Raw genomic sequence first — 54306 nt, forward strand, 5'->3', positions numbered from 1 at the left:
CGCGAGGCCGACGTTTCGAAAGCATCCATCAATCCCGTGTCCAGAGCAGCCTCTTTCAACACGTCCAGCAGTCCGGTCATCGGCCAGCGCTGACCGATCTCGCTTTTGATCGAAGCGAGACCCTTCGGTTCGGGCAAGGGCTTGAACGGTGTAATCGATATCCGGTTGTCGCCGCGCCACAGGAGCCGGACCTTGTCGTTTTGTGGAATATTGGCATTGAGGAGCAACAGTTCCCGTTCAAGCTCCTCCCGGATCGAGGCGCAAAACGCCTGCGCATCTGGCGTCAGGCTGAGGCCGGAATAGTACGCATCTCGCCTGATCTCGAAGTCCTTGGGAAGATCGTCATCGGGATTGCGATAGCGATCCGCCCCGACCACCCAGATTTCTTTGGAGCGGATGCGGTCGCGCAGTTGCGTCAGGACGCAAAGCTCATAGCTGATCCGGTTTACCCGCCCATCGTCATCAATGACGGAACTGCGCCATCGCGCTGGAATCACCTCATCGATCGGAACATCCTGCAATGGCACGAAGCGGCATCCGCCATCCACCTTGCTCCTGATCCAGTCGAGGGCCGCCAGGACCGGCCGCCACACCGCGTTGTTCGACCGGAACTCAAGTACGGAAAGCAGGCTTGGCAGCATGCGCCGGTAATGATTGGCCCAGGAACCACGCATCACCTTGTAGATGCGCCGGTCCAGAGCGCCCTTCGCATGGCTCTCCTTGACGATCGCCGCCAGCTTGGCCTTACCGGCGATCGGGAAAATGACATCGCAGATGCGCCCCGATGGTTCATTGATCGAGGCGCTGGCGATCTCGACCAGCAGGCGCTCCTTTCCATAGACCCGCTCGATGTCTTTCGCGATATCGCCCACCACCTTGCGTTTCGAGCGCGTTCCGATCTTGTGAACGGTTTCGATCAGCAGGTCGATCATCGCGTCAGTGAGTTGCGCCTCCCGCGACATTAGATAAATCGCATAAAGGCCGAGCTGTCGCGCCGGCGCATGCCGGCGCATCTCCGAGGCCTTTTCACCGGCAACGCGGCGAACAATCTGATCGACCCATGGCTTGCCCGTAGCCGTCAGGAGATCATGGGGAAGATCAAGTCTCTGGATAAAGGCGAGTTTCTCGGTCACGTCGAGAATGTTGTCGAGCGTTGCCTGTCCGGCGTCACCCTTCATCCTGTTGAATCCGGTCGAGCTGTCCGGATCGGCAAGCGAGGCTTCCAATAACGCCACCGCATCTGACGAAAGCCGATCACTGGTTCCGATCAGCCAGGTGTCCAGATAATCTTGCCGTTGTGAGCGAACGACACGTTCAAGCTCCTTGCGCGACGGCCCATAAATACGCCGGTCCCGGCACCACAGGAAAACATGCTCAAGCATGGCATTGATCGACTGGCCGCCCGGGCACAGCTCGCCAGCAATCCATTCCGTCAATTGCGCGCGATCCACCCGCTTCATGCGGTGATATCCAAGATGGATCAGGATCTCCGCACAATGCCGTCGTGCTGTCCGACTGGAAAAGTCATAACCGGCTATCTCGCCAGCCTCGACACCGAGTTGCTCGGCCAGATACGAGAGGCCATCGGTAGGGATTGAGCCGGGATCGATCGCGAAAAACCCCAGGGAAGCGAAGAATTTCAGCTGCGCGGCGAGGCCAAGGCGCGTCAGGGCCGGCTTCGAATTTACAAAATCAATATCGGCAAAGCTCAGGCTCCATCGTCCGATCAAATCCCCGCCCGGAATACTCCGATCCATCAACCCACTCCCTATGATGGAGCGAACTGTCCTCTTCTATGATTTCCATCGTCAATACCGAATGCCACGTTCCCAAAACGTTCTCCGACTTGGCCAAAATCGCAGCTTGGGGCCGACTGGGCCTATCTGGGTGAACGAGGGTCGTGGCGATCTCACGAGGGGAACCCGCAATTTGTATTCAGCCTCGCGAATGTGGCGAACAGGCATCTGTGGATGGACCCGTATCTCGCCACCCACCGACATTTCTATTGTTCAAGAGATTTCGGTGACGCTGCGCTCGCCGCAAAATTTTCGGGTCTAGCTCTGACACCTCAAAAAGCAGGGTAGCTGCCGACAATCACATGAATCTCAGGCAGTCGCAGCGCGGTTCCGCCGAAAATCCTGTGCGTACGGAATAGCGTGGTCCTATGCTCCCGTGGAATGTCCGAGAATCACTGTCGGAATGAGAAAGTGTCCGACAACGTCTGTCGAGGGGTTTTCCGTCATAGGCTTTAGTGCCGGATTCAAGGCTGGCAACCTCACGCTTGAATTCAATGCGATTGCCGCCTGAGCATACCCTAACGATCACTGCCGACCATTTTTCGGTATCTCCAGTAAACGGAATGATGAACAAAAACCGCCCTACAATCTCGCATTCGTCTTCATATTTGCTACCATGCCGACCGCAGCCAAATAAACCTTGGGAAGAGAGTGAGCAGACCGACCTATCTTGAAGCGGTTAAAGGGTTGAACATCCTTACGACGCTTTCCCGTTACGACCCCCACGTCGCGGGAACGCCCCCTCTGGGCCTTGATGTTCCGACCAGCGACATAGACATCCTCTGCCACGCGCTTGACCTCGATCGTTTCACTACGCACGTCTGGAACGCTTTCAATTCATCTGCTGATTTTCGCATATGGCAATGGAGTGGGGGCGATAAGCCCGTGATCGCCGCTTTCAAGGCGGAAGGATGGCAATTTGAAATTTTCGGCCAAGCTAGACCCGTCGAGCAACAGAGAGGCTGGCGTCATTTCCTCGTGGAGCAGCGGCTAATCAGATTGGGCGGTAAGGACTTTGTCGAAGCAGTGATGGCGTTTCGAAGAAGCGGTATGAAAACCGAACCGGCTTTTGCGGCCGCATTAGATATGGAAGGCGATCCTTATGAATTATTGTTCGATATTGCCTCACTAGATGAAGACGCACTCGTCGGCTTTCTCCATAAGGCAGGCTACATATGATAGGAGCGAGGCCCAAAAATAGGCCATCGCTGCCGCCCATCATGTGATTTGTGACGTGTCCATGCTAGCCAGAGGCCTTAAGCTGTTCCGATGGACAACAGAGCCTCATGCGTATTTTCCATTCTATGCGATGATCCACACCGCTGGCACCTTCTGGATGTGGTCGCTGCGCTAGATTTGCCCGACTGTTGGATCGGTGCAGGCTTCGTCAGGAACGCGATATGGGATCATCTCCACCAGCGACCCCCTATGCCGATTTGTGGCGATGTGGACGTAATCTGGTATGATCCGCGTCGCGCGGATGCGATCCATGACAGAGAATTTGAAGCGCTGTTGCTTGCTTGGGAGCCGTCCATAGCTTGGTCGGTCAAGAACCAGGCCCGGATGCACGTCCGCAATGGTGACGCTCCATATATCTCTGCGACTGATGCCATGCGATATTGGCCGGAGACAGCGACGGCGATTGCCGTTCGCCGCAGTGAAGCGGGTGGTTGCGAGATCGCGGCCCCGTTGGGTTTAGACGACCTATTCGACCTTGTTTTGCGTCCGACGCCACGCTTCCGCCGAGATAAGCGCGCCATCTATGAGGATCGGATACGCTCGAAATCTTGGTCTGAAACTTGGCCGCTTCTCACGAAGATTGATGCCTGATGATCGCGTTGGCGAAAGACAGGCGATAGCCTCGCCCGCAACCTGATTGCGACGGCTGTTCCCCTTCACCACAATGCCCTCAAAAACGCGCCTTATCGCAGCCATGATCGTCGGCACAATATTAAGGCTATGACGATCATCCGACACGCCATCTTTCCCGAAGACATAGCGGGGGTGCTGGGTATCTGGCGCGAATTCATCGCCAATTCCCCGGTGAATCTCGATTATCAAAACAACGATGCTGAATTCGCCACTTTGCCGGGCAAATATGCGTCGCCGAAGGGATGCGTTCTGCTCGCGGATCGGGCAGGCGAAATTGAGGGCTGCGTTGCGATGCGCCTAGTCACTCCCGAAATTTGCGAGATGAAGCGACTATACGTTCGCCCCCATGCTCAGGGACGCCATCTTGGTCGCGCCCTCGCCGAACGCCTGATCGAGGAAGCTCGCGCCGTGGGCTATAGCGAAATGAGGCTCGATGTGCAGGCGAAGTTCGATCCCGCGCGCAAGCTGTACGAGGCCCTCGGCTTTGTCCCTGCCGAGCCGATTTCCTTCAATCCGGTGCCCGGCGCATCGTTCCTCGGCCTCTCCCTGTAGCCGCCACGATTTTTATCTTAAGTTGGAGGCTGACAACAGGCGATAGCCGCCGAGTTGCGAACATCCGGCGGCCTGATTACGCTGGTGCCGAAAGGTAACGCTTGTGATTGTAACCGTGTTGATCGTGTCCATCATCTTCGCGCTAGCGATGATTGGTCTGTCTATCTGGGCAAACGCGCATTTCAGGGAAAGTGAAAGGTTGCCGATGCAGTGGAGGCTTTCGCGGTCAGAGCCGCTTTCCAAGTCGATCAACTGGTCTGCTTCCCGCATTCTCGCTCTTAGTTTTACCCCGTTTCTCGCAATCTGCGTGCTGGGGCTAATCTGTGTTGGAGCGATGACGCTTACCCCGAGGCCGGGGCAGGAGTGGATGCTATTGCCTGCCTTGATGTTCATAGGCACCACATTTGTCGCGGCTCATGCGTTACACATTTGGCTGATCGATAAGACTTTGAAGCACGACGGCAGATAACGCACGCCAATCAGGTAATAGCCGACACCGAAGCGGTTCTGGAGCCGCTTGGCGTATGTCTGAGTCCGTCCTATGTATCGACCCCTGCTTGGAGGAACAGGAGTGACCTATAGCAAAGGCCCCTGTCCTGGCGCCTTTCGCTTCACCCAAGGAATATCTGTTCGCTCGACGGCCATCCTCTCCGCCGGATAAGGCCGATCAAATTGATATAGATCGGCTAACGGCGCGGTGAGCCAGGTGTGCCAATGCTCAGGATCGAGGATAACCGGCGAGCGGTCGTGAATGTCGGCAAACTCAATGCAATTGTCCGTCATGACGCCAGTGTATGAGAGGCCCCAATCCTCATTCGACCACAGCCCCGCCCACGCAAAAATCGGTTGATCGGGAACCGACAACCACGCCTCTGTCATCTTGCCTTTCGGACCGATGGCCTCTGCAAAGTGCGCCGTGGGAATGAGGCAGCGGTTGCCGGGGTCTATCGCCCAGCGCTTCCAGAATGCGCCCAGCTTGTCAAAGCGTGCATTATTGACTGGCTTCGGCGCGAGCGGCTGTCCCTTGCTGCCCTTAAGCGTAACCGGGAAGCCCCATGTCATCCGCTCTAGGACCATCTCACCGTCAACAAGCCGAACGACAGGACCAACCTCTTTCGGATGAACGCGATCGGGATTGGCGTTGTACTGCGCGCCATTTCCATTCGCGGGGATCACATCGAGAATTAGTTGACGCTCGCCGGGATTATATCTGTTGCACATCATGCGAAGCTGGTGCCGCTGCCTTTAGCTGTCAATCATACGGCTCAGGGTAGCGTGCGGAATGCCTGTTTTGCGGCCCTTCACCTCTAAAAAAGACGCGCGCCGAAGGCGCTCCACAGGGCCAGACCGTTTGAGCGATGAACCGATGTTCCCATTTCGTTCTATGATGCGTTAGAAGGGGGGAAAGAAGGGAATCACGATGTTGCTGCCACCGATGCAGCCGGTCCCGCTTGCCGAGGTGCCAGAGGGGCTAATTCCCTTTCTCATCGGGGCGGCGGGAGCTGGCTTTCCCAGTCCATCGCAGGACTGGGCCGAAGATCGCATTTGCCTGATCGAGTTGCTGCGGCTCGACCGCGCCGCCAGCTTTGTGTTCCGCATTAGCGGCACCAGCATGATCGACGCGGGTATCTACGATAACGATGTGGTGGTGGTAGACCGCGACACGCGGGCCGTTGAGGGACATATCGTCATCGCCATCGTGGATGGCGGCTTTGTCTGCCGCCAGCTCGCGCGCCGCCAGGGCGGGACGTTTCTTGAGGCTCGTAACGCCCGCCAGCACTATGACCCTACTCCCGCCGAGGGCGTGGAAATATGGGGCGTCGTGCGAACGAGTGTCCGTGATTTTCGGCGCTAGGCCTCGCAGATGACCCATGGAATTGTCGATGTTGCCAACTTCTATGTCTCTGCCGAGAGGCTTTTTGACCCGTCATTGCGCGGCGTTCCCGTCATCGTCCTATCGAACAACGACGGTTGCGCGGTTGCGCGCAGCGAGGAAGCGAAGGCCTTACATGTCCGCATGGGCGAGCCGGTTTTTAAAATCCGGGATCGGATCAAACGGCACGGCATCCAGCTCCGATCGAGCAATTACGAACTCTATGCCGACCTCAATCGGCGGTTCAACGCCGTCATTGCCGAGCATAGCGATACGGTGGAGATCTACTCGATAGACGAGAGTTTCTACCGCGCCCCCACCTTGCCCAACGGCCTTGGCGACGTGGACGCCGCGCACACGTTGCGCGAGGATATATTGCGGCAAGTCGGCCTCCCGACCCGGATCGGCCTTGGCCCGACACGCACTCTATCGAAAGTCGCCAATGCGCTCGCCAAGGCCACCGAAAAGGTTTGGGGCGGCGTGGTGGATCTCCACGACACTGAGCTACGCCGCCGATTGTTCGAGCGATGGCCGGTCGGAGAGGTGTGGGGAATAGGAAGCACGGTTGAGGCGCGGCTTCGACCTCTTGGCATCCGAACAACCGCCGACCTGGCGGCGATGCCGCCCGCGGTCGCGCGCGATGTGGGAACGGTTGTACTTGAGCGGCTTGTGCGCGAGCTGGGCGGCATAGAATGCGCGGACTTCAAGGTTGAGCCCGACGCGCTGAAGGCAACCGCCGTCACTCGCCAATTCGGAGAGCCGGTCAAAACGCTGGACGAGCTGCGCGAGGCGATGGCGCGGCGCGCGGCGCGCGCGGCCGAGAAGATCCGCGCCCAGGGCCTCGTTGCAAGCCGACTGATCGCCTTCGCCCATGGCTCACGCTATCGGCCGAACCCGCCTTCCGCTTCGCGATCGGCGCGGTTGTCGCCGCCTTCCAACGATCCGCGCGTAATCTTGCGGATCGTCGGCCAGATGACGGAGGCCATGTTTCAACCGGGGGGCGTCTATACGAAATGCGGCGTGTTGCTGGAGGATTTGACCCCGCAGGGCAGAGGGCAAGCAGATCTGTTCGCTACGGTCGACCCTCGTGCCCCGGCACTGCTGGCCGCCATGGATGGCCTCAATAGTCGGTTCGGCCGCAACACCATCACGCTCGCGGTCCAAGGCTACGGCACCAAATCTTTCGACACCAAGCGCAGCCAGAAAAGTCCGGCCTGGACGACACGGATCAGCGAAATTCCGATAGCGCGCTAATTTGGAATGCAAAGGCGCGGCACAGTGTTAATTCCGCTTGGAATTGAAGAGTGCATTTGAGCGGGCGGACATGAAACACCTTTCCTTGAGTATCCTTTTGATGGCGATGATTGCGGGATGCGGGGATAATCCTGCGCCGAGTCCCGAAGATCAGGGCACGCTAATCCAGTCACCATCGATAGCGGCACCCGATCCATATGATGCAAAGACTTCTGCCCCGAGTGGTTTCAAACTACCCGCAGGGAAGTTGACTAACATCGCTCTAGGCAATTGGGCGAAGACAAAGCGTGACAGCACCGGGGGAGATGACTTTACCAAAGGGTTTGATGATAAAGCCCTAGCAGGGCGTGATTTTACGATCACGATACCCTTGAGCCAGGGTGATGATGAGACCGCCGCCGTATGGCGCTACGATAAGGAAAAGCAGGAACTACTTCTGGAGCTGGATATGGAATATACCGCCGATTTGAAGGGGCAGATGGCCGTTTTTCAGTCGGCCAAGGACGTTCGGTCTCCCAAGCAAATGGCCAACGCTTTTGGTGTGACGGTTGATGTTTCCCAAACGACCCAATGGGCCATCGGTGTCGGAACGACCAGCGGTTATGCCGGTATCATTCCAAGCGACGCTCTGGCCTCCTCGCCGGATCAGAAAGTCTATGGTTATCTGACCACAACAATCAAAATGCCCGGCGATCAGGCGCGCTCCGCAGTCGCCGGTATGAGGCTTGAAATCGACGGTGTTGTCCAAAAAAACAGGAGTGGGAATACCGTAGAATGTTCGGAAAGAACGACCGAGCCGAAGATCGATCAGCCCAGCGAGACGGTAATTAAAACCTGCCTCATTCAGGCAAAGTTCCGGAGGATCGCGTTCGTCACCAAAGACGGCAAGGCCTTGAAGGAGTGGCGCCGCTAATTCCGATTAAGGCCCATTTGTCGACTTTGCAGCTTGTCCTTCCAGCGGCATTCCAATTCGATCAGATCAGCCATGGTGGCGCTGGTGCCGACCGTCTCCAAGATCGATACTTGGTAGTCGCTCGGATCGCGACTTTTCAGCGCGACATTTCCCCCATGCCCCGATGCGAAATATTCGCGCCAGCGGCCAAGAAAGCCTTCTCCGCTGGACGCCATACCAACATACTGTTCCCGTGTTCGCGGGCATGTCAGGAGGTAAATTCCGCGCGTCGCGCGCAAAGCCTCCGCCCAATGCGCCGGCATCGTCTCAATGTCAGAAAGGTTCAGGATCAATGCCGCGAAGCCGGGAAATGGATCTTCACGAAAGGTCCGGCGAAGCTCGACAACCGGCTTTGGAACGCGATCGCCACGCTGAATCCACGCGCGATAGCCCTTGCCCCAATCAATCCAGAGGCGGCCTGCATATTCGGCCAGCTCGGGCAGCAGCGCTAGCCGATATTGGTTGCAGCTTCCTGCCGGTTCCACTCCGCCGGTGACGGGATGCGGCCGATCTTCCGCGAGCGGACCAATCAGCTCAGCCGAATAAAGGCCGACGAACAGTGTTTCCTTCCCAGGAACACCGACGAAGGAGGCCCAATAGGGCGCGCGTAGGTCCGGAGCGTCGCCTACCCCTTGGGTTTCCTGATACGCCTCAAAGCGGCTCCTATGGTCCCGCCAGAGGGCATACGGCGTCGGGAACCCCGGGTGCCTGTTATCTTGGTGTCGCAGAAGCCGAACTGAGCTTCGGCTAATACCCGCTAGGTCTAGAAGATTGCCAAATGTGAGCATCAGGCCTCAGCTCCTGCGTCGTCCGCCACGACCGGGGCAGCGTCATGCGGCAGCGGGCCGAATAGCGTTTCTAGCATAGCGTCCATCGTGTCGATCCGCTGAAAATGCTTGGCCGGCACCTTGCTATGATTGACCCGAAGCGGCCGATCGCCGCCTTCACGGCGGCCGATACGCTTTGGACTCGCGAAGCCCGACAGGTCGGGAAGCGGTTCGCCGGGTGCCCCTCCGAACCACCAGAACGGCCCAAGATCTAGATCGAGCGTCACGCAAATCCAGATAACGCAGCCGCTGGGTTTGTCTGCGAGGGCTCGCCCCACTGAGACGGGCGCGGGCTTACTACGGATGCCCGTCTTGAACTGGATATGGCGAACGACAGATCCTCGCCCCATCACCAGGTCGTAGCCATGAGCATCAAATTCGGATCGCAAGACTTCTACGTCCGTAATCCCGCGCTGCCACAGCGTGCGGAGCGCTTCACCCACGAAGACATGCTCGACGATACGCTCGCGCAACGTCGAATGATGCGAGTGCATGTCGATGCTCGCCATGAAATTTACCTCCCCCTTCAAAGCCCATTGAGCGCGCCTGTGCCCATTTACCTACCGATCACGGAAAGGATGCGAGCGTAGGTGTAGCCGTCGCCTGAGCGGATCGCGGCTTCGTCAAGAAAAGCGTCTTTATCCCTGTCAGAAGCGATCGCTGCTGCAATTTTGGCGTGTTCCGTATCTTTGATGCGAAGCATTTCGCGGTAGCCTGGGTCTTTCGCAGCCATCGCCGCATCAACCGCAAGTGCTGCCTCTGTCTTGTGGAGGTGATAGCTGTAGGTGATGTTGCTGCTGCCTTTAAACACATGGTCAAGGATGATGGTCGGCCCACGGTCCGACTCTTCGTGCATCGGCCGCTCGGCCATCAAATCGACTTTCTTACCCCCTACATTGAGCCAAGCGTGCGAAATGAAGATGTCATCACCATCATTGATCCAGCCCAGAACGACCTCCGATGTGACGCCATATTCTTTAGAGAGGATACGGTTGAGAAGCACCGACACTCGGTAGCAGGCACCATGCATGCCCTTTGGCTTTATCAACTCTTTCAACAGGCGTTGGGCGAGATCGTAGGTTGTCTTCTCGTCTGAAGTCAGGCCGGCAACGAATACCTTTAGATCATTAGATTTACGCTTCGATTCTCCCACTGTGCCCTCCGTTTCTGTGGTGACTGCGGCAATGCGCATTATCGTAACTGCCGGGTAGCGTTCCCCCATAGCCGATCGGATCGGGCGCAGTCTCGCATTCAGATATGAGGCGGCAATGCCGCCGCGTTGATCGAGCAGTTCGGGGCCTGTTCCGGCCCCCTGGCGCAAGGGCCTGGCCGTCTACGCCGCTGCGCGGCTCCGCTTGGTGATCGCGGGGGTTTCCCCGCCCTTCCTTCGCTGCGCTCTGTGCAGGGCGGGTGATCCCCCTCCCCCGCGATCAGCCCGTATTTGCGCCATTCCCCGACCCAGTTCGCCACTTGGCAGAAGTCGATGGGGCCATCGCCTTCGGCTCCATTTTAAGAAGGGAAACAGCACAATGGCTAAGACTTCAAAGCCCACGATCCTGCACCTGACAGTCGATCAACTTCACCGCAGCGAGCAGAATGTTCGCAAGAAACCGTCCAGCGCCGCGAGCGATGCCGAAATCTCCGCTTCCCTGCTGTCCGTTGGTCTTATTCAACCGATGGTCGTGATCCAGCGCGAGGCGGGCGGATATGAGGTAATCGCCGGTGATCGCCGCCGTCGCCTTCTCACCGCGTTGGCCGAGGCCGACGCGGCCCGAAAGGCACTGACTTTCCCGTGCATGAAGGTCGATGACCTGAGCAAGGTCACGGAAATCAGCATGGCCGAGAACCGCGCGCGCGAAGCGATGGCCCTGCCCGATGTGTATATGGGTTTCGCCGCCATTCGAGCCGAGCGTCCCGAGGCCACCCTTGAGGAACTAGGCGCGATGTTCGGCTACGATGTGGCCCGCACCGCGCGCATCATGCGGATTGCCAACCTTCATCCCGAGATCATGGACCTCTACAGCGCGGGCGAGATCGATGACGCCCAGGCACAGGCTTATGCCGCGACCGAGGATCGTTCGCTACAGATCGCTGTCTATCGCCAGTTGGAGAAGGAGGCGACCCGCCCGCACGAGAAGAACGCCAGCGCCATTCGCAAGGCGATGAACTCCGGCAATCACGAACTGACCAAGCTGATGTGCTATGTCGGCGTCGAGGCTTACCGCGCAGCAGGCGGCGAATTTGAGGCCGACTTGTTCGCGCAGGATGGCGCGGGGATCGTCCAGAATCCCGACATACTGCACCAGCTAGTCGAGCAGCGCATGGCCGAGGACAAGGATCGGTTCGAGCATAATATCTCGCGCAATGGCCGGAAGCTTGGCGAGAAGTGGGGCCGTGCCGACCTTGAGTTTTCGTGGGTGACGACGCCTCCGCAGATCAAGCAATATGGCTATCTTTCGACGGACCATGAGCTTCGCATCCGTAACCCGAAGCGCGGCGACCTCCCCAAAGACCTCGCGAAAATCTATGCGTCGATGGAATCGCGCCTCGCTGCGATGATCGGGGAGGATGACGAACCGCTTCCCGATCAGGAAGAGGCTTACGAGAAGCTGGCGACCGAGATTGCCGAGCTGGACGCGCAGCGCACCATCATCCTGCCCAAGAAGGGTGCAGTCGTGGCCATCGCATCGATCGAGAATGATGGCAGCTTTGACGTAGAGCTGTGGTTTGCGGATCGGGCGGCGAAGGGCGCGCAACTGCCCAAGGGTGCGACCGAGCAGCGCGGTCCCAAGCCAGCGCCGACACCGGCAGAGGCCGAGCGCGCGCGCTTCGGGCTGTCCAAGGACAATATGCAGGTCATGATGCTGATCCGGCGCGATATGATCCGGGCCGAGTTGATGCAGTCCGCTGCCGCCGGTTCGTCGCTCGCGCTCGACTTCATGCTGTTCACGCAGGCCCGCACGATCCTCACTCCCACCAAGGGCTATGGGAACACCGTCTATTTCCATGGCGAGCATCAGGGCATCAACGACCTTCCGCATGATGAGGACGGCACCACCAAGATTCACGATCTTGTCGGCAGCCGCCCCGAACGCGCTGCATGGTGCATCACCAAGGAGGGCTTGGCATCGGGCGCGTGGGTGACGGTGCGCGACCCTATCGAGGGTTTCGCGCTGTTCCGCCAACTGCCTGACACCGAGAAAAACAAGGTAGCGGCGATGATCGCCGGTCACATGCTCTTGGCGACCACATCGGCATATTCCGAGGGCCGCACCCCGCGCATGGTGCGCGAGCTTGCCAACTGCATTGAGGCCGAGGCCGGTTTCGGACGCTGGCGCGATACGGTCGAGCTGGACGAGGCGTTTTTTAATACCTTCTCCAACAAGGCCCGCCTTGGCCTTCTCGACACATGGGGTCTGGCGGATCGCGCCAAGGGCATGAAGGGCAACGAAACCGCCGCCTTCTGCGCCCGCATCGCGAATTGCGACGAGCAGGACGCCAAATTGCTTGGCCTTCATCCCGACGATGTTGCCGAGGCGGTGAACTGGCTGCCCGACTTCATGGAGAGCGCCACCGTCGAACCCCTCCCCGCACAGGAAGAACCGGAAGCGGACGAGGGCGACGAGTTGGGGGACGAGGATCAGGACGACGATCACGACCAGATCGACGAGGCCGCCTGATCCATTGCGGGGGGCTTCGGTCCCCCGCACCTTCCCCTGCAGAGAGGCACTGCACCATGGCCCGCCATTGCATCCGCGAACCCCGCTATATCCCGCCCGTCCACGTCATTGGCGAACAGCCTGACTTGTTCGGAGGTCCTACGATCAGCCACGCGACCGAGCGGAAACCCGTAGGAGCGAAGGCGCTTCGCGCTATCACGAAATGGGCCATCACTCCTTGGCTTGGCGACGTGGACCGGAAAACCGTTCTTGAGGAAGCACCGGCCCCCCTCCCCGTCTATCTCGTCGCTTGCGTTGCCGCAAAGCTGGATCACGCCGAAGAGGCGCGCGAGCTTTATATCTCCCCGTGGTTTCGCAAGGCCCGCGCCTATGTCGAGCACACCGGATCGCCCTGGCTGATCCTTTCGGCAAAGCATGGCCTGATCGACCCCGGCACGGTTATCGAACCCTATGACGCGACCCTTGGGGCGATGGACGCTCCCGCTCGCGGCCTTTGGGGCGCTCGCGTGCTGGACGAGCTGGCCCGGGTTGTGGACGTGGCCGCCCCCCTGATCGTTCTTGCTGGCCGCCGCTATCGCGATCCGTTGTGGCCGAGCATCGCAGAGCGCGCGACTGCGCCGATGGAAGGCTTGCGGATAGGTGAGCAGTTGGCTTGGTTATCGCGCGTCACCGCAAATATCTGAGTTTCCGAGCAACCGAGGACGAAGGCGAAATCTCCAAGGTTGTTCGTCGTGCTGGCCGGTGGAGCATCCCGCTCCACCGGCCCCCTGCGCTGGATCGACGCCGTTCTTTATTCGTTCAACAATTGATGATATAGGAAAGGCATGACGATGAGCGGCGGAACTGGCCCCCTGTGGACCCAAGATCAGGCGATTGCCTACGAGGCCGCGCTTGAGGCCATCAATGACGTGATCGCCGGGTACAGCGAGCAGATCGCGCTTGAGCAGGAGCGGCCTGCACCCAACACGTCGCGCATCGAATGGCTTGAAATGCGGACGGATCAGGCGACCGCAATCATGCACTCGCTCAACGTGACCGACACTGAAAATGTCCGGCAAGTTCTTTCTGAATATAGCGCCATCGTTCGCGCGCGTGACGCCGCCGAGGCCGTCCCCCTCGCTGCCTAAGAAGCAGCATGGACCGCGACCCCGAACGACATAGCCTGTCATCCGACGCCTTACAGAAAATCTATGAAACCCGCGTATCTCCCCGCCTTTTCAGGGGCGCGGAGAGCGTCGAGCAACCGACCGCGATTGTTCTAGGCGGGCAGCCCGGCTCCGGCAAAACCCCTATGCAGAACCATGCTACCCGCGAATTTGCGGGCAACGGCGGAATGGTGAAGATCATCGGTGACGATCTTCGCGCCTATTTGCCTCACTATAAGAGCTTGCAGCGCGCCGACGACAAAACCGCGGCCTTATATACCGACCGCGATTCTGGTCGATTGGTCGAAAAAGCCATTGCTGAGGCTGCACAGCGGCGCGTCAATGTTCTGGTGGAGGGTACGATGCGCAACCCCGAGACGGTCGCGGCGACCTTACAGCAATTCAGGGATGCCGGGTTCCGCACCGATGCACGCGCTCTGGCCGTAAGCCCCGAAATGTCGAGTCTTGGCGTATTGCAGCGATATGCGGCGCAGAAGGAGAGCCGAGGCATCGGGCGGATGACGACGACCGAGGCCCACCAAAATGCTTTGCGCGGGATGCTCGACACGGTGGACCGGATTCAGGACGGTCGACTGGCCGACAAGCTCACGATCTATCGGCGCGGTGGCGAGGTGATCCATAGTTTCGACCTCAGCGGGCCAGCACGTGTCGGCGAGCCTCGCGCCCGCGAGCTGGTGGAAAGGGAGCGCAGTCGGCCTCTGTCCCCGCAGGAAGCCCAATATAAGCAGCGCGAGATCGAGAGGCTGACCCCGATCCTGCAAAAGCACGGCGTCATCCCCGCCCGAGATCCGCAGCGCAGTGCAGACCAGGTGCCAGTCAAGGACAGGCCATCTTCCCCTCCCCGTCGTGACGACGATCGCGAGCGATAGGCGGCCACCCTCCCGCCTATCACCAAGATCGAACATTAAAGCGAGCGGCAAATGCGTGATGATTCTGACGTTCCTGAACCCCTCCAAAAACTTCTATCTATCCTTCATCAGAATAATGATCGGCGGATGGAAATTCTTAAGGAGAGCGGGCGGAAGTTTGCACACTATACCAGCGCAGAAAATGCCCTCAATATTCTCTCAGGTCGCTCTTTATGGCTGCGCAACGCAGCGGTCATGAATGACCATTCCGAGATTGAACACGGGCGCAGCATCCTAGATCGGCTGTTGAATATAGAGGCACCGGTTGGCCGGGATCTTTTCGGGGCCTTAGATCGGGTCCACGATGGAATCTCCAACACCATCCGCGCGCGCTATTATCAGGAAGCCCATAACGCCCGCGAACAGACATACATGATGTCCCTGTGCGAACATGGGCCGCACGATGGGCTTGGACAGCTTTCGATGTGGCGCGCTTACGGCGGACCGCGCGCCAGTGTCGCGCTGGTCTTCAATCCAGATGTGATCTTCGACCCTTCCGTTCATCTCAATGTTACAGCATCGCCAGTGCTCTATGGCGACGATGCAGAAGTGACCGCTGAACTTTCCAGAGTGGTCGATGGCTTGAAGGCCGAACCTGACGCGATCGCGGCGGTAGAACCGTGGATGGTTGCGCATGTGGTTGCCGGGGCGCTGCACTTTGCGCTTCTGTCGATTAAGCATCGCGGGTTTGCGGAGGAAAGGGAATGGCGCGTATTAGCGCGCGCCGATGAACTCACGCCCACTGGACCAGTGAAACGTAAAATCCAATCCATCGGCGGCATCCCGCAGATTGTTCAGGTCCTCCCGCTGCATGGTCATGGCAGTCCCCTCCCCTGTAACGAGGTGATGATGCACCATGCGATGGATTCGGAGGCTATCACTTTCCTTCCGCAGTTTTCATGGGGCAACCTGATTGACCGCATCATTGTAGGCCCTTCGCTCTTCCCCGAAACCGTGAAGGCGGCAATTGAAGCGCAACTACGGATGGATGGGGTTGATCGATGGGACCAGCTTGTGGATGTGAGCGAAATACCATTGCGACATGCGACCGACCGATGATGTCGGTGCGCAAAATTCGGGAGGCAGCGATGGCGTCGCTCGACTATCGCGATAGTCGCTGTCGCTGGATCGGCCATGGCGGAGACTGAAAGGGCCGAGTGGATCGGCCCCGAGCGTCATTATACCGATCCCTATCGCGGTCGTTTGCCCGAACTTGAGCGCTGCATGATCCGCCACCGTGCATTGGAGATGATCTTGATCCTCTACCATGCCGAGGAATTGAAGCGCAGCGTAGTCCAAACCGTAGAGATGCAGGCGCGCTGGAAGCGCGGGCGCGATGACGAAGAGGAGGCCGTTTCAGCAGTGGCCGAGGGCAAAAAGGTGAAGCGTGCCCTCGCCTTTCTCGTGAACGACGGCGCGCTAACAGCGGACGAGCGCCGCGAAATGGTCGCGCTGATTGGTAGGCGCAACAGCATTGCGCACCATCTAGACCAAGTGACGGCAGACCTGAGCACCGATAGCTGGGTGCGAGGGCATCTCGCCTTCATGCCCAATCGGCAGGAATATGACCACGAAGCGTTGAACCGTCTTAAGGCGCTGCGCCAACTCCTAGCGGAACGGAGCATCGCCAAGCGTTATGTCGGTACGATCAACATGCGCGGCATATTCTTCGAGGCAACCGAGCGGGCCTTGCGCGATGATTTGAAGCGCCTTGAGCGCCGCATCCGCAAACTGGTGCGTGAGCGGATAAGGGCGATCAAGGCTGTCAACGCCGAATTATCGCTCGAAGGCACCGAGTTGGTCGGTATTTTCGATCCCCGTTGGCCCGATAACCGTTATCATAGCGGATGCCTTACACCGCGCGGCATTGAGATTTGCTACAGGCTTTTCGACATGGGCAAATCGGCAATGGCAGTGGCCCATCTCATGGAAATGTCTCTGCCTTCTGTACGCGCACGTGAAAAGCAATGGCGAGAGCTGGGCGGCGAAAGCCGGATCATGACAGATCTTGAAGGTATTCCGGCAATTAGGAAACGTCTCCGGTACGAAGATATGCGTTGAAAGCAGCTAGCTATAAAGCCACTGCTGCATCCCAAGCACTCAGCAAAACTTTAGAAAAATCACCAATCCTGACAGCTTGCCGGAGTTCGCTTCCTGAAATTGGCACAATCAATGGCTCTTCGCGACTTCCCCGCAGCATCTCTTTGGTGACGGTGCCGGCAAACCCATTCCATGAGATCAAGAAGCCGAGTGTCGATCTCTGACTTCGGTTCTCCAATTTCGACCGAAATATGACAAACTCATTTTTCCCGCACTTTCCCGACCAGTTCTTGCATTCGGCTAGGATGACCGGGCCCTCTCGTCTGAGGCGCGGATCGTCGCTGCCATTAATGATGGAGATATCTATTTCCTCCGTTTCAGTGAGAATGCGCTGTGTAACGGCCATACCCGGCACTGTCTCAAATAAGCGGCTGCAAAGCTCTTCGAGAGAGCGCCCTTTGGCCTGCGCGGACGTTGCATTCTCGACTGCATCGACCAGGCTATCTAAGCTGTCGGTTCCCCAGCCAGAAAGGCGTGCGGCAATCTCAGCGATGCGCTTACCGACTTCGTTGGCCGCCTCTTGTGCGGCCTCCTCAACTTGATCGGAGATTTTTCTGACGGCGGTGTAAGCAGCTCCGAGATTGGTTTCTGTGGTTGAAATTTCGAATCGGAACGCGATGTATGCTCCGTCATCGTCTTGAGCTGTCACCTCGACGTCGTCGCATGTTTTTTGTCTAGCTTCTACAGCCCGTCGAACGAGATCCAAATACTGCTCTAGGCCAATCGGTGAGTACCAGTATTTTCGCGTCCAAGTATGGTCTGCCTCCCCGATTAATTTCCCCGCGCGGTGATATATAGTTCCATTCCAATCGAGCTTATGAACTTGGTCGCTTACGATACCAACTTGAAGGCCTGCGCCTTCTGGAATGTCCTGGAGGTCGAGTTTGCGGAGGATCGTTGCAGGTATCGTAACTGGTTCATCGTCACTCGCCGTTTGCAAAATCCGCCGCGCTTCAAACTCGTCCATATTTTCTTCCGCTCGCCGCTCTCACCCCGATGGGTGCATTATGGGTATACCTTTTTAGGACCTCTCCCAGTCCAGTCTTATTATTGTCGTTTGACAACGTAAAAAGGACCGTAGTAAAACGGACTGCCTAAAAGAGACCAATCATGTTCGTTCGTGCGTATCTTCGTGCCTCAACGTCGCAACAGGACGCCTCTCGGGCGAGAGGCGCTCTTGATGCATTTGCGGCAGAGCGAGGTTTGCGCATTGCCACCCGTTACATGGAAAACGAGAGTGGTGCGAAGCTTGATCGGCCAGAGCTGTTTCGTCTTTTGGCAGATTGCGAACCTGGCGACATTCTTTTGGTAGAGCAGGTCGATCGCCTTTCCCGCCTCACTGCTCCGGACTGGATGAAGCTGCGATCGGAGATCGACGCTAAGCAGGTTCGGATTGTGGCGTTGGATCTGCCCACGTCATGGAGCCTCGCGGCCCCTGGTGACGAGTTCACCGCGCGCATGTTTTCTGCCGTTAACAACATGATGCTTGATGTTCTCGCTGCTGTCGCCCGGAAGGATTATGATGATCGGCGTCGCCGCCAGTCGGAAGGGACCGCGCGTGCTAAAGCTGCGGGCTTGTACAAAGGCCGCCCTGCGAACAAAGCGCGCAATGTCGCGATCGCATCCATGCTTGGTGACGGGCGGACCTGGCGAGAGGTTATGGATGCCACCGGTTGCAGTAGGACGCTTCTAGCCAAGATTGCGCGTGAGCGTAGATTGAGCATCAAAGGAAATGCTTCATAGAAAATCGCTATAGCCGACCTACCGATTGCGGGCTATCTCCCGCTTAACATCAACGTCTCTGCCCATCAGGTCGCGCTGGCCTAGTGTTTAGCTTAGTTATTTCGAGGATAATTTTCTTAAGATGGCTCACTCGATCACTGACGTTGACAGTTTTAAATCCTATTTGCGTGATCGTGCCAAAGAGACGTGGGATTCGCGCGGCATCCCCTATTATTTGAGCATGGTTGCGACCGATCTGAAGCGACTTGGACTGGATTACCATACCTACACGGGCGCTCTGCGCCTCGTTCAGTGGGCAGGCAAGGAAGCGATTCCAGACACAAAGTTAGTCTCGCATCCGACGATCAAGGCCAAGGTGGGTTTAGTGCCGGTTGGAGTGGAATATGACTTCTCGGAGGAGGCTGCCGTGGACCGGCCAGCATCGACCCCTCGCGCGAGTCTGAAGCGTGGGCAGGCGTTGATTAAATTTGTGGAGTCGCTTTCGGTTATGCCTGATGACGCCGCAGCCGAGTTTTCGGTTCCGGCGAAGGTTCTCATTGCGCTTCTCAAGAACTAACCATGCTAATCATCGCGTTCGTAACTGCCGATGCGGCGGTGATCGAAACTGTTATAGAGAAAAGAAACGCCCTTTTACCGAGCGGTTCGCGTGTCGATGGCTGTGCGCTGTTGGACGGTGAGGAAGCTGTTCTGAAGGTTTTCGATACAAGGGTCGGTAAAGCGCAGCAGGATTTGCTCGAATGGTTGGGTTGGGATGATGCGTCCGGTGTCCTTATTTTAACCGACGAAAGCATGCCTGGGCTTGTTGATGCCCTAGGGGATTGCTTCAACGTCCATCGGTTCACGCCTCCCGGATATGGCAAGCAGGTTGCAAATCAGCTCACGGCAACTCTCGCGAAATGTCTTCGTGCTTATCGGTATTTCGCGAGGCGTTTTGATGATGGAAAGTATCAGCAAATCTTCCGTCTACCGCTCAGAAATTTTGATGCCGGCGACATTGCCTCTATGCGCGCACTTTGTCGCGACATGGCGAGCCGGAACTTCGGCCGTGAGATTGACGCATTTCTAAGAGACATGCGCCAACGGCAGAAGCCGAAAAAGGCATCTGATTATCCTGACGTTTATTATGTAGATGACGATGGCAAACACTTTCAGCTTGGGCCTGAGCATCATGCTCAAGCTGAGACGGCAATACCGCCCCACCAAACCCTATGTGTTATTGCTAATAGAATGCGCTTCGGTCGTAAGTTCGACGGCACAACTCACTACAATGTCAGCCGAGACAAAAACGCATCAATGAAAGGTGACTATCCCGATTGTCATGGTGTCTCCCGTCTCCATGGGAAGGATTCCCATATTAACATGTTCACCAACGACTACTTCTAAGGGCAGGCATCGGGGAGTACTATGTATCTCCCCAAGATGCATCTAAAGATACTCTCTCACCGAAAGCGGTCTGGGTGGATCAAGGGCAAACCCTAATATCTCGACTCAGCCGTGCGATCGCATGGCGCTTTCAGGCTCAAGGCTCTCAAAGCACATGTAGGTTCAAATAGACCGTTTCCATCTATGGCATTCAGGGTAAAATGTCAACCTCCCTCCTCGGAGCACGGTGCTCATCCGGCGGTTTTAAACCGGTGGTTTAGTTGACTGACAACCACATCGCCGGAAGCCCGCAGAAATGCGTTGCCAAAATCGGCCGATTTCTGGTCTGTCAACTTAATGAAAAAAATTCCGTATTAAGTTGACATCCTCGCCCTGAATGATAGCATTTCTTGATTATGCTATCACGGAGGCGAGCGACATGCCAGCTTTAACGATCCGCAATATTCCGGACGACATTCACAGAGGGTTGAAAGCCCTGGCGGCGAAGCATGGCCGGAGTGCGGAGGCCGAGGTGCGAGAGCTGATCGCTTCCGCCGTCTTTCCTTCCCAGCGCCAGCGTCTCGGGACAGCGATGACCGACGTTTGGGGTTGTGTCAGGCTTACCGAGGATGAGGCTCAAATCATTGATGGCGCGCGCGATCGCGCGCCGGCCAAGCCGATAGGCTTTGAAGAATGATTGTGCTGGATACCAACGTCATATCGGAAATGACGAAGCAATCGCCTTCGCCTGCTGTCGTTGCGTGGTTGGACGCGCAGCGCGCAGAGACACTTTATCTTTCGGCCATCACAATCGCAGAAATCAGATTCGGGATTGCCTGTTTGCCGGAAGGCAAAAGGCGGGACGCTCTTTTGCGGGCCTTTGCTTGCATAGAGGATCTATTCGCAGGCCGCATCCTGGCATTTGATAGCGAAGCCGCGCGACATTACGCCGAGCTGGCCGCTTCCGCGCGCCGCATGGGGAACGGCTTCCCGACACCGGACGGCTATATCGCGGCCATCGCGGCAGCGCACGACTATGCCGTGGCGACACGCGACGTTGCGCCGTTTGAGGCGGGCGGCGTGCCGGTCATCAATCCATGGGAGAATGATAATGGCTAATACCGATAATGGTGGTGGTCCTGAATGGGACGACATGATTGAAGCCGTCATGGACTCGATGCCTCAGAGGCTATCGAATAGAGAATGGCGCTCCGTAAACGAGAGCGTGCATACTATCATTAAGGCTTATGTTGGCGATATATTTGAGCGGTCATCAATCGGTTTTCTTAAGTCGCGCGAGGGAAAATCGGAAGTTCGTCTATGGATGAGCATCGGGCAGGATTGTGTCGATTTTCAGAAGGGCTTTGATACCGAGAAAGCAATTGCCAAATCCTATTCGCTTGAAGGGCTGAAACTGGCCCGCGATGTTCTCAACGCCCGCATTGAGGAAATGGAGCGGGAGGGATGCCCATGAAACTGGCCAATTTCATGCAAAAACTTCATGCAGCGGGGTTTGAAATCACTGTGATTGATAGCGAAATCCCTCTTTGGATGGTGGCATTAACGACACCGGAGGAAGTGGAGCGCGATGAAGGCGGTACGTGCTTCAATGGGATTCCCATTTGGACGGGTGATCGTTGGAATATTTGCATCCAGACTACCACGCCTGCTGTCCACTCCTCTGAATGGTATCGGCATTTCCATGCCGAATTAGCGCAAGCTGTATGTGATGAGGATGCTGATGGCCGAAAGGTGACGCCCAAAAATCTGGGAGACGATTAATGAAGATCGGGTATGCCCGCGTCAGCACTGGCGAGCAGAACCTAGCGTTGCAGATCGACGCCCTGCGCGCCGCTGGTGCCGAACGGATCTTTGAGGACAAGGGCGTAAGCGGCTCCACCGTGTTCAAGCCAGCCTACGGCGATATGTTGCGCCACGCGCGAGCTGGTGACGAAATCATGGTTTGGCGGCTCGACCGTCTAGGCCGCTCTCTCCCTGGCCTGATTATCGAACTAGAAATGCTGGGAAGCCTTGGCGTCGGGTTCCGATCACTCACGGAGCAGATCGAAACGGTGACACCGGCAGGCCGGTTGTTTTTCCATATGGTTGGGGCATTTGCCCAATTTGAGCGTGATGTAATCCGCGAGCGCACCAACGCGGGGATTCAAGCAGCGCGCCGCGCTGGTAAGAAGCTGGGGCGGCCTGTGTCGATCAATGAGGATCAATGGAAACAGGCCAAGACGCTGCTGGCTGAACCTCACAAAATGAGCGTGGTGGCAGTCGCGGGTCTGTTGAATGTCACCCGCCAGGCCATCTATAAACGGCTCAGCGCTGAGAAACTGGCCGAACCAGTCGAGGCTTGATCCATGGAATACCCCCCTGCCCTTCCCTTCGATTAGCGCACTCCCCTTAAGCGTCGCCTTTCCTTGGGCAGCTACCTAGGCCGGTGATGAATGTGCGAGCGAGCATATCCCCTCGTGCTCGTCACTGCTGATTGACGCACCTGGGCGGCTCCCCCTGCCTCATGCGGGATCGGACCTTCGGCCCCAAGCAGAAAACCACCGCTACGCGCCAACGGTTTCCGCAAGCGGACCCTCCGTTTTTCAGCTTGCCCGCGTCAGGGGGGCCGCCCCTCCAAAGTGCGTCAGCAACGACAGCACGAAGGAACGGACATGCAGAACATCGCTGAATTTCGCATCATCGGTCGCATCGGTAGCACGGAGATCAAGGAAAAGGTGGCAACGCTCGACGTTGCAGCAAACTACGGCCGCAAGGTCGGCAACGATTGGGAGGACGATACCCATTGGAACCGCGTCACCTGTTTCGGCAAGAATATCGAGCGCGCAGCCAAGATGGCCAAGGGCGACTTGGTGCATATCACTGGTCGCATCCGCCAATCCCGCTACGATCGCGAGGGCCAGACCGTTTACGGCGTTGACCTGATTGTTGATCGCTTGGCCGTGATCGCGAAGAATGGCCGCCCCGCCGATGACGATCGCGACGAGGATTGAAGCGTGCGGGCGGCGCTACGCGCCGCCCATTACATTACATGCAAATCAAATTACATGCACATACATGCAATGCTATGTGCAGGCATGTAAATGGCATTGCAAGGCTGTCATTGCCATTAAATGGCTTTCCAAGGCTTTCAAGTGTCAGTATGATATGCGCATGCCTTTGCTGTCTCATGCAGGTTCGGGGCATCCTATGAATGTAAAGGAAAGCAAATGGCAGTCATCGCCTTGGCATCCCCGAAAGGAGGTTGCGGCAAATCCACAACGGCAATCGCGTTGGCCGGTGCATATGCCGAGCAGGGCTATACCGTCAGGATCATAGATGCCGATCCCCGCCAGCGTGTCATGCGCTGGGGCGAGGCGGGGCAAACTGGTCCACAGATCGCGGTCGTAAGCGCAAAGGCAGAAACGATTGTTGCAACGATCCGTGCCGCCGAGAGCGAGGCGCAAATTGTCATCATCGACGTGGAGGGAAGCGCGAACATGGTTGTTCCGTTTGCCATCGCCCACGCCAATTTCGTCATCATCCCGGCTAACCCATCAGCGGCGGACGTGGAGGACGCTATCGCAACCGTGCGCGTCGTTCTGGACACCCCAAGCAAGCACGGACGCAGTGTTCCTTACGGGCTGCTATGGACGCGCGTTTCAACAGGGTTCCAGTCTCGCGAGTTTGCGGCGCTTGCTGGGCAACTCGCAGAGGCAGGGGTGCCGGTGATCGGCCAGTTTGTCGAACGCACCGCCTACAAGTCACTGTTTTCATACTGCACCACATTGGATCAGCTCCCGCGCGACGAAGTGCCGGGCACCGACAAGGCGCGGGCCGAGGGGGCCGCGCTTGCGAACGCAGTGGCCGACGCGATTTTGGCCGATCAGGAGAAAGCCGCATGACCGAGCCGCAAAAGCCTCAGAGGCGCAACCTGGGCCTGCCTCTGGCATCGGTGCGTAGTACGGCAACGGAGACGCCTGCGGCCGACGACAGCGCCAGGGAGACCGCGCTGCGTCACGGGTTCGACAATGTGCCGATCGCGGCGAGCGAGGTAGATCGCCTGAGAGCCAATCAGAACAGCGAACCACCGCGCCGGAAACGTGGGGCAGGGCGGTCGATGCCCTTCTCGGTGAAGCTCTCGCCCGCCACGATGGAATACATATACGAGGTGGCAAACTCGCGCGATATTCCCTTGGCACAGGTGATCGAGGAGCTTGTGGAGGCTCATCGAGAGGTCGCAAAGTGATGCGCCGTCGATGACGATCAACGAGAACGGGGAGGGCAGGGCCAACCCCTAAAATGGCGGGCGAGGCCGTTGGCTGGAACCAGCGACCCCGCCCTAATCACAACCGCAAAATTGGAGCTTTGCGAATCATGACTGACACCACCCTACCGAATCCGCATCCTGCGAGCGATGCAGCTTGGACCGTTGTGCTTGCAGATTATCGAGCCGCAGTTACGAGCTTTCATGCCGAGGTGAGCCGCGCTGCCGCTGCCGGTGACGACATTGACCAGGCCACCGCCGATGCTCACGCATTTGCAGCCGTCGCGCTTATCGGGACGCCGGCAACGCATGTCGTGCAGATCGGCCAGAAGATCAGAGCAGCCGACAATCTGGTAAATCTCGGGCAGCTCTATCCCAACCTCGCAGAGATCCTTCTGAGGGACGTGCTTGGCTTGATCGGGATCACGAGCGGGGATGATCGACTATTGCCGTATCCGCTTCACTGAGACGAGGGCGGCCAGCGCGATGTGCTGGCCGCTACGCGGCTCCGGTGAACCTATAGCAAGGCGACTGTGACGCAGAGCCGTTGCAGAAACCAACCAGAAGGATCATGACCGGGGCGCGTGCCAGTGTCATTCGGCTCGCTGATCCTTCCCCGTCATCGCAGCGCCCGTCTGTGGTGAGGGCGCAGGCTGACGGAGAAGAACATGACCGCATCGACCATCATTGCTGACATTCCTACCGGCCTCATCGTCGTTACCGGCCTTGTGATGCTGATCCTCGCTGTTCGCTTCCGTGGCCCTATGTCGATCGCTTTCGCAATCCTCTGCCTGTTCGGAACTTGGAACGCGGGAGAGGCACAGCCCGTCCTAGCGGCTATCATGGGCATTGTGCTTTATGGCGGCCTAGCCATCATCGGAAGCATCTTTGGAGGTCGCGGCGAGCTGGACCACGAAGCCCGATCCGGGGACTATGACTATGCCGCCGAGCAAGCGCGCCTCGCCAGCGAGTATCATCGCCGCGACCGGGAAAGCCGCTTTTAGTCTCCAGACAATCCGACCAACGCCGCAGCCACTTTCGCCGCACCATGCTTCGCAATGGCGGCGGCAATGGCGCGTGCGTCCGAGCGATCCAGTTCAGGAATTTTGACACGTTCTAGTGCCGCCAGAAGCACAGGGCGGCCCGCATCGCGCAATGCGTCCTCAGCCTCCTTTTCGCGCTGAACAATGGCCGCCAGCGCAGCCTCAAGTTTGACGCGCTCTTGCTTGATGCTTTCAAGGGCAGGGGACTTTGCCATGAGATAGATTCCTTCGTTGTGGTCGAGCTATTGGGTGGTTTGAGCTGGGATTGTGTCGATGGGATCAGCCATCATCACCAGACTATCAGCCTATCACGGCGGCACATGCGAGGCCGAGTTTGCACCTAGTCCGCCTTCTCTAACCGACATTTCAGGACTGTTCTATTCTTGTCGCGAAGAATGTCCAGACCGTGTGCGATGCGTTGAATCTTGAAATCCTAATTCCAGAAACGCGCGGCAAAGCCGCTCCTTTTCTCTCTGCGACGATCCAGCCAGGCGCGCCGATGGGCTTTGGTCGAATAGCGGTTGCCAAAAAGTGCATCCCCCCCCCGTCCACGTCTTTTTGGTTTTGCTTGAGGGAGGGGCATGCGAGTGGTAAGGGAAGGATAGAGATTGTAGTTCGCAGGATAGCACGATCGACAGCATTGTAACACAATGCACTCTATGGTGTCCGCTGCACGGGGCTTAAGAATGGCGCATCTGACGTTGCGAGTTGAAGACGAAATTGCGGAAGCCATCGACATGCTGGCGAGAGCGGCAGGCATGACCCGCAGCAAGTGGATCAACCGTGCTATCCGCGATGCCTTGCCTGCTCGTCCCGACGAGGTGCGAGACGTACCAACAGTTGCAGGCGCCTCTAAAATGCTATCGCTTCGTTTGCCCGCTGACGAGTTGGCGGCCATTGATATGGTCGCAGCCAAAGCGGGCATGACCCGTTCGCAATGGGTCAAACGTACATTGCGTTGGCAACTCTGGACGAAGGCCGGCGAGCTGCGCCTCGCGCCTAGCAGCTATCGTTCGATCATGAAGATCGTCGGCCAGGTGCGCGCTATAGGCTATTCGCTCAATCAGGCCGTGAAGGCGATGAACGCTGCCAACCGTCCAGAAAGTCCGCTCTTGATCGAGCAGGTTGCGCCGCATGTCATCGCGATGGAGGGGCGACTTTCGGCAACCATTAAAGAGGCGAATGCCACCCTTACTGCTATCGTGTCAGGGGAGGTTGATTACTGGACTGGGAGGGGCACCACGTCCCCTATCGCCGATGAGGTTCAGCCGTGAACGGCTTTGAGTTTTCCGATCAGACCCTTGAGGATTTGGAGCGGGTGCAGGGTGCGCGTGGGGCTGGGCGTGGCCAGGTTGACCATCGGGGAAACCGTGCTCTCTCTCGCGACTTAGGCAGTCTGATGCGCGCGCCGGGGCAACTCGCTTCTAGTGCCGCCCGTGCCGCTTCGCGCAGCCGTGGAGATCGAAGCGCACGGGCCATTGAACAGCTTGGTCGAACTGCCAAGCGCGCGCCTCAAGTCGTCGTGAAGATCACTAGCCGCATCCATGGCGCAGCCAGTACCGTTGGCGCGTTTACCTACGCCGGTCGCATCGGCATGTCCGATCAGGAGCCTATCGGGATCGAAACCAGCGAGGGCAAGGAGCTGATGAGCGCACAGGATATGATGGTCCTGGCGCGTGAATGGCAACAGTGGGAAACGGCGGACGAAGCGCGCCGCAATGGTGCGACAGCTATCGCCATGGTGTTCTCTATGCCTCCCGGCACTGACCCCGAAAAGGTCCGTGAGGCGGTGCGCGATTTTGCGGAAACCGACCTTTCAAATCGTCGCTGGGTGATGGCCCTCCATACGGACGAGGCGCATCCTCATGTCCACCTTATCATAGCTGGCCGTGATAATGACGGACGCCGGTTCAACCCTAACCGCGAGTTCCTGCAACAGTGCCGTGAACGCTTTGCGGAGAACCTTCGGGATCGTGGTGTTGAAGCCGACGCCACCAAGAGGATGGCTCGCGGCTACCCTCCCAAGCAAGACCCCACGCCCGTTCTAAAGATGCGTGAACGTGGCGCGGAGCCAGTCGCGGATAAGGGGAGATTGGCCGTCATCGGTGGACAGGCGCCCGATGCCGCGCGGCGCCTTGGTGAGCGCGAGAGGGAGCGGAGCAAGACCGTCGCGAACCATGTTTCGGTACGCGAAATCTATGTGCGTGCGGCGGCAGAATTGGAGGCTCATGGCGGTTCTGCCGAGACAGATCGAGCAAAGGCGCTTCGCGCATTTGTGGAGGCTATGCCGGCGCCCGCCAACGCCCGCGCGGAGATCATCGAGCGCCTGCGTACCGGCAATGCGCTGCCTAAGGACTTCGCGCCCGATCGCGAGCTTGAGCGGCTTAAGGCTCGCGTCCAGCAGTGTGATGCTGAACAGCGAACCGCCGCCCTGGACAGGATTGAGCGGGCAACCGGGAGGATCAAATCTGTTTCTGCCGAGCTGAAAGGGAGCGACAACAAAGCCGGGGCAGGGGAGGGGGAGCCGACCGTATTCGACCGTATTCGTGCCAAGTCGGCCGAGCTGAAGAACGACAGCGTACCTCCCAACGCCTCACCCGACCGTGCGCTTGCTAGCGCCCGTGAGCGGCTACAGGCTATGCAGCGCAAGATGGATAAAACCATCAAGGATCGCGCGCAGGATAAGGATCGAGATCGCAGCCAGGACCGCACTCGCGATCCCGATAGGGAAGGGCCGGGCCGGTGAATGGCGACGAATTATTGGGCGCTTTGCTTGAGCAGATCGGGACGCTGGCCGAAGGTGTGCAGGCGGTCATGGAGAACCAACAGGCGCTATCCGCGAAGCTGGATGAGCAGGCGTCGAGCTTGGCCGCTATCGGCGTTGCAGTGGGATTGACCTACCTTGCCACGGGGACCGAAGAGCCGCTTCCCGTCGATGTTCTTGAGGATCGCGCCTTCGCGCGTTTCCTCGACAACTACCCGCTTGATGGCCCCCCGATCATGGGTAAGGCGGCAATGGATGAGCACCTGGCGCGATTGGATCAGATCGACCCAGTTCGCCTTGCAGCAGGCTTCCGCGACCTTGAGCGGCAAACGCACCTGTCCATGATCGAGCGCGTCCGCAACAGGCAGATCGAGCGCGTAGCGCGCGAGAAGCATGGCGATCTTGAGGCCATAGAAAAGGGGCGCGCCGTAGCCGGCACGCCCCCTCGTGAGACAGATCGCGGAGATCAGGGTTAAGGCCCCTGTGCATTACTCGGACACAGATTCACGGTAGCGGCTTGATAAGCAGTGGCATGAGGCCGTTGGCATCGAGATCGAGGCGATCGGACCAGACGTAATCGCTGGCGAGATTGATGCCCGCCATAATCATCCTTTTGCTCTTTGAGGAAACGTAATTTCACCCCGGCCTGCCCTTACGGTGTCAGTGAACCCACCGTTTCGCGCATCGTGGCCGAACACCGGCAAAGCATCGAAGTCAAATCGGCGTAAGCGCTCGCGGACAGCGATGAATGGTGGTTCTGCTTTCGAGCCGAAAGATGCAGAAGCCTTCGTTGTTGCGGTGTCATAACCGTTCGGTTGTGACACTTGGCGAGATTGCCCATAAGAGCCGCAGCCCGAACCGCAATTCGTCTGCGTCCGGGCTTGCTTGGCTAAAGCGCCACGAAAAGGGTCGCGCTCAGCACGTGGTTGGTGCGATCTTCTCCGCGCCGAAAGACGTGCTGGTTCAGGTAGCCCGGTTCTAATCGCATTCGGGGCGCGACAGGTACGCCGACTCCGACGAAAGTACGCCACTGGTCCACGCCGTCACGGGCACCCCAGCTCGTCGAGTTCAGGTTAAAAAATCCTTCGGTGAAGGCGACTGCCTGCACTGTTCCCTGGCGCGCGATCGGCACCTGCACCCGGACAAACTGTCGCAACCGCCACCCGGTATCATCTCGACCCTCCAGCATGCGCTGTTCGAGCCGCGTGCGACTGATGAGAAGGGGGGTCCCGTTACCATTCCGCACGACGGCGAATTGCACCTGCTGCCAAAGCCTGTGTTCGTTCGTGATCCGGCCGCCTTCCGGGTCGGTACGGATATAGGCGTAACCCGCGATTGCATGAGCGTCGGGTGCTATCCTCGCGCCGATCGCGGTCCGTGCAATGAACTGGCTGCCTCCCCCGACGTCATCGGTCGCGCGCCCCTGAGCTTCGAGCCATAGAAAGAGGTCGCCGCGAACCGGTCCTGTGGCGATCACTGATCCCCATGCCTGGATGTCGTCCTGCGCGTGGGCGGGAGAACCGATGACCGCGCTCGCCAAACAGGCGAGAAGAAGCGGGATATATCGGACGTTCGGCATACCCATTTTACTGCTACCCTTCATATGCACTGCTCCAACCCGGACATGCGTTTAGACGTTGCTTCAGACTTGAGATCAGGGGGCGTCGCTATCCCATCAGGTCAGGGTGAACGCTCCGACCGCGGCCCCGATAGCCAGAACGACAGGCGTGGCGAGCTTGCTTTTCCAGCGGTACATGACGGCAAGCGCGACGCCAAAGATGAGCAAGCTCGCGATCGGGTTTGGTGTTCGCGTGGCCGTGGTCTGGGCAAGATCGATCACCGTCACCACGATCAGACCGACGACACCTGCCGCCACCCCGGCCAGGAATAGCTGGAGGCGTTTGTGCTCGACGACGGCTTCCAGGCGATCGTAGAACAGGAGCGAAAAGGCGAATGCGGGCAGGAACATGCCGGCCGTCATTGCCAGCGCACCGGCCAGCCCGCCGCTGATCCAGCCTACAAAGGTCGCAAAGATCACTAGCGGCGCAGGCAGAATGCCCGACAGGCCGAGGCCATCTAGGAATTGTCCATCGGTCATCCAGCCTTGGCCCACCGTGTCGTGCCGGATGAACGGGATTGCTGTGTACGCTCCACCGAACGTCAGCAGGCCGCCCTTCAACCCCGCCCAGAAAAGCGCGGCCATCGTAGGAGCGGATTCCCGCACGCCGGTCGTCGTCCCCGCCAGGGCCGTGCCACCCGTCCAGGTCAGGGTCGCCGCGCCGATCGCGAGCGCCACCACGACCGCGGCGAGTGCGTAACGGCCGGTCGAACCGAGCGCATAGACTGCACCGGCGGCGAGAAGCACAATCCAGAAGCTGACCCCGGCGAGCGACGCGACTGCGGCTGCGATGGCGGTCGCCCATAGCCACGGCCCGAGCAGGATGTGCTCGCCGATGCGGTGGATGGCGCGCACGATAACCGCAATGACCGCCGCTTGGACGCCAAGGAAGATGGCGCCGAACACGGTCCCCTGGATCGGTAACCGTGTATAGGCCCAGGCGAGCGCGAGCATAAGGACAAGTCCCGGCAGCATGAAGCCTAGCCCGGCGAGGACACCTCCCAGACGGCCCTTGGCACGGATGCCGAGATGGACGCACAGCTCATGCGCCTCCGGTCCGGGCAGCACCTGCATCACGGCCAGGAGCTTGTTGAACCGGTCGCTTGGAATCCAGCGTTCCTCATCGACCAGCTCGCGCCTGATCATGGCGATCTGCGCCACCGGACCACCGAACGCCATCATGCCGAAACGGAGGAAGCGCAGGAACAGCGCGGGGTAGCTCAGCTCAGGTGGCCGAGCTTCTCCGATGACCGAGCTTGTGGGGGCGAAATCACCGATATGTGCCATCATCCAGCCCCCTGTCCGCCACGTTGTTTGGTGAAATGCGCGTGGAAACCATCGAGCGCGCCCGAGCCTTGGGCAATCCGCTCCACGTCATCATCCGTTCCCGCGCAAATGCCGTTGACCAACGCGGCGATTCCGGCCGCTTCCGGTCGGCCGAACTTGCCATCCGCAATGTCGAGGTCATGGATAATCTCGGCTAGCGCGATCAGCGCCCGGTCGGCATCGAGACCGGTTCGATATACCAGTGTTTCGAAGGAGCAGCGGTCGCCCTCGTGCGTGAACTCCGCGTCTGCCATGTCGAAACGCAGTTCTTCCGGCTCGGGCACGTAGCCTTTGCCGTCCACGAACTTGAAGCTGGCTTGCGGATCGATGAACCGGCGGATCAGCCAGGCCGACGCGATGCGGTCGACATGGACATGCCGGCGCGTGACCCAGGTGCGGCCCTTCAGCTCCGCGGGCGTCAGCTCCAGCGCGCCCGTCCCGCTTACGTCCGGATGTTCATGGACGCGGCGGTCTGCGTCGGCGAGGGCGGCCAGGACAGCCTGTCGCCCGTGCGCGCCGAAAAAGTCGATCGCGGCGATCTCGTCCAGACGCTTTCTAAGCCGCCGGGTATCCGCCAGGGCCACCTCGCCGCCTTCGGTCAACGAGCGTAACTCACGCGCCAGATCGTCATAATCGGCGTCGCGGGCCGCGTCGAACATGGCGCGAAGTTCCGCACCGGTCATGCCTTCGACAAGCCGGGCCTCCAGGATCAGTGCCTCGCCGCCTCCGTTTGTGATTTCCGCTCGCAACTCCTCGAACAGCGCGCGCGTGTCGGGACGCAGGGGTAGCGCGTGGACTGCGTTCTTCAGCGGAGCAGAACCGATCGCCTGCAAGCGCCGCCACACCCGCACGCGCAGATAGGCCGGCTTGGCCGGTAGCTGCGGGATCAGCAGCAGCCAGTCATGTGGCTTGATAAGTGGATCGTCAGTCATGCGGCATTCTGTATCACAATAATAAATCTAACGTACACTTGTATCATTTCACATCACAAGCTAAATGTTGTCCGGAAAATTCGTGGTGCACATCATAGGGTCGCGAGCATTCGCGAATGCGGCCCGCCAGTCGAATCCAAGGAGAAAAGCATTGCGTCACTTGTTGCTACCGCTTGCCGCCCTGCTCGCTGGACCGGCAGTCGCCCAGACCGCTCCGCAAACGGCCCCAGCTCAGGCGAACAGCAACAGGTGGGCAACAGTGGACGAAAATCTTGGCCGGGGCGGCACGACGCAGCCGGACGGGGTCCGCCGTTATGCGTTTCCTCGCTCCGATCTGAACGTCCAGCTCGACGGCGTGGCGATCAAGCCCGCGCTGGCGCTCGGCTCCTGGCTCGCCTTCATGCCGATGGGCGAAGAGGCCATGGTCATGGGCGATCTCGTGTTGACGCACGACGAGGTGAACCCTGTCATGAGCAAGCTGCTCACGAGTGGCTTCACGGTGACGGCGCTCCATAACCATTTGCTCCGTTCCTCACCGGCGACGATGTACCTGCATGTCGGCGGGCACGGCGATCCGGGAGAGATGGCCAAGAACCTGCGGTCCGCGCTTGCCGAGAGTCGGACACCGATGACCGCGCCTGCCAAGGCCGCGGATTCCAAACTCGACTTCGACACCGCCGCGATCGACGGGATCATGGGCGGCAAGGGCAAGCCCAACGGAGGCGTCTACCAGTTCGGTTTTCCCCGAGCTGAAAAGCTGAGCGACAGCGGAATGCCTGCACCCGCCTCAATGGGCACGGCAACGGCGCTCAACTTTCAGCCGACCGGCGGAGGAAAGGCGGCCATTACGGGCGATTTCGTGCTGACCGCCGCCGAAGTCGATCCGGTGCTTCGTGCACTACGGTCAAATGGGATCGAGGTGACCGCACTCCACAACCATATGCTGGACGATCAGCCGCGGCTCTTCTTCATGCACTTCTGGGCAAACGATGACGCGCGTAAGCTGGCACGCGGGCTTCGCGCCGCGCTGGACAAGACCAACATCGTCCGCCCTGCGGGCTGAACATTTTAAGGCCGTAGTAAGTCAGGAGCAGATCAATGAGGACGTTATCAGGCGTATTTCTATGCGCGCTATCCATGGCGAGCTTTGCGATGCCGTTCTCGCCGTCCCTCGCTCAGGCCGGGATCAGCACGAACCCGGCACCGTTGGAAACCACGGGCTATTCGAGCGCCGTGGAAGCATTGAGCAAGTACGAGGTCGACTCCAGTCAGCTCGCGCTGACCCGCTCGAAGAGCCAGGCTACGCGAGCCTTCGCGCAACAGATGGTCCACCATCATAGCCGAGTGAAGTCAGACCAGAAGATCGTTGGCCGCTCCGACACCGGAAGCGCGCTGGACGCCCCCTTGTCTCAGATGCTGGACACGTTGCAGAACACGCCGAGCGTTGAGTTCAACGCGGCCTACAAACGCGGGCAAATCGCCGCGCACGAGGAAGCGCTGAAGGTTCATGGCGCCTACGCGGCGCAGGGTAGCGATCTTGCTGAACGGGCAAAGGCTCAAGCGGCCATGCCCGTGATCCAGAAGCACCTCGGTGCAGCACGCGATCTACCGGAAGCCTGAGGTAATCGATGATGGCGTCATGATTTGTCGGTTATGGTGTTGGTGAAGCACGCTGCCTATCGGCACTCGACCGTGAGATGCACTATTTCGTGGACTGGCATCAGGCGGGCGCGGATCGCGTCGCCGTCTATGTCTTGCCCGCATACGACACTGACGATCGCGGCGTGCGCTTCCGGGCCGACCCGCCAGACGTGAAGGTCTGCAATCCGGGCATCCCCCGGTGCCTCGACCAGCTCGCGCACTTCATCGGCAACGTGATTGTCGGTCGCGTCGAGTAGCACCGAGGCTGTGTCGCGCATCAGTGTCCACGACCATCGCGCGATCACAACCGCGCCGACGATGCCCATCACTGGGTCCATCCATATCCAGCCAAGATAGCGCCCGGCCAATAGCGCCGCGATGGCAAGGACGGAGGTGAGTGCGTCGGCGAGGACGTGGACATAGGCCGAGCGCATGTTGTTATCGCCACCATGCGTGCCGTGAGCATGGCCGTGATCGTGTCCATGATGATGATCGTGCCCGTGGTGATGCCCACCCGAGAGCAGGAAGGCGCTGGCTATGTTCACGCCCAGGCCGACGACGGCGATGATCGTTGCTTCGCCGAAGGCGACCGTAATCGGCTGAAACAGGGCAGGACGGATTCCACCGCGATCCCGAGCGCGATCAGCCCGAGCACCATCGCCGAGGCGAACCCGGCCAGATCGCCGACTTTGCCCGTGCCGAAGCTATAGGCGAGATTATGGGCGTGCCGTTTGGCATAGGCGTAGGCAGCAGCCGTGACGCCGAGCGCACCCGCGTGTGTCGCCATATGAAACCCGTCCGCGAGTAGCGCCATCGAGCCGGTCAGGTATCCGGCGACAATCTCGACCACCATCATTCCGGCTGTGAGTGCAACCACCCAGAGCGTGCGCCGGGCGTTTTCGTCATGCGAGGAGCCGAGGAAAACGTGATCGTGAGTGTGGCCCTTGATCGCGGGGAGCGTTGCCATAGATGTCCCTATTTGGAGTAGCGGCGGATCGCGGCGATGAGCTGCTCCGCCCCAGCGGCGCGATCGTCGTCGGATAGATCAGGCCGGGCGACATGCTCGCGAACGTGCGATTCAATAATCGCGTCCATGAGGCCGTTCATCGCGCCTCGCGTCGCCGCAACCAGGTGAAGAGTGGTAGCGCAATCCTTCTCTGAAATCAGCGCTCGCTCGATCGCGGTGACTTGCCCGGCGATGCGCCGGACGCGTTTCAGAAGGGCGTCATCAGTATGCAAGTGAGACATAGCTTACCCCCCTACCCTATATGTGAAAGATTAGGCAATGCGGTGTCAAAATCGGTCGCTTGTGACACACCGGCATCCGGCCTTCACACGCACGCGGCTTTGCGAAGGTCAGAACCCGCGTCACAATATCGGCTGCGGGGATCGACAAACCAGCTCGATCACGACCGCTATATGGTTGCCGAACAGACCAATTCGGGGCTACCGTGAATCAGTGTCCGAGTAATGCACAGAGGCCGCTAAGGTTCTTCAAACGAGCCTTGGCGTAAATAGATGAGCCGTGGTTTGGCGCTTATGCCGGGGTCGTTACACCAACCCTCCACATGCTCGCATCCCAATGCAGTGTGCAATTGATCCATCATCTTTCGCCAATTTGGATCGGTGTCACGGACCATAACAACCCTTTCACTGTCGATGCCGACACACGCGACCACTACGGGTTTGAAGCCGAAGGAAACCCGGCCAACCGTCACTTCATCAATCGCCGTCCATGGCTCGCACCATTGCTCATTGCCGTTGCTCAGCACGATCCCTTTCGTCTCCGCGCTGATGATACGGAGCGGTCCTGAATCGGCATGGTCAGTCGGTCGCATGACTATCGTTCGAGATCTTTTGAGGTCTTATCAGCAGCCGTGCGGTGCTGGTCGCGCGTTTCGTCCCGGCGCTGTTCGACCTCTCGAACACGAGGCGTCCGAATTTCCCCGCCGCGTTCCATCGTTTGAGCAACGGCTTCCCGTGCCGCAACCTTCATCCTCGCCGCCTCTGGCGTGGCCTGGCCGTACTTCTTATCAATGGCCGCATCCATTGCGGCTACCTGTTTGGCGGCAGGATTCAGGCGCTTGTCGTCCAATCGCTCCGCTTGCGACATTTGCCTGAAATCGGATGCAACACGCCGATCGCGGTCCTCTCGCGCGGCATCGCGTGACCCATCCAACCTATCAGCAGGCTTGCCGGATGATGCAGCCCTTTCGGTTCTATCGTCGGCCATTATCCCTTAGCTCCTTTCAGAAATGATAGTGCGTCGTTGTCGCCCTCTTCTTCGGCAGGATCGGCGGACCCGACCTGATCGAAGTTCATGCCCGTGAGATCGGCCCGCAATCCCAGCGCCACAAAGAACGCTGTCGCTTTATGCGGATCGCCATCATCGGGAAGTTCATCAATTGGGAAGCCGACCAGGCGCCCGTAATCGACGCCCTGCAATGCTTCCTCGTCCGTCATTTCGGGGGATTCTGCCCGTTCGATCAGGGCGAGCGAACGGCGCGCTATGGAAGGATCGAGAGGCCGCGGCCGAACGGGTGGCGGCGGGACCTTCGACGCTTGCAGCATCCACTTGTCTTTATAATAGCGGATCTTCCCGCCCTTGAGCGGAGGGATACCGGCGCGCAGGACAATCACCTCTTCCTGAGACAGTAGCAGCAGCTCTTGCGGCAGCATCAGGGGCCGGCGCTGATCGGAGGTCGATACAGACCCCTCAAACGCATCCCACACCCGCTTGGATCGGGATTTTGCCTCATATGTGTAATTGCCGAGGCGTTCGGATACCTCCTTCGCCACATCGACGTGCTTTGGCGTAAAGACCAACTCGACGCCGCAGTTCTGGACGATTTCGCTGGTCACGTCAGGCCCGTACACGTCGCGGAGCTGGCCGCGTGCCTGAATGACCGGCACAAGGCGAATGCCGTAGCCGGCGACGTAGGAGAAGCCCGAGGCGATCACGCTCGCGCGGCCGAGACGAGCAAACTCGTCCAAAAGGAGCAGCAGCTTGAGGGGGTGCCTGCCCTTCTCCGGATCGGGCAGCTCGCGCACGTTCAGGTCAATGAGTTGCTGGAACAGCAGATTATACACGTCCGCCATGCGTTCCATGTTGTCCGGCGACACCCCGAGATAGAGCGAAATCGGCTTCGTCCGGAAATCTCTCAGGTCAAAATCGGATTCCGACGTTGCGGCGTCCACATATGGGTTGATCCAAAGATTGATCTTGGCCGAAACGGATTGCCGAATGCCGGTAAAGGTATTGGCCGAGCTGGAAATCCAGTCGTTCAGGGCCGAAATGCAGGCTTCCGACAGGGGGTCGCCCATGGCCTGGCGTTCCTTGATGATCTTGGGAAACCGCTCCTTCGCATCGCCCGCGCTGAAATTGCGGTATATCTCCCCCATCGTGAAAGGGAGATCCGGTGTTGCTGCGATATAGGCCGACACGCCGAGAAACGCGGTGCGCGCGCTGTCCATCCAGAAGCTTTCGCCGTTGGCGGGCGGCGGCCAAAGCATCGCTGCGATCTTTTGCAGCTCGTCAATGACTTCTACCGGATCGGTGCGCTTGATATGCGCGAAGGGATTATAGCGCGCTGTGCGGCCTTGTGGATCGAGCGGATCAAAAAGGAGAACCTGATGGCCGAGGCTTTTGCGCCAACCCGCAGACTTCTCCCAATTCTCCTGCTTCACATCGAGGACGACAACAGAGTCCGCCCAGGTCAGCAGATTGGGAATAACGACGCCTACGCCTTTACCGGCGCGCGTCGGAGCTTCCAGCAAGACATGCTCAGTGCCGCTAAACTGGATGAAATCGCCACCCCGCCCGAATAGCGACTGGAAGAAGGTTTTTGGGCTGCGCCCGAGCAGCAACCCTTCATTGGGGTCCATCAAGCCCGCCTCGCGAGCCTCGTTCCTGTTGGCCCAGCGCGCAGCGCCGTGAAGGGATTGCTTATGGTTGAGGAACACCATGAAGGCGACCAGCGCGCCAGCGGCGGCTACACCGCCCGTCCCCTTGGCGAGCCATCCCATGACGGCGGGATTATGGCGGTAGAACCAGAAATATTCGGGCATTTTGAAAATGTTCAGATCGGTCCTGAACTGCCCCAAGCCTATGATCGCTACCAAGCCGCCCAAGGTCAGGACTGTGATGGCGCCGATTAGTACGTAACCGATCAGTTTCCGTCGCTCCATGAGCCACCCTCCTACATGCCGGTCAAATCCGGCTCGAAATAGATTTCAGTGACGCGAAAGCGGCCATCGACCTTTTTGCATTGGACAACGACATCAACGAGCAGGTGCAGCAGATCGAGAATGTCTTTGCGTTCGAGGTCGCGACCGCCTTCCGATTCCTTCACCAGCAGCGACAATTGCTCGAAGGCCAGCGCTGCGGAATCAGCGTGAACGGTCGTGATCGAACCGGGATGGCCGCTGTTGACGTTTCGCAGATAGAAGAACGCGGTCCCGTCGCGCAGCTCTTGCAGCAAGATACGGTCTGGCCGCATTCGCAGGCTCGCTTCTAGGAGGTGCTTTGCGCCGACCTGGGCTTGGCCTTGCCCATCCTTGGAATAGATCATGTGCACCGCATTGCGGTGCGGCACGATCAATTCGCGCGTATCCTCGATAGTCAGCAATCGCTCTTCGGACGGGATAAGCTGGATCAGCGCCTTGGAAAGCGTAGTCTTACCGGACCCGGTTGCGCCGGAGATCAGGATATTCTTGCGGGTTTTGACGGCAAGTTCGAGGAACCCTGCCCATTCCTGCTTTTCCTTGAGCGCCACCAGTTCAGCGTCGGCCGCCGTGGACCTGCCCCGAGCTATCTTCGTATGCTCGAACAGGCCCCCGGCATGAAGCTCACCCAAGCCGAACGTCTTGACCGAGGGCTTGCGGATCGTGATCGAATAATTGCCGAGGTCGCAGGCAGGGGGTGCGACAATCTGGACGCGCTCGCCAGTCGGCAAACTGGTGGAGCATATCGGCGTTTGCGGCCCGACCTTTTGCTTTGTGTAGTTCGCCATCGAGTTCGACAGTGTTTCAAGCCATTGAACGGACAGTCGCTCTTCCGTCACCCACTCCCAGCCCTTGCGCCCCTCGATGCCGACTTCACCGGGCTTGTTGATGACGAGTTCCGTAACCGCGTCGGCATCGAGCAACGCGCGCAGCGGCTCAAGGTGATGAGTGAGAATGGCTTGATCGAACATCATCGGCGCAACCTCAAAGAGTAGACGCTGCTGAAATCCACGTCCCGCGCGACCATGATTGTCATTTCCTTGCCTTGAGGAGCGCGAAGGCGTGGACGGATGCGTTGCGAGTCCTGCGCTGCGATGCCCGCCGCAGCATTTGGCGCAGCGATCGTCTGTTCGACGCCCGACACGCTATTGCCGAGAGCGTTGCCGGCGTCCCCGACGATCGACAGCAGCAGCGCGCCGCCGAAGCGCTTCCAGAAGAAGGTTTCCACCTGGCCGCCCATACCGGCGCGGCCGAGCTGATCGGCCGCAGGCGAACCCAGCGTGACCGACACACCCGCAGGCGTGATGGCCCGGTTCCACAGGACGAAAATGCGGTTTTGCCCGGTCGAGAACCCACCCTGATACTCACCCAGGACGCGCGTTCCCTTCTCCATCAGGATCACACTGCCGTTAGCCGACCAAATATCTTGTGGGATCAGGCAGCTCGTCAAACCGGGCTGGGTCGAATCCATCGCAGTTTGGAGGACGCACGGAATCTGCATTCCTGCTGTGATGAGGAAATTGCGGTTGCCAAGCTGACCGGCTGACACTTTGGCTATGTCCATCCCGTTCAGTTTCTGAGCCAGTTCATTCGGGGCTTTGGCTCCGGCCTCGTCATCGCCAGATCCTCCAACGCGCAAATTGCTGAAAGGCCCTGCATTGGGGTTGCCGCCAATACCCGGAACGCCAGCGGCGGGGGAAACCGCCATGATCGGCGCACGGCGCATAGCGTCCTGACGCGCTCGCTCGCGCTCGATCGCGGCGAGACGCGCCTGTTCGGCCTTCTCCAAACGCTCTGCTACCGGATCGCGGGGACCACCCTGCACCGCAGGGACCGCCGCACCGGACAAATCCTGGCCGGGAGCCATGATCGGGTTGCCGAATGGATCAGTCCCCACCTGTGCGAGCTTGTTAGGATCGGTCTGACCCACAACAACCGAGGCGGCCTGGCGCGCCGATTTCTCGGCCGACACGTCATCCCCGAGCTGGAACGTGCTATCATCCCGCTTTGGCTGGCCCTTGTCGCTTTGTGAGGCCATTGAGAAAACAATGAACCCGACGAACGCGGCGCCGCAGGCCACGGCTACGCCTGTGCCCTTGCCCATGGACTGCAACCGTCCGCGAGGATTGAACGCCTTGCGATCGACCTCCGGGGTTGTGCTGTTAGCTTCATTGAGCGCTTCCGCATTCACGTCCGTCTCGTCGTAAGTCGGACGCTGGCGAGGCGCGCCATGATCGGCGCTGTTTTCAATCTCACTCATCGGGGGCTGCTCCCGTCCAATTTGCGTTGCACTTCGGGCGATGCCGTTCCCGATGAATTGTCCGGCCCATATCGGTCATAGGCATTGTTCCAGATGCACGCGATCGACAGGCCACGACGCAGCCGGAATTGCTTTGCGACCTGATGAATCACGACAAATTCGCCGCGAACGTCATAGGGTACGACCGCTTCCGATCCGTCAGGGCTGACCGTGAAGATGGCGGGGAGCTGTTGGTTGCGCGGGAACCGCAGGATCGTGAATTGCCCGTTGTCGGTCACTTCCGACGGGGCGAGATCCGATGAACCCGCAATCGAATAGTCAAGGTTGCGCTTCCCTTGGACCGCAGCCGCATCCAGCGCGACCCTGACCCCGCCAGCTTCGACCATGAGCATTTGCATCTGCAACCGCTGCATATCGGCATTCTGGCGAGCCGCCGCTTCCTGTTCAGGATAGCGGAAACGCACGACGAATTGGGCATCGGTGCCGGTTGCTATGTCCCCGCTGCGCGCAGACAGAGCAAAGGTATAGGTACGAACCACCCCAGCTTTGCGCGTTACGACGATCAGATTTGTCGGTGGCGCTTTCTCGCGAGGCTTGATGAAAAGGATATTATCAGCCGGGGCGACTTCCCAACTTACGGTATCGCCTAGCGCGACACTCGAAATCGTCTCCCCGTCCCCGAAAACAATCTGCGATGCAGCACGGAAAACGCCTTTGATCCGCACGACTTCATCAATGTTGTAATTGATATATCGGATGCGGGTATCTTGCTGGCCCGAGCGAGGAATTTCCTCAGCAAAGGCGGGGTTGGTGATGATCGCGGCGACCAGCGCCCCGCTCATGAGGACATTGCGAAGCGCGTTCATCGGCCAATCTCCGGATCGGCGCGGTAGCTGACCACTTGGAAGCCCAGCGGGTTGTCGAGCCTGCCAGCTTCGGTTGTCGGCTTATCCACGTACTTGAAGTTGATCGTGGCAATCCATTGCACCTGTTCGTCAGGGACGTTCCCCGGCTTCGCCACGGACTTGACGAAACGGACCTGCGCCACGCGGTTGTTGATGAAAGTGATGTTGCGGACGGCGGCAGCGACCAGTTCGCCGCCCTGGTACACGTTGACCGGGGCATTGGGGTTGGTCGCGCGGCGGGTGCCTGCAAACTTCTCCTGCTCTTGCGGCACCGACAGGGCCAGCACCTTACGCTCTGTGTCGCGCGAGGATGAGGGGTTCCAAGACTCCCGGTTGCGAACGTAATCGGACAGGAAGTATTTGTTGACCGCTTCGTCGGCGGTGATGTTGCGCGTATTGGTCAGCCGCGTCACCACGTCGATGGCGCCGGTCTGGCGATCGACGCGGATCACATAGGGTTCCACCGATCGCAGCGGTGCCGCAACGTGCCATGCCAACATGGAGAGGCCGAAGATGACCCCGCCAGCGCCCACCATATAAGCAATGCGCTTTTGCTTGTTCGCCTCGCGAACGCGATCAAAATCCCAATTCTTCGCATCCGCGAAATACTGGTCCAGATCGCTCTTTTTCTTGACGCCCAGGGCCATCGTCAGCAGCTCCTATATGCGAGTTGAGGGGATGCCGGCGCTTGCATCATGGAGAGCGGTTGGCCCGGCGCGGGCTGGTCAGGTGCGGGCGGTGGCGCGGGCACCACTGCGCCGTCAGGGCCATCGGCTTTCCCAGCATCGCCCTCTTTGGGGAACACCATCACATCGCCTTGAGGCGCTGTGCTGACCACCGGGGCGGAGAGGACCGATCCATAGGGATTTGCGGGGCGCGCGTCCGACCGACTGCACGTTGAAGGGGGATTGCGACTCTCCGAAGTCGTCGCACAGGCGACAACACCGCAGCTTGCGACCCCGACACAGAGAATCCTTCCCCAGCGGCGCGCAACCAGCGCACCGTGATTATTCAACCACATTGCCATTACTCCTACCTGTTGCCGGGGCGGGACGATGCACCGGGCATCGAAGTGCGACCCGAAGATGCTTGAGCCTGTTGAACGAATGCGGCCCGGTTGGCGGTCTGCCTGTTGAGCGACCAGCGGGCCGTGTTGCCGACCGCGTTCGCTGCGCCCTTCGGCGCGCGAAGGGTCGAGTTCATGATTTTGCGTTGGAGCATTGACGGGTAGATCGCGGACAGGAAGCCCGCGCCAGATGATCCGCCGCCGCCCGCAAATGAACCGATGGACTGCGCCTGCATGATGATGAAGCCGCCGACCAATACCGCGACAAGTTGCAGCATCATCGCCGCCAGCGCCGTCCACGTATCGCCACCAGCGCCAGCGCCAACAGAACCGGGGATCGCGTTCACCAGCGCCACCACGAAAAGCAGCGCGATCGAGACTGCCGCCGTTTGAATGGCGTAGTTCAGCACCGCACCGAGCCAGCTAAAGAACAGGCCCGAGGATGACGGGAAAATCAGAGCGCCGACAAAGATCGGCATTGTGGCGATCGTCACGAAAAGGCCGAACTTAATGAACAGGACGATTGTCATGGCGATAGCCGCGATGATGTAGGCCATCACCATAATGAGAATGACCATCAAGCCGGTCGCAAGGTTCGGGATCGTGTACGGGAAGAATGTGCTTGGCTCGATCCAAGGTTCCATCTGGTTATGGATCGAAAGCGCAGGCTCGACGGCGTTTTTAACGAACGCATCGAACGTCGCATTGAGCGCACCACCGCCCAATGCGTTCGCGAGCTGGTCCGGAGCTTGTTGGGCTGCTGCTGCAATTTGCGGCGCGATCGTGGACGTCGCCGCCAAGATCACGAGGTAGCATTTGAGCCAGGTGCCGAGATAATTGCCGAATGGCTCATTGGACACCCCGCGCATGACGGCGAAGCCGACGATCACCAGATTGATTGCCATAGCGGTTTGCAGTGGCGCCGACACCAACCCCATCACGGCAGCGTACTTGCCGGAAAGGGTGCCGGTAATCTGGCCTTCAAGCATGTTATAGATCGCGTCGAGCATGACCTATTTCCCGTTCCAGGTCGGCCAGATCGAACCATTCTTGAGGTTCTTTTCCGTCCGCGCGCGCTCACGCTTGAATTGCTCTTCGGCATTGCGCTTGATGGCTACAGCGGCGTTCCCGCAGTTGACTCCCGCGTCACCATTGCTTTGGCAACGCGCGGTCTTTTCCCGCGCCTCGTCCAGATGCTTCAAATAGTAATCGACGGACTTTTCCGCCTCACCGCAGGCGGCCAGCGGAAGCGCCGCAGCCGCAAGTATTGCAAAGCACTTCCGCATGGCCCGATCCTCCATTTTACTTAGTTGCCGTTCCACGTCGGCCACAGCGCGCCGCTGTCGATGTTTTCCTGCGTCTTGCGCTGTTGATTGGCGAAGTCCGCAGAGGACTTCACCGCCAGCGCACCGCGCGCAGCCTGTTCCGCCGCTTGCATCTGCAAGAGCCGGTTATTGATCGCGGCGTTTTCGATGTTCGCTCGCGCTGCAATGTCCTGCGATTGACGCGCCGTTGTTGCGGACGCGAGGCCGGTGCTCAGCTCCTTAAGGCCGTCACCGCTCGCCGTGGTGGCTTCCAGCATATATTCGCCATAGGCTTGATCGCGCGCGCCTCGCGTGGCTGCGCCGTTCAAGATGCCCTCGGCATCGCCAAAGTCGCCACTCAGTCCGGAAAGCGAAAAATCGCTGGTATCCATGATCCCCTTGGCGCGGTTGCCGAGCGCGCCCAGGTCAGCCAGATCGCCAGAGATCAGATTGATTGAATCCTGCATTCCGTCCGGCAAGGCCGTCTGCAAAATCTGCGCTTTCAGCGATTGAGCGACATTGGAGATTTGCGAAAGGCTGTTCATCGTGTTGTAGAGTTTCTTTGCCTCTTCCAACTGATTGAGCGTGTTTTTGGCCGTTTGCAGGGCTTGCGCGATCGACTTAACATCAACGACCGCCAATTGGGCATGGGCCGATCCGGACATGCCACCGAGCGACAAAGCCAGTGCTGCGAAGGTGAGAATTTTCTTCATATCAGGCACTCCATTCCTTCTTGCCAACTGAACGCCAGCGGCGCTTGAACTCGGGCAACCAAACATCGGGATCATCCCCGAACTCGGCCCGCAGCTCGTCAAGCAACTGGACCGTCCCTTGGCGGCCCGAGAGCACCGCCAATTCGTCAGCCATGCCGTTAAGGTCCAATTCGACCACAACGGAATCATGACCCTGTTTGATGAGGAAGCGCCGACTTTCCGGCGATAGATCGACCTTGATAAGCCGGAACTCGGCTTCGGTCAGATTGAGGCCGTCGATGTAGTCGCGGGCCTGCGCATTCGGGTTAGGCAGAAGGATTTTCGTTGGGCATTGCTCGATGATGGTTTCGGCAATGTCCGAGCGCAGAGCGTCAGCCGGTGACTGCGTTCCGAACATCATCATGGCGTTGCGCTTACGATAGGTTTTCAGACCATCACGGGCGAAATGCCGAAATGCTGGATCGCCCAAGGCTTTCCAGAACTCGTCAATGTCGATGATGACCGGGTTCCCGTCCACGATGTCATCAAGCCTGTGGAACAGGTAGCTCATGAGCGGCGGACGGATCGCGTTGTTTTCGAGAAAGTCCGTCATGTCGAAGCCCATAAGGCGGGCATCGAGCCGCAACGTGTCCTCGTCATTATCGAAAACCCAGCCAAATTCGCCAGATTTGGTCCACCGTTCCAAACGTGCGCCAATGCCTTCCACGCTGGTTTGGTCGAGCTGCGACCGTATCGCCGCGAGGGACCGAAGTTCTTGCGGCAGTCGGGCCACGGCATCGAGCGCCTGATTGATCTGGTAAAGCTCCGGGGGCGTCAGCTCGCCATTGTCAGGGGTGACGAGCTGACGCAGCCACGATGCAAGGAACTCACGGTTGCGGGGGCTGTGATCGAGCGCCTTAAGCGGCGCGAAGCCCGATGGCTGGCCGTTCTTGAGAGCAAGATAGGTGCCGCCCGAAGCGCGGACGAAAATCTCCGCGCCGCGATCCTTGTCGATGAAGGCCATGCGCGCGCCGGTTTTTTCAGCCTGCGACAGAAAGAAATTCTGGATGACGGTTTTACCGCCGCCAGATGGTCCGAGAATGAGGGTGTGACCTACATCGCCAAAATGGAAGTTGAAGAAATAGGGCGAATTGGCCGTTGTCTTGAGCAGGGCAATTGCATTGCCCCAATGGTTTCCTGTCGGCTGACCGAGCGGATAGGTATGGATCGGCGCCAGTGCCCCAAAGTTGCGTGATGTGAGGGCCGCAGGCCGCGTCCTCCATGCGAAGTTGCCCGGCAGCATAGACCAGTAGGCCGCTTCCAGAGCCAAATCCTCGCGCGCCGCGACAATGCCGCTTTCAGAGAGCGCCGCACGGGCAACGCTCATGTTTTCCGCGAGCTTTTTCGGCGTTTCGCCAAAGACCGACAGTGCCAGATGATGCTCGCCAAGGACGAAGCGATTGGACTGCAAATCGTCCATGGCTTCATCCAGTTGGGATTGCTGGCTGAACGCCACGTCATCGGTGGCACTCAGTTGCGCGCGCTTCCGCCGCGCCGTCTCCATACCCATCTGCTTGCCGAGGAAGGCGAAGCCCTGGCCCAGCACAAACTCAAATTTCGATTCTAACAGCGCGTTGAGCTGGCCGGGGAACGTGCGTGCAGCATGTTCGCGCACCGCCAAAATGCCGCCGTACCGCGAACCTCCCGGCTCCCGAACCTCGAACAGTTCCTGTCCGAAGATGACCCGATCCGAGTAAACCGCACGGCCCAAATGGCCGCGCACCAACGGCACCCGCCGCTTGTCGGCGGTCATAATCCGCTGCATCAATTCCATAGGCTCGCTGAATTGCAGGCCATTGAACTCGTACACGCCCAATATGCGCGGATTGACGCGGCCGAGCAGCTTATCCACGTCACGCAGAATGTCGGTGAACGTCTCGATAATATCCTCTTCGGCTTCCGCAGCGCTGGCCTTGGAGAACATTGAGAATACCGATGACGCGGCCTTGTCGGCTGCGCCCACCGCTGGCCGGTAGAGGACGGTCAGATAATGCTCGTTGACGAACATACGCTTGGCGAGGACGCGATTGCGATAGGCGGCGTCGAGATCGCGCGCGAAGGCTGACCGGAACTCCCCTTCGGGATAGCCGCTGTCGATACGCCGGATCGTGTTGACCATGACCGCGACCCGCTCATGTGCGATAGTGCGCCAAGCGGTATTCAGCTTCTCGTGCCAATCGTTGATGGTGGACACATCAGCCGTCTCGAACGCGATCCCGTCGAGCGCGAAAACGGCCATATATTCGCCGTTGTCGAGCGCGACGATGTTGTCATTCACATGGCGCGCGTAGGGCAGATACAGCGACGGGTCGCGCTCCAGCTTGATAGGGGGCTTGCGCTTAAACACGATCAAATCCTTTCCGCTTCACGCCCTTGACCGGCAGCGGCGAATAGCTGGACCCGCCCCAAACCGACTTGTTCGGCGCGGGCGCTTTCGTGCGACCGAAAAGGAAGATGATCTTGAACATATTATAGTCGGCACGGACGATGAGCCGGGCTGCGCCCAGGAGCGCGCCACCAATTGCCAGCGCCCAAATCGGGTTGCCCACGACCATGAGCGTGAACACCGATGCCATTCCGATCGCCAGCGTTGCCTCAACAGGGACGCCGAACCACAGCGTCGGACGTGTCAGGGCCAGGAACAGCGGATCTTCGGTTAGATATTCTGGCTCAGACACCCGGAACCTCTCTTTTGCCGCCGTGCGGCTTCATGTCAGCAAAGCAACGATGGCCGGGGCACACAGCAGCACGATTAGGCCAGCAGCCCACAACGCGAGCGACTGGCGATCACCGTGACCGGCCATGAAGAAATACCCGGCGATGACGAGCGCGAGCGTCCCGACGGCAGCGCCAGCGGCCATCATCTTGGTTGCCATGGAAGAGGCTTGGGCAGAGGCGGAGGCGACTTGCGCCGCCCCCGGAACCGACCAAGCCACCCCAGCAAGGGTCGCCGCAGAGAGACGAACCCTGCGCATCACGTTCCCGAAATGGTATCGACGAGCCAACCGGCACCGAAAACGATGAAGCAGCCGACGATGATCGAGCCGAGCAGCCCCTTATTGCCAGCGCCGAAGAAGAACATGATGCCTGCGATGACCAGCGCGATTGCGGCCAGACCCTTTGCGATAGGCCCGGTCAGCAAATTGAGGATGGAGTCGACCATGGACGCCACCTCTGTCTGGTTTGCGGCCTGCGCCCATGCGGGAACAGGCAGCATCGAGAGGACGGCACCGGCGAGCGCGTAGTTGGTCGACCACCGCCCTTTGATGTTGGAAACGAGCTTTTTCATCAGAAGAAACCTCCACTTGCTACGATTGCGATGCCCACGCAGAAAGTAATGAACACGATAAGCGTCCCTCTTCCTGTCATGATGAGAATGCCCAGCCAAATTACGCCAAGCATTATTGCCGGTCCTACGAGAGCTTTTAATTCGTTGAGGACCGTTGTTGCTATCCCGTTCACATCAGCATGAGCGGGAGTTGCAACGAGGCCGAGCACAAGCACGACCGACAATCTCTTGATGATCTTCTGCAAGATGCTCACAGGCCCCCCTCCACCGAACCGGAGGACTGGCGTTGCCGCCAACTGGCCTGTGCGAAAACGTCCCACGCGGGGGGCGGGCTTGCGCCCTCCGCACCGTCGCGCGTCTCGGAATTGAGTGAAGCGGACACCTGATAAGCGCCTGCCACCGCCTGTTGAGGCTGATATGTCGCCACCGCCCAAGGCGCTTGAGCATCGCTAGGCCGTTCGAGGGGAGAGCCTGTGTCCGTCCCCCAAGCGACGTGCCAATGATCCGAATGCTTCGGATTACCTGGCCCAAGCAATTCTACGATCCGAACACCATTGGCCGCCATCACGGCGCGAATTTGATCGCGGGTAATCGCGCCAACGCCGCCACGCGGAACGAAATCGACCGCACGACCGACCTTGTGATAGCTATGGACGGCGCCATAGGTCGCGTTGATCGGGCGCAGCGTATCGGTGATCCTGCCGCCGAATGCCGATAGCAACAGGTTCCCAACCGTGTCCGGCGACACCGAGCCATAGGAGACTTGCACCACCGCAGGCCGCAGCGCAGACGTGCGACCAGTCGCCGCCGCATAGACCTTCCGGACATATCCGTTGAATAAGCCCTTGGCTCGCGAGCCGGTATTATACTCGCTCAGGGCGGCGCGGAGGGGGTCAGCGTGCCCTGCCACACGAGCGCGGCTGTAATTGTCAGCAAGAAGCGCCGCGCCTGCCCGCAGGTTTGTGCAGGGGTCGAAAACCGTCTCGGATGTCACACCGAGGCGCGCAAAATTCGCGCTGTTGATTTGCATGAGGCCAGCGTCAAAGTTGGCCCCTTTGCGGAGTAGGCCCCGTGCTGTGGCGCTTGCATCGGCTTCGTTGGCCGGTTGGCGTTGGAGCGAGCCACCCGAATTGACGCCGATCCGATAGGGATCGCCCTCAGACTCTACCTGGATAATTGCCGTCATCGTTGCAGGCGCGACATTGGCCGCGCATGATTGCAGTAACGCCGCCAAAACCGTAGCATCTAAAGGCATTCAGAGCACCTTTTCGGAGAGTCCGGTTTCTCTGGTACACATATCCGACACTACCGACAACACGCTTTCGGCTTGTGGGATTCCGCGATGCGATGAACGGTTGATCGTCTTTTTGGCCAGAGCTGAACCCGAACGCGCTTGATGGAGGCGCCACCTATGGCTTAGCTCTGCCTCCATATTTCGGCTGAATGTTGTTCAGCTTCACCTACGAGCCAAAGCGGAACCGCATTGCCAAAGACGATCCTATTTCTGTCGGAAACGGCTCATTCTCCATCCATTTCGGAGCAGAAGGCTCTCTGCATGGAGGACAGTGATCTAGTCGCGAACGACGCGCGGATGGATCTCAATGATTTGCCGAACAAGCTCGCGCAGGGCGGCATGCCGCTAGAAAGCGGCGACAGGATCAAAATCTATGATTTCACCTGTCTGCCCATGCACCCACAGAACCTTCTTCGTTTCATGCGGCAAATGCTGAAAAAGGGGGTCAGCATCCAGTTCGCCGCCCCTGGGATCGTTATCAAACCCGAGGAAGGCAACGACCTATTCAAGCTGGTCACAGGCCTCGACAACCACTGGCGCCTCACCCACGGCGTCAGAACTCGCCCGACCGATTCAAAGCCGGGACGCAAGCCCAAGCTGACCGAGGATCAGCTTCCCGCCATCAGGCGCATGCTTGACGATAGCGGCGCAACGGTGAGCAGCGTTGCGAAGGATTTAGGCGTCGGCCGCACCACATTATTCGATTTTTTGCAGCGGCATCGGGATTCCGAAGCAGTGACTTCATGAGTCACCGAGCAATACAGATGGCGAAATTCCGAGGCCGAGGGCTAATCCTGCGATTTCACGGAGCGTAATCTCCTTCGCCTTGCCATCCATTATGGAATGAAGCCGCTCAACATCAATGGCACTGGCTAGCGCGAGTTGGGCGAGGGATAGTCCCATTTTCTTGCATCCGCTTGCAGTTTGATTGGCGATGGTCTGAGTTAGACTTAAACCCTCGTCCCTATTGTTCAGCATGGTCATCGTCTCTGCTGCCGTTGAGAGGCCTATAACCCTAACCCTGCCTCTCCCGCCATGTCCAGCTAACAATAATCATTATCAGAACTACTTCTTCTTTATCGTATCGCTCAGAAGCTCAATAACGCTGCACTCCAGCCCTTTTGCCAGATGTTCGATGACCTCCAGCGTCGGATTCGCCTTACCGTGCTCGATATACGATAAGTGGGATGCGGCGATGCCGCTTCGTTCAGACAATTCGGCCTGCGAAATCTTGAGTTTCGCTCGGCGCGAGCGACAGTTTTCCCCTAGCCGTGTGGCTAGTTCCGACGCCGCTTGGTCTAGTTTTAGGTATTGCGGCATTGCGACCCCGTTATCCTTTGCTGGTAGTTAATCATACGTTTTGGACACATATAACGCCGAGGCAGGGAACGATACACTATCTCTGATTAACTACCCGTGGGGCGGCCAAATTTGACAACCGCCCGCATTCGCAATAGCCAAGGCACCATGGGCCAACCCGCCGCACAGGATCGCGTCTTAACACCCGCCGCTTGTATGAGACGCAAGCGGCAGGCGCTCTATGATGCTGACTTTGTTCAGTGCAAGTTGCAAATCCCAAACAGCTTTGCCGAGCACTTAAAGGGGCTGAAAGCCCGCCATAAGATGCGCGGCTTGGACCATGTGGTTTCTGCGATGATTAGAAAAGCTATTATTGCTTACTCTGCGGCTGAGCTGGTTCCACCACCGCCGCCAGAGGATCACATGAACATGAAGCAGATCGCCGTGCATATTCCGCGCGAGCATCATGCCTTCCTTGAAGCCATCGCACATCGAAATCGTGGCATCCCGCTTGGAGCCGCGCTTGAAACTGTTGGTGCCTACGTCAAGGATTTGACGCCGGCACCCGTGCAATTGCCACTGATTGAATAAGGGTATGCGGTTAGCCGATAAATCAAGTCCGGCACGAGGCCCGGCATTGAGGTGGCAATCAGGTGTGTTGGGCGAAGCGAATGAGTTTATCCGCGAAAGCACGAATCCATGCTCATTGGACAGCCACAACGATAGCCCCTCCACTGGTTCGCCATGCATCCTCGTGCTTTCCCGGATCAATCCGCGACGCTGGATTCGTGCTTTTGCGGATCAATGCAAGGTGGGCAATGATGGAAAGGCGTCATGGGCGCCATGATGGGGACAAGGCCGATGCCACAAAACCAAGCTGACCTTTTCTCGCTCGATAGCCCTCTCATGAGTGAGGTGCGTGGCGAGCGATCCTTGATGGCGTTCCCGTTCTTCGCGCTCAGCAAAGGCAAATGGACAAAAACGCTCTCTTACAAAACCGATACAGTCTCCATCGAGATCGTGCCGACGGCAAAGGGCGTTGCGACGATCTATGACAAGGAGATCGTACTTTATATCGCAAGTCTCATGGTCGCAAAGCTTGAGGCTGGAGAAGAAGTCTCCCAAGACTTCTATTTCACGGCCCATGATTTGTTTTGTGTCACAGGCAATAATCCATCAGCGCGGTCCTATACTCGCCTCTCACAGGCGCTGGAACGGCTACAGGGTACGCAGATAAAGACCGACATCGAAGCTGGCGGCGAAGGCGAAGAGGGCTATTTCTCGTGGTTGTCCGAGGCAAAGCTATATTACACCAAGAATGGCGAACGCCCTGGGGTAAAGCGGCTCAAGGCGGTCAGGGTCCGGTTATGCGATTGGCTCTTCCGAGCTATCCTGCGCGATAGGCAGGTGCTGGACTATGCGCCCGCTTATTTCAGGCTTGGGCCAGTCGAGCGCCGTCTATATGAAATAGCTCGATCCGCATGCGTCGATGGACCATATGAATTGAGCTTGGACGATTTGCGTCTCCAACTTGGCTATCAAAACTCCCTTGCCCATTTTCGCCATGCTTTGAAGGCGATATTGGAAGCCGATGCTATTCCAGACTACCGGGTAATACTGTTTGATGCTCCGCCTAGCGGCGCAAAATTACCGCCTCGACCCGGCAGAAAGACCGGATACTGTCAGGTCTTGATCGAACCGAAAGCAATGAAGCTCGTCGGCTCGTCCGCGCTTGCTTGATTCGGTTAGGGCGTGGGGTAATGGCGCCATTGATCCGCGAAAGCACGAAGCCGATCCGCCCATTGATCCGCGAAAGCACGAATCCTGAGGCATTTAATCCGGGATAGCACGAACGAATTTTGGCTTTGATCCGAGATAGCACGAACCGCTAGCGCTTCCGCCACGGGCTTAAATTCTGCAAATTCGCATGGTCGGCAATTCGCCGACGATGACCGAGCAGGAAGCCGCTGTGACCACATAAACGAATGCCCGGCACGAAGGCCGGGCACCCTGGAACATTATGAGCGATGCTTGGCGGCATCGACCGGGTCCATACATACCCTTCTCATACCTGTTCCTGAGCTTCGGTTCAAGGGAGCGCGCTTCGCGCCATGCTCTAGTTTTGCCTGCGAACGGTCTTCCACCTGGGAGGACGAATGATGTTTCTTGCCTTGGAAACAAGCCTTGCTGACGTGCCGACAGGCGCAGTCGCGGAGCTGCGCGCTTTCGGCATTGTTGACGCGGACATTGCCGCAGCGTTCGAGCTTCAACAGAAGCAACGATCATGCGGCGTGCCCGTTCTACCCCTGGCCGTCATCTGCGGCGTGCGTCCGCTCGAACGCGGCATAAAGACCGGTCTTAGTCACACCGCCTCGCGCCTCATCGGCACCAAACCCCGCGTTCGGACAAGTAGGGGTGGTACGCACGTCACAGGGCGGCCCGTATGGGCGAACAGCGTCAGGACCGGCGATGCGGCCGAGGCCGAATTTGTCCGGCCCGTCTCATTCGATCAACTCAAAGAGCTTCGCCGCGCCATCCATCTGATGTTCGAGCGCGCGCGAGATCTAGCCGCCGAGGCAAGGCAGGGTGGCGAGCTGACGCCCGAACAACATAAGCTGACACTCTTCACCCGGTCTTGCCGAGATATGCTCCTCAAGATCGTGGACGAACTGCGCTATCGCAAAGGCTGGTGCGTGCCCTCTTATGAGACGCTCATGCGCTGGACGCGGCTTGGCCGACGCACCGTGAAATACTCGCTCGACCGGCTGCGCGAGTTGGGCTTACTCGAATGGATCAGACGGTACGACTACACCCGCGACAGCCAGCACGGGGCGCGATCCGAACAGACCTCCAATCTCTACCGCTGCCATGTCCCTCAGTGGATCGGTAAGATGATCGGGCTTTTTTCCCCCGTCCCCGAGGATGAGACGCAGCGCCGGGCTGACAGCTTGGAGCAACACGCGGATATGCTCGCATCGGTCGGGGCGATCGAGCGCCGCCGCCTTATGCCCGACGACCCAGCCCAGCGGGCGGCACTGATCCTGGCCGCCGAGCGCTCTGCTGCCCGGCAAGCCTCAGATGCGTATCCCCGTGGGTGCAATAACGGCACTGCTCCTCATACAGTTTTATATTCTATCTCTACGGAGAAGCGGAGTTGCCCTAGTCGGGCAACGATTCAGCCCTGACGGGCATCGAGGCGGCACGGTAACGGCTTCGCTTTCACCCTCAACGCCAAATCAAAGGGCAGGACCGTCGGCTACGCCGCCGGAATGCCCCCCAGGTGGAGCAGGCGGCTATGACAGCTTCATATTACTCCCCGTCGCGCTTGCTGCCCGCTTTGAATGGCCTCAGCGTCAATATGCGGCTCCATTTGCAGGGAATGCGATCCAACTTTTCAAAGCCTAAAGCGATAAGTCGGCGGGTTAGCGATTGTCCGCTTTTGTTCAATACGCTATTACCGGACTATGAAACTGACGCCGACCGCCGCTGCTAAAGAAGCTGTGAAACGCCTCAACGGAACGTGGCACGGGTCTTACGGCAAGGCGCGTTGCCCGGCCCATGAGGATCGCAGCCCGTCGCTTTCCGTCACACCTGGGAAAGACGTGGTGTTGTTCCACTGTTTCGCCGGTTGCAACCAGGCCGAGATAATGGCTGCGCTATCCCGGCATGGCGGATATGTCCGCCCTACAGAACGCGACACTACGCCGCCTGTTGCCCGCGACCTCGCACCGCTGGCGCGCGAGCTATGGAGCAAGGCGTTGCCGATCGCCGGCACCCCTGCCCAACTCTATCTTGAAATGCGCAAAATCGGCCATTCGACAATTGGCCGATATGAGCCTGCATCGCTTGTCTACGAAGAAGGCAAAAAGCTGCGCCTGCCGGCGCTGCTCTTGCCAATCACCGAGCGCCGCCAAGTCATCGCTCTCAAGCGCATCTTCGTGGACCGGGCAGGAAATAAGAACAGCAGTTTGGTTGAACCCAAACGCACCCTCGCTCTACCGCGCGGCGGCTCAATTCAGATCGGCCGCATCGAGGCCGACCATCTGAATCTGGCCGAGGGCTTTGAAGATGCCGAGTCCGTCATACGCATGTTCGGTTTGACGGGGTGCTGGTCTGCGAACGGCATCGAGCAATATGCCCACCTCGTAATCCCCGATCATGTCCGCACGATCACAGTCTATTCCCAGCACGGATCAGCCGCGACCCGTGGCCTCGCCAAAGGCGAGGCAAACCTGACCGC

At 58.8% G+C, this 54306-nt stretch carries 64 protein-coding genes and 2 pseudogenes (1 of these 66 only partly in view); 35 read left to right on the forward strand and 31 right to left on the reverse strand.

All coding sequences use genetic code 11. The features are described from left to right. A partial coding sequence (locus V473_RS21275; RefSeq protein ID WP_066609262.1) for a DUF4158 domain-containing protein occupies positions 1 to 1757 on the reverse strand: 1757 nt, incomplete at its 3' end. A 690-nt stretch (positions 1758 to 2447) separates the two neighbouring features. On the opposite strand from V473_RS21275, the gene V473_RS21280 reads away from it, so the two are divergent. The 3 genes from V473_RS21280 (at position 2448) to V473_RS21290 (ending at position 4220) form a co-directional block, all read left to right on the forward strand. Beyond that, positions 2448 to 2975 carry a DUF4269 domain-containing protein gene (locus V473_RS21280; protein ID WP_066609263.1) on the forward strand — a complete coding sequence of 176 codons (528 nt, stop codon included), beginning with the start codon at positions 2448 to 2450 and terminating at the stop codon, positions 2973 to 2975. Between the two features lie 90 nt (positions 2976 to 3065). Continuing rightward, positions 3066 to 3626, forward strand: a complete 561-nt coding sequence (locus V473_RS21285) for a nucleotidyltransferase family protein (protein ID WP_066609264.1) — start codon at positions 3066 to 3068, stop codon at positions 3624 to 3626. A 129-nt stretch (positions 3627 to 3755) separates the two neighbouring features. Beyond that, entirely contained in the window at positions 3756 to 4220 is a 465-nt protein-coding gene (locus V473_RS21290) for a GNAT family N-acetyltransferase (RefSeq protein WP_066609265.1), read from the forward strand. A gap of 12 nt (positions 4221 to 4232) precedes the next feature. Here the strand turns inward: V473_RS21290 and V473_RS23750 are convergent, their stop codons facing one another. Both V473_RS23750 and V473_RS21300 read right to left on the reverse strand, forming a co-directional pair. Beyond that, the gene (locus V473_RS23750) at positions 4233 to 4613 is read right to left on the reverse strand and encodes a hypothetical protein (protein ID WP_148648487.1); all 381 of its coding nucleotides are present in this window, start codon (positions 4611 to 4613) and stop codon (positions 4233 to 4235) included. Positions 4614 to 4796: 183 nt separating this feature from the next. Beyond that, on the reverse strand, positions 4797 to 5444 hold the full coding sequence (locus tag V473_RS21300) for an SOS response-associated peptidase family protein (RefSeq protein WP_244884594.1): 648 nt from the start codon (positions 5442 to 5444) through the stop codon (positions 4797 to 4799). Positions 5445 to 5640: 196 nt separating this feature from the next. On the opposite strand from V473_RS21300, the gene V473_RS21305 reads away from it, so the two are divergent. The 3 genes from V473_RS21305 (at position 5641) to V473_RS21315 (ending at position 8260) form a co-directional block, all read left to right on the forward strand. Beyond that, the gene (locus V473_RS21305) at positions 5641 to 6075 is read left to right on the forward strand and encodes a LexA family protein (RefSeq protein WP_066609267.1); all 435 of its coding nucleotides are present in this window, start codon (positions 5641 to 5643) and stop codon (positions 6073 to 6075) included. A 9-nt stretch (positions 6076 to 6084) separates the two neighbouring features. Next, entirely contained in the window at positions 6085 to 7347 is a 1263-nt protein-coding gene (locus V473_RS21310; RefSeq protein ID WP_169793974.1) for a Y-family DNA polymerase, read from the forward strand. 70 nt (positions 7348 to 7417) lie between these two features. Beyond that, on the forward strand, positions 7418 to 8260 hold the full coding sequence (locus V473_RS21315) for a hypothetical protein (RefSeq protein ID WP_148648488.1): 843 nt from the start codon (positions 7418 to 7420) through the stop codon (positions 8258 to 8260). On the opposite strand, the gene V473_RS21320 is transcribed toward V473_RS21315, so the two are convergent. From V473_RS21320 to V473_RS21330, 3 genes are read right to left on the reverse strand one after another with little or no spacing between them, the layout of a single operon-like run. Then, positions 8257 to 9087, reverse strand: coding sequence for a GIY-YIG nuclease family protein (locus V473_RS21320; RefSeq protein WP_201785572.1), 831 nt, complete (start codon positions 9085 to 9087; stop codon positions 8257 to 8259). The genes V473_RS21315 and V473_RS21320 overlap by 4 nt on opposite strands. Then, complete coding sequence (locus V473_RS21325; RefSeq protein ID WP_066609269.1) at positions 9087 to 9635, reverse strand: hypothetical protein; 549 nt, start codon at positions 9633 to 9635, stop codon at positions 9087 to 9089. Before V473_RS21325 ends, V473_RS21320 begins: the two co-directional genes overlap by 1 nt. Positions 9636 to 9682: 47 nt before the next feature. Further along, positions 9683 to 10447, reverse strand: a complete 765-nt coding sequence (locus tag V473_RS21330) for a hypothetical protein (protein WP_169793975.1) — start codon at positions 10445 to 10447, stop codon at positions 9683 to 9685. A 208-nt stretch (positions 10448 to 10655) separates the two neighbouring features. On the opposite strand from V473_RS21330, the gene V473_RS21335 reads away from it, so the two are divergent. From V473_RS21335 to V473_RS21360, 6 genes are all read left to right on the forward strand, one after another. Next, positions 10656 to 12806, forward strand: a complete 2151-nt coding sequence (locus V473_RS21335) for a ParB/RepB/Spo0J family partition protein (protein ID WP_066609271.1) — start codon at positions 10656 to 10658, stop codon at positions 12804 to 12806. A gap of 56 nt (positions 12807 to 12862) precedes the next feature. After that, positions 12863 to 13489, forward strand: a complete 627-nt coding sequence (locus tag V473_RS21340; RefSeq protein WP_201785573.1) for a DUF6884 domain-containing protein — start codon at positions 12863 to 12865, stop codon at positions 13487 to 13489. A 147-nt stretch (positions 13490 to 13636) separates the two neighbouring features. Beyond that, on the forward strand, positions 13637 to 13933 hold the full coding sequence (locus V473_RS21345) for a hypothetical protein (RefSeq protein WP_201785574.1): 297 nt from the start codon (positions 13637 to 13639) through the stop codon (positions 13931 to 13933). 8 nt (positions 13934 to 13941) lie between these two features. Continuing rightward, entirely contained in the window at positions 13942 to 14841 is a 900-nt protein-coding gene (locus V473_RS21350) for a zeta toxin family protein (protein WP_082679270.1), read from the forward strand. A gap of 51 nt (positions 14842 to 14892) precedes the next feature. Then, the gene (locus V473_RS21355; protein ID WP_082679271.1) at positions 14893 to 15939 is read left to right on the forward strand and encodes a DUF2971 domain-containing protein; all 1047 of its coding nucleotides are present in this window, start codon (positions 14893 to 14895) and stop codon (positions 15937 to 15939) included. Between the two features lie 75 nt (positions 15940 to 16014). Then, the gene (locus V473_RS21360; RefSeq protein WP_066609274.1) at positions 16015 to 16941 is read left to right on the forward strand and encodes a hypothetical protein; all 927 of its coding nucleotides are present in this window, start codon (positions 16015 to 16017) and stop codon (positions 16939 to 16941) included. Between the two features lie 10 nt (positions 16942 to 16951). Here V473_RS21360 and V473_RS21365 read toward each other — a convergent pair whose 3' ends face one another. Further along, positions 16952 to 17947 carry a hypothetical protein gene (locus V473_RS21365; RefSeq protein WP_066609275.1) on the reverse strand — a complete coding sequence of 332 codons (996 nt, stop codon included), beginning with the start codon at positions 17945 to 17947 and terminating at the stop codon, positions 16952 to 16954. A 143-nt stretch (positions 17948 to 18090) separates the two neighbouring features. Between V473_RS21365 and V473_RS21370 the strand changes: the two genes are divergently transcribed. The 13 genes from V473_RS21370 to V473_RS21425 all read left to right on the forward strand — a co-directional run bounded on the left by V473_RS21370 (position 18091) and on the right by V473_RS21425 (position 25353). Continuing rightward, the gene (locus V473_RS21370) at positions 18091 to 18723 is read left to right on the forward strand and encodes a recombinase family protein (protein WP_066609276.1); all 633 of its coding nucleotides are present in this window, start codon (positions 18091 to 18093) and stop codon (positions 18721 to 18723) included. Positions 18724 to 18844: 121 nt separating this feature from the next. Further along, positions 18845 to 19279, forward strand: coding sequence for a hypothetical protein (locus tag V473_RS21375; RefSeq protein ID WP_066609277.1), 435 nt, complete (start codon positions 18845 to 18847; stop codon positions 19277 to 19279). 2 nt (positions 19280 to 19281) lie between these two features. Next, the gene (locus V473_RS21380; RefSeq protein ID WP_066609278.1) at positions 19282 to 20106 is read left to right on the forward strand and encodes a hypothetical protein; all 825 of its coding nucleotides are present in this window, start codon (positions 19282 to 19284) and stop codon (positions 20104 to 20106) included. Between the two features lie 418 nt (positions 20107 to 20524). Further along, on the forward strand, positions 20525 to 20782 hold the full coding sequence (locus V473_RS21385; RefSeq protein ID WP_029623224.1) for a FitA-like ribbon-helix-helix domain-containing protein: 258 nt from the start codon (positions 20525 to 20527) through the stop codon (positions 20780 to 20782). Then, positions 20779 to 21204 carry a type II toxin-antitoxin system VapC family toxin gene (locus V473_RS21390; RefSeq protein WP_010408958.1) on the forward strand — a complete coding sequence of 142 codons (426 nt, stop codon included), beginning with the start codon at positions 20779 to 20781 and terminating at the stop codon, positions 21202 to 21204. The genes V473_RS21385 and V473_RS21390 overlap by 4 nt, the downstream gene beginning before the upstream one ends. Then, complete coding sequence (locus V473_RS21395) at positions 21197 to 21559, forward strand: hypothetical protein (RefSeq protein ID WP_148648490.1); 363 nt, start codon at positions 21197 to 21199, stop codon at positions 21557 to 21559. The genes V473_RS21390 and V473_RS21395 overlap by 8 nt, the downstream gene beginning before the upstream one ends. After that, the gene (locus V473_RS23755; RefSeq protein ID WP_148648491.1) at positions 21556 to 21867 is read left to right on the forward strand and encodes a hypothetical protein; all 312 of its coding nucleotides are present in this window, start codon (positions 21556 to 21558) and stop codon (positions 21865 to 21867) included. The genes V473_RS21395 and V473_RS23755 overlap by 4 nt, the downstream gene beginning before the upstream one ends. Next, on the forward strand, positions 21867 to 22448 hold the full coding sequence (locus V473_RS21400; RefSeq protein WP_010408953.1) for a recombinase family protein: 582 nt from the start codon (positions 21867 to 21869) through the stop codon (positions 22446 to 22448). The genes V473_RS23755 and V473_RS21400 overlap by 1 nt, the downstream gene beginning before the upstream one ends. A gap of 309 nt (positions 22449 to 22757) precedes the next feature. Further along, positions 22758 to 23096 (forward strand): single-stranded DNA-binding protein, encoded by a 339-nt coding sequence (locus V473_RS21405; RefSeq protein WP_010408952.1) that lies wholly within the window; start codon positions 22758 to 22760, stop codon positions 23094 to 23096. A 216-nt stretch (positions 23097 to 23312) separates the two neighbouring features. Then, a complete protein-coding gene (locus tag V473_RS21410; RefSeq protein WP_010408950.1) occupies positions 23313 to 23987 on the forward strand; it encodes a ParA family protein in 675 nt (224 codons plus the stop codon). Continuing rightward, the gene (locus tag V473_RS21415) at positions 23984 to 24331 is read left to right on the forward strand and encodes a hypothetical protein (RefSeq protein WP_010408947.1); all 348 of its coding nucleotides are present in this window, start codon (positions 23984 to 23986) and stop codon (positions 24329 to 24331) included. The genes V473_RS21410 and V473_RS21415 overlap by 4 nt, the downstream gene beginning before the upstream one ends. Positions 24332 to 24459: 128 nt before the next feature. Beyond that, positions 24460 to 24816: a hypothetical protein gene (locus V473_RS21420; RefSeq protein WP_148648492.1), complete on the forward strand. Its 357-nt coding sequence runs from the start codon at positions 24460 to 24462 to the stop codon at positions 24814 to 24816. Between the two features lie 201 nt (positions 24817 to 25017). Further along, complete coding sequence (locus tag V473_RS21425) at positions 25018 to 25353, forward strand: hypothetical protein (RefSeq protein WP_148648493.1); 336 nt, start codon at positions 25018 to 25020, stop codon at positions 25351 to 25353. Here V473_RS21425 and V473_RS21430 read toward each other — a convergent pair. Continuing rightward, positions 25350 to 25607, reverse strand: coding sequence for a hypothetical protein (locus V473_RS21430; protein WP_066609282.1), 258 nt, complete (start codon positions 25605 to 25607; stop codon positions 25350 to 25352). The genes V473_RS21425 and V473_RS21430 overlap by 4 nt on opposite strands. Positions 25608 to 26078: 471 nt before the next feature. Between V473_RS21430 and V473_RS21435 the strand changes: the two genes are divergently transcribed. The 3 genes and pseudogenes from V473_RS21435 (at position 26079) to V473_RS21445 (ending at position 28632) form a co-directional block, all read left to right on the forward strand. Continuing rightward, positions 26079 to 26666 carry a ribbon-helix-helix domain-containing protein gene (locus tag V473_RS21435; protein ID WP_066609283.1) on the forward strand — a complete coding sequence of 196 codons (588 nt, stop codon included), beginning with the start codon at positions 26079 to 26081 and terminating at the stop codon, positions 26664 to 26666. 389 nt (positions 26667 to 27055) lie between these two features. Next, positions 27056 to 27340, forward strand: a pseudogene (locus V473_RS24655) (relaxase/mobilization nuclease domain-containing protein); the annotation flags it as partial. Between the two features lie 794 nt (positions 27341 to 28134). Then, the gene (locus V473_RS21445; protein WP_066609285.1) at positions 28135 to 28632 is read left to right on the forward strand and encodes a hypothetical protein; all 498 of its coding nucleotides are present in this window, start codon (positions 28135 to 28137) and stop codon (positions 28630 to 28632) included. Between the two features lie 413 nt (positions 28633 to 29045). Here V473_RS21445 and V473_RS21450 read toward each other — a convergent pair whose 3' ends face one another. From V473_RS21450 to V473_RS21460, 3 genes are all read right to left on the reverse strand, one after another. Then, the gene (locus V473_RS21450) at positions 29046 to 29759 is read right to left on the reverse strand and encodes a DUF2490 domain-containing protein (protein WP_082679274.1); all 714 of its coding nucleotides are present in this window, start codon (positions 29757 to 29759) and stop codon (positions 29046 to 29048) included. Between the two features lie 72 nt (positions 29760 to 29831). Further along, positions 29832 to 31064: a chromate efflux transporter gene (gene chrA / locus V473_RS21455; protein WP_174525681.1), complete on the reverse strand. Its 1233-nt coding sequence runs from the start codon at positions 31062 to 31064 to the stop codon at positions 29832 to 29834. Next, positions 31061 to 32032, reverse strand: coding sequence for a chromate resistance protein ChrB domain-containing protein (locus V473_RS21460; RefSeq protein ID WP_234422447.1), 972 nt, complete (start codon positions 32030 to 32032; stop codon positions 31061 to 31063). Before V473_RS21460 ends, chrA begins: the two co-directional genes overlap by 4 nt. A gap of 259 nt (positions 32033 to 32291) precedes the next feature. Between V473_RS21460 and V473_RS21465 the strand changes: the two genes are divergently transcribed. After that, the gene (locus tag V473_RS21465; RefSeq protein WP_234422446.1) at positions 32292 to 33095 is read left to right on the forward strand and encodes a DUF1259 domain-containing protein; all 804 of its coding nucleotides are present in this window, start codon (positions 32292 to 32294) and stop codon (positions 33093 to 33095) included. A 74-nt stretch (positions 33096 to 33169) separates the two neighbouring features. Beyond that, positions 33170 to 33652, forward strand: a complete 483-nt coding sequence (locus V473_RS21470; protein ID WP_062734594.1) for a DUF4142 domain-containing protein — start codon at positions 33170 to 33172, stop codon at positions 33650 to 33652. Positions 33653 to 33708: 56 nt separating this feature from the next. On the opposite strand, the pseudogene dmeF reads toward V473_RS21470, so the two are convergent. From dmeF to V473_RS21555, 18 genes and pseudogenes are all read right to left on the reverse strand, one after another. After that, positions 33709 to 34640 (reverse strand): annotated as a pseudogene (gene dmeF, locus V473_RS21475) (CDF family Co(II)/Ni(II) efflux transporter DmeF). Positions 34641 to 34648: 8 nt separating this feature from the next. Beyond that, the gene (locus tag V473_RS21480) at positions 34649 to 34921 is read right to left on the reverse strand and encodes a metal/formaldehyde-sensitive transcriptional repressor (RefSeq protein WP_066609287.1); all 273 of its coding nucleotides are present in this window, start codon (positions 34919 to 34921) and stop codon (positions 34649 to 34651) included. A gap of 236 nt (positions 34922 to 35157) precedes the next feature. Further along, positions 35158 to 35511 carry a hypothetical protein gene (locus V473_RS23760; RefSeq protein WP_148648494.1) on the reverse strand — a complete coding sequence of 118 codons (354 nt, stop codon included), beginning with the start codon at positions 35509 to 35511 and terminating at the stop codon, positions 35158 to 35160. A gap of 2 nt (positions 35512 to 35513) precedes the next feature. Next, on the reverse strand, positions 35514 to 35906 hold the full coding sequence (locus V473_RS23765; protein WP_148648495.1) for a hypothetical protein: 393 nt from the start codon (positions 35904 to 35906) through the stop codon (positions 35514 to 35516). Further along, positions 35906 to 37861 carry a type IV secretory system conjugative DNA transfer family protein gene (locus V473_RS21490; RefSeq protein ID WP_066609289.1) on the reverse strand — a complete coding sequence of 652 codons (1956 nt, stop codon included), beginning with the start codon at positions 37859 to 37861 and terminating at the stop codon, positions 35906 to 35908. The genes V473_RS23765 and V473_RS21490 overlap by 1 nt, the downstream gene beginning before the upstream one ends. 11 nt (positions 37862 to 37872) lie before the next feature. Continuing rightward, positions 37873 to 38868: a P-type DNA transfer ATPase VirB11 gene (gene virB11, locus V473_RS21495; protein ID WP_066609290.1), complete on the reverse strand. Its 996-nt coding sequence runs from the start codon at positions 38866 to 38868 to the stop codon at positions 37873 to 37875. Then, positions 38868 to 40157 (reverse strand): type IV secretion system protein VirB10, encoded by a 1290-nt coding sequence (gene virB10, locus V473_RS21500; protein ID WP_066609291.1) that lies wholly within the window; start codon positions 40155 to 40157, stop codon positions 38868 to 38870. Before virB10 ends, virB11 begins: the two co-directional genes overlap by 1 nt. Next, positions 40154 to 41023 (reverse strand): P-type conjugative transfer protein VirB9, encoded by an 870-nt coding sequence (virB9, locus tag V473_RS21505; RefSeq protein WP_066609292.1) that lies wholly within the window; start codon positions 41021 to 41023, stop codon positions 40154 to 40156. Before virB9 ends, virB10 begins: the two co-directional genes overlap by 4 nt. Then, positions 41020 to 41709 carry a VirB8 family type IV secretion system protein gene (locus tag V473_RS21510; protein ID WP_066609293.1) on the reverse strand — a complete coding sequence of 230 codons (690 nt, stop codon included), beginning with the start codon at positions 41707 to 41709 and terminating at the stop codon, positions 41020 to 41022. The genes virB9 and V473_RS21510 overlap by 4 nt, the downstream gene beginning before the upstream one ends. A 385-nt stretch (positions 41710 to 42094) precedes the next feature. Next, a complete protein-coding gene (locus V473_RS21515) occupies positions 42095 to 43138 on the reverse strand; it encodes a type IV secretion system protein (RefSeq protein ID WP_066609294.1) in 1044 nt (347 codons plus the stop codon). 3 nt (positions 43139 to 43141) lie between these two features. Then, the gene (locus V473_RS21520; RefSeq protein ID WP_066609295.1) at positions 43142 to 43414 is read right to left on the reverse strand and encodes an EexN family lipoprotein; all 273 of its coding nucleotides are present in this window, start codon (positions 43412 to 43414) and stop codon (positions 43142 to 43144) included. Between the two features lie 20 nt (positions 43415 to 43434). After that, a complete protein-coding gene (locus V473_RS21525; RefSeq protein WP_066609296.1) occupies positions 43435 to 44145 on the reverse strand; it encodes a type IV secretion system protein in 711 nt (236 codons plus the stop codon). Position 44146: 1 nt separating this feature from the next. Further along, on the reverse strand, positions 44147 to 46531 hold the full coding sequence (locus tag V473_RS21530; RefSeq protein WP_244884596.1) for a VirB4 family type IV secretion/conjugal transfer ATPase: 2385 nt from the start codon (positions 46529 to 46531) through the stop codon (positions 44147 to 44149). Beyond that, positions 46524 to 46862 carry a VirB3 family type IV secretion system protein gene (locus V473_RS21535; RefSeq protein ID WP_066609298.1) on the reverse strand — a complete coding sequence of 113 codons (339 nt, stop codon included), beginning with the start codon at positions 46860 to 46862 and terminating at the stop codon, positions 46524 to 46526. The genes V473_RS21530 and V473_RS21535 overlap by 8 nt, the downstream gene beginning before the upstream one ends. A 30-nt stretch (positions 46863 to 46892) precedes the next feature. Next, positions 46893 to 47060, reverse strand: coding sequence for a hypothetical protein (locus V473_RS24220; protein WP_169793976.1), 168 nt, complete (start codon positions 47058 to 47060; stop codon positions 46893 to 46895). Between the two features lie 98 nt (positions 47061 to 47158). Continuing rightward, positions 47159 to 47473: a TrbC/VirB2 family protein gene (locus V473_RS21545; RefSeq protein ID WP_066609300.1), complete on the reverse strand. Its 315-nt coding sequence runs from the start codon at positions 47471 to 47473 to the stop codon at positions 47159 to 47161. Beyond that, positions 47473 to 47718, reverse strand: coding sequence for a TrbC/VirB2 family protein (locus V473_RS21550; RefSeq protein WP_148648497.1), 246 nt, complete (start codon positions 47716 to 47718; stop codon positions 47473 to 47475). The genes V473_RS21545 and V473_RS21550 overlap by 1 nt, the downstream gene beginning before the upstream one ends. A gap of 5 nt (positions 47719 to 47723) precedes the next feature. Further along, on the reverse strand, positions 47724 to 48728 hold the full coding sequence (locus V473_RS21555; protein WP_082679278.1) for a lytic transglycosylase domain-containing protein: 1005 nt from the start codon (positions 48726 to 48728) through the stop codon (positions 47724 to 47726). 300 nt (positions 48729 to 49028) lie between these two features. On the opposite strand from V473_RS21555, the gene V473_RS21560 reads away from it, so the two are divergent. Then, positions 49029 to 49514 (forward strand): helix-turn-helix domain-containing protein, encoded by a 486-nt coding sequence (locus tag V473_RS21560; RefSeq protein WP_066609303.1) that lies wholly within the window; start codon positions 49029 to 49031, stop codon positions 49512 to 49514. Here V473_RS21560 and V473_RS21565 read toward each other — a convergent pair. Further along, on the reverse strand, positions 49509 to 49751 hold the full coding sequence (locus V473_RS21565) for a hypothetical protein (protein WP_066609304.1): 243 nt from the start codon (positions 49749 to 49751) through the stop codon (positions 49509 to 49511). The two genes, V473_RS21560 and V473_RS21565, sit on opposite strands and share 6 nt — an antisense overlap. 81 nt (positions 49752 to 49832) lie before the next feature. Next, positions 49833 to 50087: a helix-turn-helix domain-containing protein gene (locus V473_RS21570; RefSeq protein WP_066609305.1), complete on the reverse strand. Its 255-nt coding sequence runs from the start codon at positions 50085 to 50087 to the stop codon at positions 49833 to 49835. 111 nt (positions 50088 to 50198) lie between these two features. Here V473_RS21570 and V473_RS21575 point away from each other — a divergent pair, with 111 nt between their 5' ends. The 4 genes from V473_RS21575 to V473_RS21590 form a co-directional block, all read left to right on the forward strand. Next, positions 50199 to 50657: a hypothetical protein gene (locus V473_RS21575; protein WP_244884597.1), complete on the forward strand. Its 459-nt coding sequence runs from the start codon at positions 50199 to 50201 to the stop codon at positions 50655 to 50657. A 243-nt stretch (positions 50658 to 50900) separates the two neighbouring features. Beyond that, positions 50901 to 51806, forward strand: a complete 906-nt coding sequence (locus V473_RS21580; RefSeq protein WP_082679279.1) for a replication initiator protein A — start codon at positions 50901 to 50903, stop codon at positions 51804 to 51806. A 416-nt stretch (positions 51807 to 52222) separates the two neighbouring features. Next, positions 52223 to 53251 carry a helix-turn-helix domain-containing protein gene (locus tag V473_RS21585; protein ID WP_244884598.1) on the forward strand — a complete coding sequence of 343 codons (1029 nt, stop codon included), beginning with the start codon at positions 52223 to 52225 and terminating at the stop codon, positions 53249 to 53251. A 279-nt stretch (positions 53252 to 53530) separates the two neighbouring features. Continuing rightward, a protein-coding gene (locus V473_RS21590; RefSeq protein ID WP_148648498.1) for a DUF7146 domain-containing protein crosses the window boundary here: on the forward strand, positions 53531 to 54306 show its 5' portion. Its footprint extends 76 nt past the window's final position; 776 of the gene's 852 nt are visible here — the first part of the coding sequence; the start codon lies at positions 53531 to 53533; its stop codon lies beyond the right edge, outside the window.

It is taken from the genome of Sphingobium cupriresistens LL01 (genome assembly GCF_001046645.1).
GTDB classification, from domain to species: domain Bacteria; phylum Pseudomonadota; class Alphaproteobacteria; order Sphingomonadales; family Sphingomonadaceae; genus Sphingobium; species Sphingobium cupriresistens.

Excerpts from the sequence above, each read along its gene's own strand:
- V473_RS21285 (WP_066609264.1), top strand. The coding sequence starts at position 3,066 with ATGGACAACAGAGCCTCATGCGTATTTTCCATTCTATGCGATGATCCA.
- V473_RS21290 (WP_066609265.1), top strand. The coding sequence starts at position 3,756 with ATGACGATCATCCGACACGCCATCTTTCCCGAAGACATAGCGGGGGTG.
- V473_RS23750 (WP_148648487.1), bottom strand. The coding sequence starts at position 4,613 with ATGAACATCAAGGCAGGCAATAGCATCCACTCCTGCCCCGGCCTCGGG.
- V473_RS21300 (WP_244884594.1), bottom strand. The coding sequence starts at position 5,444 with ATGATGTGCAACAGATATAATCCCGGCGAGCGTCAACTAATTCTCGAT.
- V473_RS21305 (WP_066609267.1), top strand. The coding sequence starts at position 5,641 with ATGTTGCTGCCACCGATGCAGCCGGTCCCGCTTGCCGAGGTGCCAGAG.
- V473_RS21310 (WP_169793974.1), top strand. The coding sequence starts at position 6,085 with ATGACCCATGGAATTGTCGATGTTGCCAACTTCTATGTCTCTGCCGAG.
- V473_RS21315 (WP_148648488.1), top strand. The coding sequence starts at position 7,418 with ATGAAACACCTTTCCTTGAGTATCCTTTTGATGGCGATGATTGCGGGA.
- V473_RS21320 (WP_201785572.1), bottom strand. The coding sequence starts at position 9,087 with ATGCTCACATTTGGCAATCTTCTAGACCTAGCGGGTATTAGCCGAAGC.
- V473_RS21325 (WP_066609269.1), bottom strand. The coding sequence starts at position 9,635 with ATGGCGAGCATCGACATGCACTCGCATCATTCGACGTTGCGCGAGCGT.
- V473_RS21335 (WP_066609271.1), top strand. The coding sequence starts at position 10,656 with ATGGCTAAGACTTCAAAGCCCACGATCCTGCACCTGACAGTCGATCAA.
- V473_RS21340 (WP_201785573.1), top strand. The coding sequence starts at position 12,863 with ATGGCCCGCCATTGCATCCGCGAACCCCGCTATATCCCGCCCGTCCAC.
- V473_RS21345 (WP_201785574.1), top strand. The coding sequence starts at position 13,637 with ATGAGCGGCGGAACTGGCCCCCTGTGGACCCAAGATCAGGCGATTGCC.
- V473_RS21350 (WP_082679270.1), top strand. The coding sequence starts at position 13,942 with ATGGACCGCGACCCCGAACGACATAGCCTGTCATCCGACGCCTTACAG.
- V473_RS21355 (WP_082679271.1), top strand. The coding sequence starts at position 14,893 with ATGCGTGATGATTCTGACGTTCCTGAACCCCTCCAAAAACTTCTATCT.
- V473_RS21360 (WP_066609274.1), top strand. The coding sequence starts at position 16,015 with ATGGCGGAGACTGAAAGGGCCGAGTGGATCGGCCCCGAGCGTCATTAT.
- V473_RS21365 (WP_066609275.1), bottom strand. The coding sequence starts at position 17,947 with ATGGACGAGTTTGAAGCGCGGCGGATTTTGCAAACGGCGAGTGACGAT.
- V473_RS21370 (WP_066609276.1), top strand. The coding sequence starts at position 18,091 with ATGTTCGTTCGTGCGTATCTTCGTGCCTCAACGTCGCAACAGGACGCC.
- V473_RS21375 (WP_066609277.1), top strand. The coding sequence starts at position 18,845 with ATGGCTCACTCGATCACTGACGTTGACAGTTTTAAATCCTATTTGCGT.
- V473_RS21380 (WP_066609278.1), top strand. The coding sequence starts at position 19,282 with ATGCTAATCATCGCGTTCGTAACTGCCGATGCGGCGGTGATCGAAACT.
- V473_RS21385 (WP_029623224.1), top strand. The coding sequence starts at position 20,525 with ATGCCAGCTTTAACGATCCGCAATATTCCGGACGACATTCACAGAGGG.
- V473_RS21390 (WP_010408958.1), top strand. The coding sequence starts at position 20,779 with ATGATTGTGCTGGATACCAACGTCATATCGGAAATGACGAAGCAATCG.
- V473_RS21395 (WP_148648490.1), top strand. The coding sequence starts at position 21,197 with ATGGCTAATACCGATAATGGTGGTGGTCCTGAATGGGACGACATGATT.
- V473_RS23755 (WP_148648491.1), top strand. The coding sequence starts at position 21,556 with ATGAAACTGGCCAATTTCATGCAAAAACTTCATGCAGCGGGGTTTGAA.
- V473_RS21400 (WP_010408953.1), top strand. The coding sequence starts at position 21,867 with ATGAAGATCGGGTATGCCCGCGTCAGCACTGGCGAGCAGAACCTAGCG.
- V473_RS21405 (WP_010408952.1), top strand. The coding sequence starts at position 22,758 with ATGCAGAACATCGCTGAATTTCGCATCATCGGTCGCATCGGTAGCACG.
- V473_RS21410 (WP_010408950.1), top strand. The coding sequence starts at position 23,313 with ATGGCAGTCATCGCCTTGGCATCCCCGAAAGGAGGTTGCGGCAAATCC.
- V473_RS21415 (WP_010408947.1), top strand. The coding sequence starts at position 23,984 with ATGACCGAGCCGCAAAAGCCTCAGAGGCGCAACCTGGGCCTGCCTCTG.
- V473_RS21420 (WP_148648492.1), top strand. The coding sequence starts at position 24,460 with ATGACTGACACCACCCTACCGAATCCGCATCCTGCGAGCGATGCAGCT.
- V473_RS21425 (WP_148648493.1), top strand. The coding sequence starts at position 25,018 with ATGACCGCATCGACCATCATTGCTGACATTCCTACCGGCCTCATCGTC.
- V473_RS21430 (WP_066609282.1), bottom strand. The coding sequence starts at position 25,607 with ATGGCAAAGTCCCCTGCCCTTGAAAGCATCAAGCAAGAGCGCGTCAAA.
- V473_RS21435 (WP_066609283.1), top strand. The coding sequence starts at position 26,079 with ATGGCGCATCTGACGTTGCGAGTTGAAGACGAAATTGCGGAAGCCATC.
- V473_RS21450 (WP_082679274.1), bottom strand. The coding sequence starts at position 29,759 with ATGAAGGGTAGCAGTAAAATGGGTATGCCGAACGTCCGATATATCCCG.
- chrA (WP_174525681.1), bottom strand. The coding sequence starts at position 31,064 with ATGATGGCACATATCGGTGATTTCGCCCCCACAAGCTCGGTCATCGGA.
- V473_RS21460 (WP_234422447.1), bottom strand. The coding sequence starts at position 32,032 with ATGACTGACGATCCACTTATCAAGCCACATGACTGGCTGCTGCTGATC.
- V473_RS21470 (WP_062734594.1), top strand. The coding sequence starts at position 33,170 with ATGGCGAGCTTTGCGATGCCGTTCTCGCCGTCCCTCGCTCAGGCCGGG.
- V473_RS21480 (WP_066609287.1), bottom strand. The coding sequence starts at position 34,921 with ATGTCTCACTTGCATACTGATGACGCCCTTCTGAAACGCGTCCGGCGC.
- V473_RS23760 (WP_148648494.1), bottom strand. The coding sequence starts at position 35,511 with ATGCGACCGACTGACCATGCCGATTCAGGACCGCTCCGTATCATCAGC.
- V473_RS23765 (WP_148648495.1), bottom strand. The coding sequence starts at position 35,906 with ATGGCCGACGATAGAACCGAAAGGGCTGCATCATCCGGCAAGCCTGCT.
- V473_RS21490 (WP_066609289.1), bottom strand. The coding sequence starts at position 37,861 with ATGGAGCGACGGAAACTGATCGGTTACGTACTAATCGGCGCCATCACA.
- virB11 (WP_066609290.1), bottom strand. The coding sequence starts at position 38,868 with ATGTTCGATCAAGCCATTCTCACTCATCACCTTGAGCCGCTGCGCGCG.
- virB10 (WP_066609291.1), bottom strand. The coding sequence starts at position 40,157 with ATGAGTGAGATTGAAAACAGCGCCGATCATGGCGCGCCTCGCCAGCGT.
- virB9 (WP_066609292.1), bottom strand. The coding sequence starts at position 41,023 with ATGAACGCGCTTCGCAATGTCCTCATGAGCGGGGCGCTGGTCGCCGCG.
- V473_RS21510 (WP_066609293.1), bottom strand. The coding sequence starts at position 41,709 with ATGGCCCTGGGCGTCAAGAAAAAGAGCGATCTGGACCAGTATTTCGCG.
- V473_RS21515 (WP_066609294.1), bottom strand. The coding sequence starts at position 43,138 with ATGCTCGACGCGATCTATAACATGCTTGAAGGCCAGATTACCGGCACC.
- V473_RS21520 (WP_066609295.1), bottom strand. The coding sequence starts at position 43,414 with ATGCGGAAGTGCTTTGCAATACTTGCGGCTGCGGCGCTTCCGCTGGCC.
- V473_RS21525 (WP_066609296.1), bottom strand. The coding sequence starts at position 44,145 with ATGAAGAAAATTCTCACCTTCGCAGCACTGGCTTTGTCGCTCGGTGGC.
- V473_RS24220 (WP_169793976.1), bottom strand. The coding sequence starts at position 47,060 with ATGGCAACCAAGATGATGGCCGCTGGCGCTGCCGTCGGGACGCTCGCG.
- V473_RS21545 (WP_066609300.1), bottom strand. The coding sequence starts at position 47,473 with ATGAAAAAGCTCGTTTCCAACATCAAAGGGCGGTGGTCGACCAACTAC.
- V473_RS21555 (WP_082679278.1), bottom strand. The coding sequence starts at position 48,728 with ATGCCTTTAGATGCTACGGTTTTGGCGGCGTTACTGCAATCATGCGCG.
- V473_RS21560 (WP_066609303.1), top strand. The coding sequence starts at position 49,029 with ATGGAGGACAGTGATCTAGTCGCGAACGACGCGCGGATGGATCTCAAT.
- V473_RS21565 (WP_066609304.1), bottom strand. The coding sequence starts at position 49,751 with ATGACCATGCTGAACAATAGGGACGAGGGTTTAAGTCTAACTCAGACC.
- V473_RS21570 (WP_066609305.1), bottom strand. The coding sequence starts at position 50,087 with ATGCCGCAATACCTAAAACTAGACCAAGCGGCGTCGGAACTAGCCACA.
- V473_RS21580 (WP_082679279.1), top strand. The coding sequence starts at position 50,901 with ATGGGCGCCATGATGGGGACAAGGCCGATGCCACAAAACCAAGCTGAC.
- V473_RS21585 (WP_244884598.1), top strand. The coding sequence starts at position 52,223 with ATGATGTTTCTTGCCTTGGAAACAAGCCTTGCTGACGTGCCGACAGGC.